The organism is Erwinia sp. JH02, assembly GCF_013074405.1.
Lineage (GTDB): Bacteria > Pseudomonadota > Gammaproteobacteria > Enterobacterales > Enterobacteriaceae > Erwinia > Erwinia rhapontici.
Map to the genome: position 1 here is coordinate 1 of NZ_JABANZ010000009.1, position 57,671 is coordinate 57,671.

The following is a 57,671-nucleotide window of genomic DNA, read 5'->3' on the forward strand; positions in this document are numbered from 1 at the left end:
GACCCCATGCCGAACTCAGAAGTGAAACGCCGTAGCGCCGATGGTAGTGTGGGGTCTCCCCATGCGAGAGTAGGGAACTGCCAGGCATCAAATTAAGACCCGTAACCGGGTTGTGACCTTACCCCTGACAAGGTAAGGGCGAAACACCTGAATTCAGACGTAGTCTGAGGTCAGTACAGAATCGGTGGAGCGGTAGTTCAGTTGGTTAGAATACCTGCCTGTCACGCAGGGGGTCGCGGGTTCGAGCCCCGTCCGTTCCGCCACTTAAACAGAAAGCCCTGACTCATAAGAGTCAGGGCTTTTTTGTATTTGTATTTTTTATTTTCATTTCCTTACGTACAATCCCGTGCGAATTGGCTCCCGCCGATTGAAAGTAGGCAACAAAGTCCCTATAACTGATAGATGGTAAACCCATTCAGCTGTAAAAAGTGCAGGCGGTAACGTGCAAAAAAAGACTTATGCCATGAGATACGTAGCAGGCCAGCCAGCGGAGCGTATTTTTCCTCCCGTGGCGATGCTGCATGTCGGACAGGCATTGCCGCCCGGTGCGCCGCTCACCACAGAAGCCCGCCTGAAAGTGCTGGTGTGGAATATTTTCAAGCAACAGCGCGCAGACTGGCTCTCGGTTTTGCAAAATTTTGGTAAAGATGCCCACCTTGTTCTTCTACAGGAGGCGCAAACGACACCAGAACTGGTGCGTTTCGCCACCACTCATTATCTTGCTGCCGATCAGGTGCCTGCTTTTGTACTGCCTCAGCACCCGTCAGGGGTCATGACTCTGGCCTCCGCTCACCCTGTCTACTGTTGTCCTTTACGTGAGCGTGAGCCGCTTCTAAGGCTGGCTAAATCGGCACTGGTCACGGCTTATCCATTGCCCGGTGGTCAGATGCTAATGGTCGTTAATATCCATGCGGTGAACTTCAGTCTGGGCATTGATGTTTACAGTAAACAGCTCGGACCGATCGGCGAACAGATTCTTCATCACCAGGGCCCGGTGATTATGGCGGGTGACTTTAATGCGTGGAGCCGTCAGCGGATCAATGCGCTATATCGTTTTTCTCGTGAAATGGGGCTACGTGAAGTCCGTTTCACCGACGATCATCGGCGCAAAGCGTTTGGTCGACCCCTGGATTTTGTTTTTTATCGCGGGATGAGTGTCGCAGAGGCTTCGGTACTGGTTACCCGTGCATCCGACCACAATCCACTGCTGGTTGAGTTTGATGCTCACCCTACGGATTACGCATAAACAAGGACACTATTCAGAATGGCAACAAAGCACCATGATAACGTCGATAAACAGTTCGGTGAACAGGCAGGCGCTTATCTGACCAGCGTAGTCCATGCGGAGGGGCGTGACCTCGTACGATTGGCAGAACGGCTGTGTGACGCATCAGAGGCGAAGGTCCTTGATATGGGCTGCGGAGCCGGGCATGCGAGTTTCATTGCTGCCCAGCATGTTAAAGAAGTGGTCGCGTACGATCTGTCGGAGAAAATGCTGGCAGTGGTGCGAGCAACAGCGCTCGAACGCGGCTACCATCACCTGACAACCCGGCAGGGCTATGCGGAAAACCTGCCTTTTGCGGATGCAGAGTTTGATGTGGTGATCAGCCGGTATTCAGCGCATCACTGGCACGATGTCGGAAGTGCATTGCGTGAAGTCCGTCGGGTATTGAAACCCGGCGGTAAAGTGATATTTATGGATGTCAGTGCACCGGGCAATCCGGTACTGAATATCTGGTTACAGACGGTGGAAGCCTTGCGTGATACCTCTCATGTGCAGGATTACAGCCCCGGTGAGTGGCTGGCATTAATGACAGAGAGTGGGCTGGTGATACAGGCTGTCTCGCAGGATCGTCTCGATCTGGAGTTCAGTAGCTGGATAGAGAGAATGCGTACACCTGATGTGATGGTAAAGGCGATCCGGGCCTATCAGCATTCAGCACCTGACGAAGTGCAGCGCTACTATGCTTTGCAGCCTGATGGCAGTTTCAGTACCGATATCATCTTTATCGAGGCCATTCGGCCATAAAAAAAGCCCGTCATAGACGGGCTTTTTTGTGTGGATTTTCATCCGCAGTGGCTAACAGTTAACTGTCTGGCGTCGCATTATTGTTAACAAACAGCGTTAACTTATCGCCAGGCTGAATGTTTTTCGTATTACTGGCGACGCTATTCCAGCGAACAACATCCTTGATGTTTACGCCGTGACGTTTTGCGATACTGGCCAGAGAATCACCCTTACGTACCTGGTAGGTGATGCTGTCGCCGTTATCTGCCAGTCGCGTACTGCTGTTACCCAGGCTCAATGTCTGACCGGGTTTGATACTGACACCGCGCAGATTATTGGCACGTTGCAGATCTTTCACCGGAACCCCGAGACGCTTGGCAATGCCTGAAAGAGTATCACCGCTGCGCACCTTGTAAGAGGCAGGAGAAACACTGTTCCTGGCAAGAGAAGTTGGCTGTACCGCTGAGATGTCACCGCTTGCCAGTGAGTTACGCAGTTTAGCTACGTTGGACTTCGGAACCATAATGTAATGAGGACCATTTGGTGCCGTCGTACCGCGTTTGTAGCCGGTATTAAAGCTCTTCAGCTTGCTCAATGACATGCCAGCCATTTCGGCTGCCTGTGTCAGCTCAATCTGCTGGCCTACTTCTACTCGCGCCAGAGCGCGTGCTTCATTAGGTGCCGGCAGACGTACGCCATAACGCTTACTGTTTTTAAGGATCTGCCCTAAAGCCAGCATTTTAGGCACATAGACCGTAGTTTCTCGTGGCAGCGCAAGTGACCAGAAATCTGTTGGTCGACCTTTAGCCTTATTGGCTTTTATCGCTTTGAGTACACGACCTTCACCGCTGTTATAGGCGGCAATGGTTAATAACCAGTCACCGTCAAACATGCCGTTAAGGCGCTGCATCATGTCCAGAGCAACTTTGGTCGATGCGACAATGTCGCGTCGTCCGTCATACCACTGGGTCTGTTTAAGACCATAATTTCGTCCCGTCTGCGGCACAATCTGCCAGATGCCAGCGGCATTCGCAGATGATGTAGCATGGGGATCAAAAGCGCTCTCCACTATGGGTAGTAGTACCAGTTCCATCGGCATTTTACGTTGCTTAATCTGCTCGACAATCCAGTACATATACGGCTCTGCCCGTAATGTTACATCGTGGAGATAGCTCTTGTTACTCAGGTACTTCTGTTTTTGTTCGCGTATCCGGTAATTATCCGGAATCTTCATCTTCAGCTCGTCGCTAATGAAATTCCACAGATCTCTGTCTTGCGCAAGTGACGTTCCATCGTCCTGCCAGCGCGGCGACAACATTTCATCTGAGTACTGTCCATTTTCACCTTGACCTGCCGAAGACAAACTCTGTGCATGCTGTTCGGGGATGTTAGCATCGTGCCTTGACGCCTGGCATCCGACCAGCAAGACTGAGGCGAGTAATATCGCTTTAGCCTTCATGTGTGTGTCAATAGTTCGCTTAAAAGACGAGCAATAATACGTGCTCGATCCCGACAACACAACCAAAAATATTAAAAAGCGTCTTTCTTCTCGCGTAGAACCGCAAATACCTGCCATTCATGTTGCGGAGTTGTTTCTATTCCTATTTGTTTCTGTAATTCAATGTCTTGCGAGCGTAAAAAAACATTTATTTTTCGCTCCAATGCCAGTTTTGTAGGCAATGTTATGGCATTTTTTGCGCGTAACTCCTTAATTTCTCGGTAATAGCGTGCTATTTCGGTCTCTTGGGGATAAATAGCGTGTGCAAAGGTTAAATTCGATAACGTATATTCATGTGCGCAACAAACCAGTGTTTCATCAGGCAGTTCATTAAGTTTTTGAAAAGAATAGAACATCTGTTCTGCTGTGCCTTCAAATAACCTACCGCATCCACCTGAAAAAAGAGTGTCCCCGCAAAAAAGGTAAGGGAAACTGAAATATGAGATATGTCCTAAAGTGTGGCCGGGCGTGGCATAAATCGTAAAATCTCGACCCAAAACCGACACGATATCACCTTCACTGACGATAGTTTTAGCCCCTTTAACGCGCGTTTCTTCTGGGCCATACACCGCTAAATCAGGGTAATGAGAGACCAGTTCGGCCACGCCACCCACATGATCATGATGATGATGTGTGAGCAAAATCGCCACAGGCTGCCACTGGTTTTGTTCAATCATGCGTAACACCGGAGCCGCTTCGCCGGGGTCAACAATCAGGCAATGACCTGTATCATCATGTAAGGTCCAGATGTAGTTGTCCTGCAGGGCTGGAATACTGGTAAGATTCATTATTATCGCTCCTGGATGCTCGCAAGGGAAAGAAGATGGTAAAGCATGAAGCCTGCTAAAACACGCCAAATCCGTCATGTGCCAGAGTCCTGGGCGCAGATACCCTGCGGTGAATTTTATCGTGATGCTCTGTCACACCAACTGCGGCCCTGTCTCAGCAAACTTTACGGCTTCCATTTGCTGAAAATCGGTAACCTGAGTGCCGAAATCGACACTGAAAGCTGTGCTATCTCACACCAGGTGAATGTAGGGTTGAGCGGTGAGTCGCTTCAGGTCAGGGCCGATCCTCTTAGTCTACCGTTTGAGTCCAAGTCAGTGGATGCCTGTCTGCTGGCACATACGCTGGCGTGGAGCAGTGACCCACACCGGGTGCTACGCGAGGTTGACAGGGTGCTTATCGATGACGGCTGGATGATTATCAGCGGTTTCAACCTCTTCAGCGTTCTGGGGATAGGCAAACTGATCCCGGGTCTGCACCGACGGATCCCATGGAACAGTCGAATGTTTACTCAGATGAGACTGCTGGACTGGCTGAGTCTGCTGAATTACGAAGTGATGCAGAGCATCAGTTTTCAGGTGCTGCCGTGGAATCGACAGGGAGGCAAGATGATCAGCACCCACTTGCCTGCGCTGGGCTGTCTGAATGTGATTGTGGCGCGTAAAAGGACCTTCCCACTGACGAAAAATCCGGCGAAGAAAAGTGCCGGGACCCGGCAATTACACGCGATGGGCGCGACAAACCAGTACCGGGCAGGGCGCAGAAACTGACAGTGCAAGTATAACTGTTTTAGGGCCGACCTTGCTTTCCCGTCAGCCCCCCCCGGCCGCTCGCTAAGCGGCTAAAGCAACCAGCCCTGCGCATGGGCATTGTCCAGATGCTGCTTCAAATAGCCCCATAGCTCCGGCCACTGCTCCGCCAGCTTGACGTTACGTGCTTCCACCTGCTCCAGGCGGATACCATTCTCTTTCCAGCTCTGGCCCTGATTGTGCAGGTTAAGCATGATGGGCAGGGCGCGGTCGAGCATATTTGCAAAACGCGCCTCTGCAGTTTCTCCGGCTTCATATTCATCCCACAGCGCGCGGAAACGTTGGCTCAACTCGGTGGGCAGTAACCCAAAAATACGTCCGGCGGCAGCCACTTCCTGTTCCTGAATGGCATCACGCGCGGCGATGTCGTACACGAGGACGTCACCTGCATCGATCTCAACCACATCATGTAAAAGCGCCAACTGCGTGGCGTGCTGAACATCAATGGTAGCCTGAGAGAAGGGGGCCAGACTCATGGCCGCCATTGCCAGGTGCCAGCTGTGCTCCGCTGAGTTTTCCTGACGTGCATTGCTGAGCAGTCGGGTACGGCGCTCCACGCCTTTTAGTTTGTCCAGCTCCATTAAAAACTGTACGACTTCTGTCATCGCGCCGAAATCTAAGGCTGCTACCCTGTCTGACATCACCTGTCTCACTTATGCCCTGAAAAAAGTTTGCCCGTATTGTAAGGGAAACGTTTGCGTATTTCGCGAAAGAATGTGCGTTGCATGATTACACACAATATTTTAGCTTACATGTGTACTCTGAAATTATTGTCAGTTAGGCTAGCGGTGATGATTTTTCCGCCAGCACAACGAGTGATGGCGGAGTAGCAAGAACCGGAAAAAGGGTTGATATGGTGAAGCAAAAAGTACTGACGGGCGGGTATTCAGTGGCGGAAGAGATTGCGAATAGCATCAGCCACGGCATCGGCTGCCTGTTGGGTGTTATTGGTCTGGTCCTGATGCTGGACCAGGCGATTGATAACCGGGCTGGTGCGCTGGCGATCATCAGCTACAGCCTGTATGGCGGCAGTATCATTCTGCTGTTTTTGGCCTCCACCCTGTATCATTCTATACCGGGTGAACGGGCGAAATTCTGGCTCAAAAAACTCGACCACTCGGCTATTTATCTGCTGATTGCTGGCACCTACACGCCATTTCTACTGGTAGGATTGAAGTCGCCGCTGGCGCACTGGCTGATGGTGGTCATCTGGGGGCTGGCGTTGACTGGCGTGTTGTTTAAGCTGGTGTTTGCCCACCGATTTGAAGCACTGTCGCTGGTCACCTACATGTTGATGGGCTGGCTGTCGGTGATTGTGCTGTATCAGATGGTAATGACCCTGCCTGCGGGCAGCGTGTGGTTACTGGCTGCAGGCGGGATCATCTACTCACTTGGGGTGATTTTCTATGTGGCGAAGCGCATTCCCTACAACCATGCCATCTGGCATGGCTTCGTTCTCGGTGGATCGTTGTGTCACTTTCTGGCCATCTACCTGTATGTGGTGTAACCCCGTGCTGATTAACCGGCGGTGATCTCATAGGGCAGCGGCTGGATCGCCAGTTCGCCGCCCTCATCCCCTTGCACACGTAGTACGGTATCCGCGTCCAGATCGTTGTTCATCACGGCCTGAATCCAGACGTCACCGTTGTCGAGCTGGCACGCGGCCAGAATAGTGCCGGTACGGCGCCAGTTCTCACCCATCTTCATTTCCAGCGCATCGTTTGCTGCAGGCACGATGCCCGCCTTGCCCGCCAGCCAGTAGAGCGCACGCTTATTGGCCCCACGAAATTTTGCGCGGGCGACCATTTCCTGCCCGGTATAGCAGCCTTTCTTAAAGCTGATAGCATCCAGTGCCTGCAGGTTAGTGGCCTGTGGGATCAGCTGTGCGCTGGTCTCAGCATCAATCACCGGGAAACCGGCTTCAATTTCCAGCGCCAGCCACTGTGAGCTGTCGTTGAGCTGTGCTGAATCAGCCAGTTTTTTACGCACCTCTTCGGCTTTGGCCTGAGAGGTGACTAGCAGAAAGCGCTCGGCTGGCAGATCAAACCATAACAGCGTGCTCTCCCCATCCTGAACCACCGGAGACTCTGCATCAGGCAGCACGCTGAACAGATCCGTTAGCGCGCCACGGGCCTGAAAACCGGCAACACCGAGCAGCACCGATTCATCGTCGGCTACCAGCGTGACTTTGGCAAAGACGGCATATTTTTTTAGTTCCACCAGCTGGTTATCGCGCAAGCTGCGGCGCTCAATAAAGGCAAGGCCTTCACCGCGATGAAACAGGCGCAGGTTGCTCCACATCTTTCCTTTAGCATCACAGTGTGCTGCAGGGCGATGTTGTTCGGCACCCAGCGCGGCCACATCCAGAGTCACTTGCCCCTGCAAATAGCTGATGCGATCGGCACCTGTTGCGTTCACCAGCGCCCACGCTTCCAGTGAGATCAGCGTTAACGGCAAGCGGGCTGATGCGGCGGGTTGACGCGGCGGGAAAGAAATCGTCGGCATAATTCAGTCCTAAAGTAAGCAGGGGATGAAAATCTGTTTCTCATGTTAAAAGAGCAGCACGGCTTTGCAACCTGTTTCCGGAAAATGCGGCACAAAACGCGTGATAACCCTGTAACTGATGCCACTGTTTTGCGGGCTGACGCGCAGGGTGATAATTGCTGAATCAACAGTAGCGCAAAAAAGCGGTACACTGTGCACCCTGTTTGGTTAACCGACGCAGAGTGACATGGATATTTCAAATAAATCACGTATTCACTGGGCATGCCGTCGTGGCATGCGCGAACTCGATATCTCCATCATGCCGTTTTTCCAGTATGAGTTTGATTCACTGACCGATGAAGACAAACAGCTCTTCGTACGTCTGCTGGAGAGTGATGACCCCGATTTGTTTAACTGGCTGATGAATCACGGTGAACCCGCTGATGCTGAGCTGCAACGGATGGTGGCATTAATTCAGGACAGAAACCGAGCACGTGGTCCGGTGGCGATGTAATCTGCGGGCCTCCCGGCGCGCACAAACGTTATCGCTGGTACTGCATGGCACGTTGATCCTGGCGCTGCTGCTGGCACCTTGGCCGGACAGCGCCTCATTGCCACGCATCCTGTTACTGCTGCTGGTTCTTCTGGAGTGCCAGTGCAGTCGACATCGTATCCGGCATTGTCGGGGGGAGATCACCCTGCACAAGGGGCGTGTGATAGGCTGGGCGCAGTGCCAGTGGCGCATGACCTCCCGCCCGTGGCTGACGCAACGGGCGATTCGGCTGACATTACAGAACACGGCAGGCCGTCGCGAGCGGTTATGGCTATTTGCCGATGGCATGGACAGCAGCGAATGGCGGCTTCTGCGCCAACACCTGCTGAATGAAAAGGAACCGCGGGATGAGTAGCCCCACCATCTGGCTGGTAGAAGATGAAGCCGCCATTGCGGATACATTGTTATATATGCTGCAGTTGGAAGGGTTCGAAACCCGCTGGTTCCCGCGCGGTGTGCCGTTGCTGGAAGCCTTGCCGCTGCAGGTACCGGATCTGGTGATCCTTGACGTTGGCCTGCCCGATATCAATGGTTTTGAACTGTGCCGCCGATTGCTGGCATTGCAACCTGACCTGCCGGTATTGTTTCTTACTGCCCGCAGCGAAGAAGTTGACCGCCTGCTGGGGCTGGAAATTGGCGCGGACGATTATGTTGCCAAGCCATTCTCCCCACGTGAAGTCTGCGCGCGGGTGCGCACACTGCTGCGTCGACTGCAAAAACAGCAGCGCATTGCTCAGTCTCCGCGTTATAACGTTGGCAAGTTCACTCTCGATGAATCTGCTGCACGTGTGCAATGGTGCAATCAGTCTCTGATACTGACGCGTTATGAATACCTGTTGTTGAAAACCTTGCTGCTCTCGCCAGGCAGGGTGTTCTCACGCCAGCAGTTGATGAATCTGGTCTGGAAAGAGGCGGAAGAGAGCCTTGATCGTACCGTTGACACCCATATCAAAACCCTGCGTGCCAAACTGCGCGACATCAACCCGCACGAGCAGGTGCTGATGACCCATCGTGGCCTGGGTTACAGTCTGGTGACGGGCTGATGCGCATCGGAATGCGTCTGCTGCTCGGCTATTTTCTGATTGTTGCCGTCGCCGCGTGGTTTGTTCTGAGCATTTTCCTCAAGGAGATCAAACCTGGGGTACGGCGTGCCACCGAAGGTACATTGGTCGATACCGCGACATTGTTGGCGCAGTTCGCCCGTGCAGATATCCTCAGCGGTCAGCCGCAGCAGGGGCAGCTGGCGCAGGCTTTCTCGCAACTGCGGGGGTACCCGGTCCATGCCAATATCAGCGGCATCGCCAAACGGCGCAATGAATATCGTGTTTACCTCACCGATGCGAAAGGGATTGTGCTGTTTGACTCTTCAGGGGTGGCGACAGGGCAGGATTACTCACGCTGGAATGATGTTCTGCTGACGCTGCGTGGTGAGTACGGTGCACGCAGTACTCGCAGCAATCCTGACGATGATGCCAGCTCGGTGATGTATGTGGCGGCCCCGGTGCGTGATGGTGCGAATCTGCTGGGGGTGCTCAGCGTGGGGAAAGCCAACAGTACGATGGTGCCGGTGATCCGCCGCAGTGAACACCGTATTCTCTGGGCGGGTGCAGCCCTGCTGGGTATTGCTTTGCTGATCGGTCTGGGGTTTGTCCTGTGGATTAACCGCTCTGTTGGTCGCCTGGTGCGTTATGCCGACTCGGTAACAGAAGGCGATGTGCAACCACTGCCAGCCATGAACAGCACTGAGTTACGCAAACTGGCGCAGGCGCTGGAGAGTATGCGTCTGCGGCTGGAAGGGAAGCGCTACATTGAGCATTATGCCCATGCGCTAACCCACGAACTGAAAAGCCCGCTGGCGGCGATCCGCGGCGCGGCGGAAATACTGCGTGAATGCCCCCCGGCTGAGGTGGTTCAGCGTTTCTCTGCGAATATCCTGCAACAGAATATCCGTATGCAGCGGCTGATCGACAATTTGCTTCGCCAGGCAACGCTGGAAAACCGCCCTGAAATCCAGCGCCAGTCGGTTAGCCTGCTGCCTCTGGTTACTTCACTGTGTGACAGCCGGGCGGTACAGGCTCAGGGTAAACATCTGACCTTCGACGCCGCCGACGTTGACGGGCTGTCTGTGCGGGCCGATGTGCTATTGCTGGAGCAGGCGCTGGGAAATCTGCTGGATAATGCACTCGACTTTACGCCTCTGGAGGGCGAGGTGAGGATTCAGATCAGTCAGTCGGCCGATGAGGTGATATTCCGCGTACTGGACAGCGGTAGCGGTATTCCGGACTATGCGATGCCGCATATTTTCGACCGTTTCTATTCACTGCCGCGCAGTAACGGTGAGAAGAGTAGCGGGCTGGGCCTGGCGTTTGTGCAGGAGGTGGCCCGCTTGCATCAGGGCAACATTACCCTGAGGTCACGCCCGGAAGGTGGTGTCTGTGCTCAGCTCACTGTGAAAAAATAACGGCCCACTTCACCGTCCCTTCACATAACTTCATTTTCTCCCCATTCAGGGGGGCTATCTTCTGCGTTATCGACACAGGAGAGTCCAACATGATGAAAACCCCTTTATTCTGGAAAATGCTAACGCTGATCGGCTGCCTGCTTCTGCTGCTGGTACCGTTAAGTCTGCTCAGTTCATTGATTACCGAGCGCAGCGTATGGCGCGATAGTGTGGCCGATAAGCTCAGCCAGAGCACCAGTGGTCCGCAGCGTCTCTTCGGGCCGTTGATCGCCATTCCATGGAGCGAAATCGTTACGGAAACCCGCGATGGTAAAGAAGTCACCGTTCAGCAGAATCATCTGCGTTATTACCTGCCTAAAAACCTGCGGGTGGCGGGTGACCAGCAGGTAGAACAGCGTAAGGTGGGTATTTATCAGGGGCAGGTCTGGCGTACAGGCGTCTCCATTAATGCCACTTTCGACAGCGAGCAACTGGCCGATATTAAAAAGCCGGGTATTACCCTCGGTAATCCCTGGCTGGTGATGGGCGTGGGTGACTCACGTGGGATCAGCAGTGTGACACCGCTGAATATTGGCGATCAACAGCTGGATTTCCAGCCGGGCAGCGATCTTCCCGGTAGCAGTGAAGGCCTGCATGTGGCGCTTCCGGACAGCGTGTTAGAGGAGAAAAACCTGGCGCTGAACTTCACGCTTAAACTACAGGGAACACAGCAGCTTGAAGTGGTGCCATTAGGTAAAAACAGCACCTTTGATCTGAAGAGCAACTGGCCGCACCCGGGTTTTACCGGCAGTTTCCTGCCTGAACAACACCAGATTACGCCTGAAGGTTTCACCGCACGCTGGCAGAGCAGTTGGTTTGCTAACAATCTCAATTCGCTAGTGCGTGATGACTTTACCGTGAGCAGCGATAAGCTCCCGGCCTTCAGTTCGATGGTCGTTAACCCGGTGGATCAATATCAGCAAACTGAACGTGCGGTGAAATACGCCATTCTGCTGATTGGCCTGACCTATATGGCTTTCTTCCTGTTTGAAACGCTGACCGCGTTGCGGGTGCACCCAATGCAGTATTTGCTGGTGGGGCTGTCGCTGGTGATGTTCTTCCTGGTGCTGCTGGCGCTGTCCGAACATATCGGGTTTAACCTTGCCTGGCTGACGGCGAGCCTGACCTGTGCGGCGATCAACGGTTTCTATTTGCAGGCGGTACTACGCGGATGGCGGCGCAGTCTGATGTTTGTCGGGGGTTTGCTGGTGCTGGATGCGGTGCTGTGGCAGTTACTGCAATCGGAGGACAGCGCGCTGTTGCTGGGGACGGGGGTACTGATGGCAGCACTGGCAGCCGTGATGGCGCTGACGAGAAATATCGACTGGTATCGTCTGTCGGCGACCGCAATGCCAGAGTTGAGCACTGAAAGTGCGCAGGAGGAAGAAGGCCGTTTCGGTTTGTGGAAATAAACCTCTGAAGGCATGGGCGGAGCGAAAGAGAAACTCCGCCCCGACAGTCGGGGCCGATCATTTTTTCGATCGGCCCTTTGATTTTTTGCGACGGAATTACAGCAGTTCTGCCATCTCAGTCAGGATCTGTTCACACCATTGCGCAATACGTTCGTCGGTCTGCTCAAACTGGTTGATGTCATCCAGCGCCAGGCCGACAAACTGTTTGCCGTCGGCAGTCAGTGGTTTTTTGCTCGTAAATTCATAGCCTTCCAGCGGCCAGTAACCGACAAACTGTACCCCGGACGGAGCCAGCACTTCATGCAGCATCCCTAACGCATCGAGGAACCATTCGCTGTATTCCCCCTGGTCACCCATGCCATAGAGTGCCACCACTTTTCCCTGTAAATTGAGCTGTGGCAGATCGGTCCAGATGGCTTCCCAGTCTTCCTGCAATTCGCCAAAATCCCAGGTTGGAATACCGAGGATCAGCAAATCATACTGCTCCATCAGCGTGGGAGAGTCATCTTTCAGGTTATGCAGCGTCACCAGATCGTCACCAATAAAGTCACGAATCTTCTCTGCCGCCATCTCGGTGTAACAGGTGCTGGATCCATAAAACAGACCGATATTCATGGTAGTGAAACTCATTTTTCGTAAAGTCTGGCGCGATTATATCAGAATCGGGCAGGAATAAGGCATAATGGGGCGGCTTTGTACGGCAGTGTGATGTTGCATGGTTATGATTTTTAAGCGTAAAGTGATTTTATATAACGCACTCCGCGTCATGAGAATCGCAGATTAGAGAGGTTGAAGTGCAGGATAACGATCTGATTGAGCAATTTCTTGATGCGCTGTGGATCGAGCGTAATCTGGCGCAAAACACCGTTGCTTCTTACCGTCTTGACCTGCGATCGCTCTGTGGCTGGTTGCAGCACCAGCAACTTTCTCTGCTGACGGTGGATGCGATCAACTTACAGGGGTTTCTGGCTGAACGGCTGGAAGGGGGATACAAAGCGACCAGCTCTGCGCGCTTGCTTAGTGCCATGCGCCGCCTGTTCCAGTATCTCTACCGCGAAAAGCTGCGTGAGGACGATCCCAGTGCCCTACTCTCGTCGCCAAAACTGCCGCAGCGCCTGCCCAAGGATCTCTCTGAGGCACAGGTGGAAAGGTTATTGCAGGCGCCCTGTCTGGACCAGCCGATTGAGCTGCGCGATAAGGCGATGCTGGAACTCCTTTATGCCACCGGATTACGTGTGACAGAGCTGGTCGGGCTGACGCTCAGCGATATCAGCCTGCGCCAGGGCGTGGTGCGCGTTATTGGTAAAGGGAACAAAGAGCGTTTGGTGCCGATGGGCGAAGAGGCGGTGCACTGGATCGAACAGTTTATCGAATACGGTCGCCCCTGGTTGCTCAATGGTCAGTCGCTCGATGTGCTATTTCCCAGTAACCGCGCGCAACAAATGACCCGGCAAACTTTCTGGCATCGCATCAAACATTACGCCACACTAGCAGGCATCGACAGCGCAAAACTGTCACCGCACGTGCTGCGTCATGCTTTTGCCACCCATTTGCTGAACCACGGCGCGGATTTACGTGTCGTACAGATGTTGTTGGGTCATAGCGATTTATCAACCACCCAGATTTACACGCACGTAGCGACAGAACGGCTGCGCCAGCTCCATCAGCAGCATCATCCGCGTGCCTGATCGACAAAAACATACAGCCCGCTTAGTCAGGCTATAAGGACATAAAAAATGAAGAAACATTTCCTGTTACTTTCGGGACTCATCGCGCTGGCCAGCGGACTGGCCTATGCTGATGATGCAGCGATTAAACAGTCTCTGAGTAAGCTGGGCTTACAGCAGACCGAGATTCAGCCTTCGCCTCTGCCAGGGTTTAAAACCGTGCTGAGCGAAAGCGGTGTGCTGTACGTCACCGACGATGGCAAACATTTCGTACAGGGGCCTCTCTATGATGTCAGCGGCGGTCAGCCGGTCAACGTCACCAATCAACTGCTGGAAAAGAAAGTTGAAGCGTTGAGCAAAGAGATGATCGTGTATAAAGCGCCAAAACAGCAGTACGTGGTGACGGTGTTTACCGACATCACCTGCGGCTATTGCCGTAAGCTGCATCAGGAAATGGCTGACTATAATGCGCTGGGTATTACCGTGCGTTATCTGGCCTTCCCGCGTGAAGGGATGAACGGCAATGTGGCGAAAGAGATGAAATCTATCTGGTCTGCCGCTGAACCGCGCAAAGCCTTTGATGCCGCGATGAAAGGTGAAGCTGTATCGCCGATTGACGGCAAAATCGATATCGGCCAGCAGTACAAATTGGGCATTCTTTACGGTATCCAGGGCACCCCGGCTATTCTGCTTGAGAATGGCAGCATGATCCCTGGCTATCAGAATCCACAGGACCTGAAGAAATTCCTCGACAGCCAGAAAAACGGCGGCTGATATTCGTGAACAGCACAACTGAACTCCGTCGTCGCGAGGCGACGGACACGGCCGCCTTACCTGCCGATCTTCACCCACTGTTACGTCGCCTGTATGCCCGCCGGGGCATCCGCCAGGCCAGTGAACTGGAACGCGGCGCGAAATATTTGCATCCTTTCCAGTCACTCAGCGGTATTCAGGCGGCGGTGGACATCCTGCAACGGGCACTGGCCGATAACCTCTGCATCATGATTGTCGGCGATTTCGATGCCGATGGGGCCACCAGCACGGCGCTAACGGTACTGGCGCTACGCAGCATGGGCGGGCAGAACATCAAATATCTGGTGCCTAACCGTTTTGATGATGGCTACGGCCTTAGCCCGGAAGTGGTAGAACAGGCGGCTGCACGCGGTGCACAGCTGATCGTCACCGTAGATAACGGCATCTCTTCCCATGCGGGCGTGGCGCTGGCCCATGAAAAAGGCATTCCGGTTGTTGTCACCGATCACCATTTGCCGGGCGATACGCTGCCGGCTGCCGATGCCATTGTTAACCCCAATCTTAACGACTGCGAATTTCCGTCTAAATCGCTGGCGGGTGTGGGCGTAGCGTTTTATCTGATGCTGGCACTGCGTGCACAGTTGCGCGACAGTGGCGTGACCACGCTGCCGAATCTGGCAGAACTGCTGGATTTGGTCGCGCTTGGCACGGTGGCGGATGTGGTGCCGCTGGATGCCAACAATCGCATCCTGGTCTGGCAGGGGCTGAGCCGTATTCGTGCGGGCAAATGTCGTCCCGGCATACGGGCACTGCTGGAGATTGCCAACCGTGATGCGCGCCAGCTGGCCGCCAGTGATTTAGGTTTCGCCCTTGGCCCGCGTCTCAATGCCGCCGGGCGGCTGGATGATATGTCGGTCGGGGTGGCGCTATTGCTCAGTGAAGACCTGGGCCAGGCGCGTATGCTTGCCAGTGAGCTGGATGCACTGAATCAGACGCGCAAAGAGATAGAGCAGGGCATGCAGTCAGAAGCGCTGGCGCTTTGCGATCGTCTGGAAAGCAGCAGTGACGCTTTGCCGCTCGGTATTGCGATGTATCATCCAGAGTGGCATCAGGGCGTGGTCGGTATTCTGGCTTCGCGGCTGAAAGAGCGTTTCCATCGTCCGGTGATCGCCTTTGCGCCCGCAGGCGACGGCACGCTGAAAGGCTCAGGACGCTCGATTGCCGGGCTGCATATGCGTGATGCGCTGGAGCGGCTGGATACCCTTAATCCGGGGCTGATCATCAAATTTGGTGGACATGCGATGGCGGCAGGGTTGTCATTGGAAGAGGCGAACTTTGAACGTTTCCGTCAGTGTTTTGCCGATCTGGTGGGCGACTGGCTGGAGGCGGAATCCCTTCAGGGCGTGGTCTGGTCCGACGGCGAACTGATGGCGCAGGAGCTGACGCTGCCCACCGCGGAACTGCTGCGTGAAGCAGGCCCCTGGGGCCAGGCGTTCCCTGAACCGACGTTTGATGGCAAATTTAAGCTGTTACAGCAGAAGCTGGTAGGTGAGCGTCATCTGAAAGTGATGATTGAGCCATTGGGCGGTGGCCCTTTGCTGGACGGTATCGCGTTTAACATTGATACGGCTCTGTGGCCCGATCCCAGCGTGAAGCAGGTTGAGCTGGCTTACAAGCTGGACATCAACGAGTTCCGCGGCAACCGTAATGTGCAGCTGATCATCGACCATCTCTGGGCGCTGTAATTCACCTCATCCATTGTGCTGGCGGGCTGACCGACACAGAAGGTCAGCCCCGTGCTGATGATTTACACGGGGCGACCATGACGCTACTGATCCGTCGCCCCTTTTTCACATCATCCCGGCCGGCGGCTTAACGCCAGTTTTGCAGCAAACAATAAAAACACCGCGCCCGTGGTGCGGTCGAGCCACTTCACCACCCCTTCCTGTTTTAATATCCCTGACAGTTTGCGCGTGCTGCCAATCAGCAGCGCCGACCACAGCGTGCCCAGCACTACATGGATTAGCACCAGTCCAAAGGTCCAGAGCACCGGCGAATGCCCGGTCGGAATAAACTGTGGCAGGAAGGAGACGTAAAAAATCCCGACTTTAGGATTGAGCAGATTGCCGAAAAAACCGCGTAGAAACGCGTTCTGGCTACCGCTGCTCAGGGTTACGTCGCCCATTTGCTGGCGAGGTTTCAGCAACATTTGCACGCCAAGCCAGGCGAGGTAGCCTGCTCCGCACCACTTCAACAGGTTATAAGCCAGCTCAGACACGGCAATCAGTGCACCGAGGCCAAACGCCACGGCAGCGGCCCACGCCAGACAGCCGGCATTAATGCCCAGTTGAGCCTGAATGGCCTTCCGGGTTCCCTCTACCGTGGCGGTGCGTAAAATCAACGCGGTATCCAGCCCCGGCGTCAACGTCAGCAGTGCGGCGGCAAAGGTGAATGCCATCAGGGCATCGGTAACGGACATGGCGATTCTCCATTGTGTTCAGTGCTACAAACTGTGCGCTATTTCGGTTAAACTGCGTGGTTACTATTACGTCCATTTCGATCACCTAAAAAGATTAAAACCATGTTTGAAATTAATCCGGTAAAGAACCGTATTCAGGATCTCACAGAGCGCAGCAGCGTTCTTCGGGGGTATCTTTGACTATGATGCCAAGAAAGAACGTCTTCAGGAAGTAAACGCTGAACTGGAACAGCCTGATGTCTGGAATGAACCTGAACGCGCCCAGGCGCTGGGTAAAGAACGCTCCGCATTAGAAGCCGTTGTGGAAACACTGGATCTGATGGAGCAGGGGCTGGAAGATGTTTCAGGCCTGCTCGAGCTGGCCGTTGAGGCCGATGATGAAGACACCTTCAATGAAGCGATTGCTGAACTGGATGTGCTGGAAAAGAAACTCGGCGAATTAGAATTCCGTCGTATGTTCTCCGGCGAATACGACAGCGCCGACTGCTACATGGATATCCAGGCAGGCTCCGGCGGGACAGAAGCTCAGGACTGGGCCAGCATGCTGCTGCGTATGTACCTGCGCTGGGCTGAAGCGAGAGGCTTTAAAACCGAAATTATCGAAGAGTCTGACGGTGAAGTGGCCGGTACCAAATCCGCCACCATTAAAATCATCGGCGACTACGCGTTTGGCTGGTTACGCACTGAAACCGGCGTGCATCGCCTGGTGCGTAAAAGCCCGTTTGACTCCGGTGGCCGTCGTCATACCTCTTTCAGTTCGGTGTTTATCTACCCGGAAGTGGACGACAACATCGATATCGACATTAACCCGGCCGACCTGCGTATCGACGTTTACCGCGCCTCCGGTGCCGGTGGTCAGCACGTCAACAAAACGGAGTCGGCGGTGCGTATTACCCACTTACCGACCAACATTGTTGTGCAGTGCCAGAATGACCGCTCTCAGCATAAAAACAAAGATCAGGCCTTCAAACAGTTGCGCGCCAAACTGTACGAATACGAAATGCAGAAAAAAAATGCTGACAAACAGACGGCGGAAGACAACAAGTCTGACATCGGCTGGGGCAGCCAGATCCGCTCTTACGTGCTGGATGATTCCCGCATTAAGGATCTGCGTACAGGCGTGGAAACACGCAATACTCAGGCGGTTCTGGACGGCGATCTGGATCGTTTCATTGAAGCAAGTTTGAAAGCAGGTTTATAAGGAACTCACATGTCTGAACAACAACCGCAGGCCGCTGATGCCGCCATTGAACTGAATAACGAACTCAAAGCGCGTCGCGAAAAACTGGCCGCACTGCGTGAAACTGGCGTGGCATTCCCGAACGACTTCCGCCGTGACCGCACCGCAGATACCCTGCACGCCGAGTTTGGTGGTAAAGAGAACGAAGAGCTGGAAGACCTTGGCATCGAAGTCAGCGTGGCTGGCCGTATGATGACTCGTCGTATTATGGGTAAGGCATCCTTTGTGACGTTGCAGGATGTGGGCGGCCGTATTCAGCTTTACGTATCCCGCGATGACCTGGCGGAAGGCATCTATAACGAACAGTTCAAAAAGTGGGATCTCGGCGATATCCTCGGCGCACGCGGCAAGTTGTTTAAGACTAAAACCGGCGAACTGTCTATCCACTGTAGCGAACTGCGCCTGTTGACCAAAGCACTGCGCCCGCTGCCGGACAAGTTCCACGGCCTGGCCGATCAGGAAACCCGTTACCGTCAGCGTTATCTTGACCTGATCTCGAACGACGACTCGCGCAACACCTTCAAAATTCGCTCCCAGATCATGGCGGGTATCCGCAGCTTTATGGTCGGCCGTGAGTTTATGGAAGTGGAAACCCCGATGATGCAGGTGATCCCTGGCGGTGCGTCTGCCCGCCCGTTTATCACGCATCACAATGCGCTGGACATCGATATGTACCTGCGTATCGCACCCGAGCTGTATCTGAAGCGTCTCGTGGTGGGTGGTTTCGACCGCGTGTTTGAAATCAACCGTAACTTCCGTAACGAAGGTATTTCGCCACGTCATAACCCAGAGTTCACCATGATGGAACTCTATATGGCGTATGCGGATTACAAAGACCTGATCGAACTGACCGAAAGCCTGTTCCGTACGCTGGCACAGGATGTTCTGGGTTCCACCGTGGTGCCTTACGGCGACCAGGAGTTCGACTTCGGTAAGCCATTCGAGAAGCTGACGATGAAAGAAGCGATTCTGAAATACCGTCCGCAGACCGACCTGGCCGATCTCGACGACTTTGATAAATCGGTAGCGATTGCTCAGTCTCTGGGTATCAAAGTAGAGAAGAGCTGGGGTCTGGGCCGTCTGGTCACTGAGATCTTCGAAGAGACCGCAGAAGCGCATCTGATCCAGCCAACGTTCATCACGGAATACCCGGCCGAAGTGTCACCGCTGGCGCGCCGTAATGACCAGAACCCGGAAATCACTGACCGTTTCGAATTCTTTATCGGCGGCCGCGAAATCGGTAACGGTTTCTCAGAGCTGAACGATGCGGAAGATCAGGCAGAACGTTTCCTGCAACAGGTTAACGCGAAAGATGCCGGTGATGACGAAGCGATGTTCTATGACGAAGACTATGTCACCGCGCTGGAACACGGCCTGCCGCCAACGGCGGGTCTGGGGATTGGTATTGACCGTATGGTGATGCTGTTTACCAACAGCCACACCATCCGTGACGTGATCCTGTTCCCGGCACTGCGCCCAAGCAACAAGTAAACGCACGCTTGTAACATCAACGGTCAGCCTTAGCGCTGGCCGTTTTTTTTTGCCTCCGCGGGAAAAAAAGCAAATAGTAAGGACTTTCAAACTGCAACCGTAAAGAGGGCTGCCATGACCCGACCTGATTTTATCCGCCACTGGCGTGAGCTTGAGGGCGAAGATAACGAACACTATCCCGACAGCGAGGAGCTGATGTCCATAGGTGCGCCGCTGGGAAGGGCGCTCGGTCTGACGCGCCTCGGGATACATCATGAACGTCTGTTGCCTGGCCGTCGCATGTCCTACCCGCATGCTGAAAGTGCAGAAGAAGAGTTTGCTTATGTGCTGGAAGGGGAGCCGGAGGTATGGATCAATGGCGAGTTATATCGCTTAACACCCGGTGATGCCGTAGCGTTCCCGGCAGGCACCGGGATTTGCCATACCTTTATCAATAACAGCGATCGCGAAGCGCACTTTATTATCGTTGGTGAGGCGAATAAGAAAGAGAACCGCATCTGGTATCCGACAAATCCAGCCTACCTCGCTACGCGAGAGGATCGCTGGGACGATCCGCCAAAGCAGGATTTTGGCCCCCATGATGGGATGCCGGACTCATTGAAAAAAGGGACATCCTGAAAATGCCGGGATGGAAGGGAGACATGTGCAGGCGGCAGGAGGAGCGCCCGCGGCGGTGAAACTCAGGATTTCACCGCGTCGTTCAGCCAGTCTTTAAAGCGGGCATACGGCACATACAGCGAGACGTCTTTATACAGCGTCTTACCCGTTTTCATATCGTTAATGCGTTTGCTGTAGCCGACAATCACCCCGCCAATCGAATCATCAGACGCGTTATACACAGCGCCACCTGACATGCCCTGTACCACGCCTGCATCGGACGCCACCACGACGCAACTGACTTTATTCCAGGTGTTTTTTAGCCCGGTATTGATCAGATTGGTGCCCGTCGATGCGACCGGCATCGCCGAAATAAAGCTGTAACCGTAGAGATTAATCTTGTCACCGATTAGGCCGTTACGGAAATGCGGTGCCGGGACATTATCATTTTTATGATAGACCACGGCCAGGTCGCACTCAGGATGATATGACTTCACCCGGTACATGGAGAATTTTGCCACATGGGCCGCGGTCAGGCTGTAATCGGCCGTCAGCGGGATGGTGGTACCCAGCGTACCTAAGCCCAGCACGGTTGGAATACCCGTAACAGTCATATCCACCCGGTCGTGCGCTTCACTGCTGTACTGATACTTTCCGACGGAACACCCGACCAGAATCAGGGCTGGCAGGCAAATGACGAGTCGCATCGGGTCTCCTTGGTAATGGTTGATACAGCAATGGCAGGTTTTTTAACCTCATTTACTGGCATATCGGCCATCTGTCGCAGAACTTTAATGTATCAATGCTCCATCAAATCTGTCACAAGGCGAAGAGGTGCCAGCAGCGTTGAAGTAAAATTTCCAAAACTCAGATGAATCGTAGAATTGAATGATTAGGAAGGTTTATGTAATGGCCAGTTAACGGAAAGTATAGCGAAGAAAAACGACAAAATGAGCGTGCGATCGCATTTTTCTCATCGATTCATCACTACCCAGAGGATTCTTGCTGCCCAGGCAACAGACAGTTGCTGATAGCGGGCTGTAAGGCGTTCATTAGCTGTGCTTTAATGCGTTGCTGTGACGCAGATCAAATTTATCTTCTACACCAATTATCCTGGGAGTGTGTGACATGCCTGTTTCATTACTGGCGCTGGCGTTGAGTGCCTTTGCTATCGGCACCACTGAATTTGTCATTATGGGGCTGTTGCCGGAAGTGGCGAATGACCTGCGCGTGTCGATTCCATCGGCAGGCTGGCTGATCAGCGGTTACGCGCTGGGGGTGGCGATTGGCGCTCCGATTATGGCATTGCTGACGGCCAGGCTACCGCGCAAACGGACGCTGATCCTGCTGATGGCGATTTTTATCGTCGGGAATATTCTCTGTGCGCTGGCTTACACCTATAACCTGCTGATGCTGGCGCGCGTCGTGACCGCGCTGTGTCACGGTGCCTTCTTCGGTATCGGTGCCGTAGTCGCAGCCAGCCTGGTCGCACCGGGTAAACAGGCTTCTGCCGTTGCGCTGATGTTTACCGGCTTAACGCTTGCCAACGTGCTGGGTGTGCCGCTGGGCACCTGGTTTGGTCAGATGTTTGGCTGGCGTGCCACCTTCTGGGGCGTGGCGGTGATTGGCGTACTGGCCTTTATCGGCCTGATCGTCAGCCTGCCCACTAACCGTAATGAGAAGCCGGTACATCTGGCATCAGAAGTCAGTGCGCTGAATAACGGCAAGCTGTGGCTGTCGTTGCTGATGACAGTGTTTTTCGCCGCCGCGATGTTCGCCTTATTCAGCTATATTGCGCCGCTGTTGTTGCAGGTGACGGGCATGACGGACCGGGGCGTCAGTTGGACGCTGTTCCTGATCGGCGCGGGTCTGACAGTGGGTAATATCCTCGGTGGTAAGCTGGCCGACTGGAAAGTGTCGTTCAGCCTGATCCTCAGCTTCTCGCTGATCGCGGTGTTCTCCCTGCTGTTTAGCTGGACCAGCCATTCACTGTGGCTGGCGGAAATTACCCTGTTCCTGTGGGCGATGGCGACCTTTGCAATGGTTCCGGCGCTGCAAATCAACGTGGTCCGCCACGGTAAAGATGCACCGAACCTGGTGTCGACGCTGAATATCTCTGCCTTTAACGTCGGTAACGCGTTGGGTGCCTGGGTGGGCGGCGCAGTGATTGGCGGTGGCTACGGCCTGACGGCGGTGCCCGTCTCGGCAGCCGTACTGGCAGTGATTGGGCTGCTGGTTTGCCTCTATACCTTCCGGGGATCACGCGGCCAGCCGCAGCCTGCCAGGGCAACGCATTAAATGAGTCGTTGTTGCAGGCGCTGGCTGAACAGGCCCGCCTGCTGTTGCAAATGCTGGCTGAAGGCATCGACCAGTGCCGATGCGGGGCGGTGGCGCGGCCTAATCAGACTGACGGTAAACGGCACGGCGATGCTGAAACGCCGTATCACCACTCCGCTGTCGGCGTAATCCAGCGCCGTCAGCGGGTTCACAATCGATACCCCTACACCTGCCCTGACCATCGAACATACCGATGCCGCACTGTGTGTCTCCATCACCATGTGCCGCTGGACGCCCTGTTCGGCAAACACGCCATCAAGAATCTGACGGTAGCTGTCCGTGCGTGACAGGCTGATATAACGCTGCCCGGCGAAATCCTGTGGTGTCAGGCAGTCGCGACTGGCCAGCGGATGCTGTGCTGGCAGCACACAGACTTCATCGCCGGTAAACAGTGCGCTGCGTTCGGTGCCTGCCGGAGTGTGTGTGGTTTCGGTCAGTCCCAGATCATAACGTTGCGCCGACAACCACTCTTCCAGCAGCGGTGACTCCTGGGGAATGATATTCAGGCTGAGGTCCGGGTAGCGCGCCATAAAGGGCTGACACAGCAGCGGCAGCAGTGACTGGGAAAACACCGGCAGACAGGCCACCGACAGCTCGCCCTGGCGAAACTGACGTAATCCTTCTGCGGCGCTGATAATGCGGTCCAGTCCGTACCAGGATCGCTGCACCTCTTCAAAAAGACGCAAGCCCTGTACCGTGGGTTGCAGGCGTCCGCGCACGCGTTCAAACAGTTGCAGACCAATCAGCTTTTCAAAACGCGCCAGCTCACGGCTGACGGTGGGCTGCGAGGTATGCAGCAGCGTTGCCGCTTCCGTCAGGTTGCCGGTAGTGACCACCGCATGAAAAATTTCAATATGACGCAAAGAAACGCCCGCCACGTTCGGCTCCCGTGAATGATCAATGCTAAAGCCATATCATGGATGAATAGAGTGCGATAAAAAAGATATTTTTATCCCGTCTCAGGCTGTGGCGTAATAGAGGCATAAACTTATGGAGAATCCTTATGCCGCGCCTGCTTACTGACACCACCACCGCCCTGACTCAGGACAACCTGTTACCGCTGGCACGCCACTATGGCGGCCCATTCTGGGCTTATGATGCCAGCATCATCCAGGCCCGCATCAGCCAGCTTCAGCAGTTTGATGTGGTCCGCTTCGCGCAGAAGGCCTGTTCGAATATTCACATTCTGCGCCTGATGCGTGCCGCGGGCGTGAAGGTGGATTCTGTTTCCCTGGGGGAAATTGAACGCGCGCTGGCCGCAGGTTATCAGGCCGGTGGCGATGAAATTGTGTTTACGGCTGATTTGCTCGATGAACCCACGCTGGCACGGGTTGCCGAGCTGAAAGTGCCGGTCAACGCCGGTTCCGTCGATATGCTGCATCAGTTGGGGCAGGTGTCTGCCGGGCATCCGGTCTGGCTGCGCGTTAACCCGGGCTTTGGTCACGGCCACAGCCAGAAAACCAATACCGGCGGTGAAAACAGCAAGCACGGGATCTGGCATGGTGATATGGGCCTGGCACTGGAAGCCATCCAGCAGCATCAGCTGAAGCTGGTGGGGATCCACATGCATATCGGTTCCGGCGTGGACTACGGACACCTTGAGCAGGTGTGCGATGCGATGGTGAATCAGGTGGTGAGCTTTGGCCAGGATCTGGAGGCTATTTCTGCCGGAGGCGGGCTGTCGATCCCTTATCACTTTGGTGAAGAGACGATTGATACCAATCACTATTACGGTCTTTGGGATGCCGCACGCAAGCGCGTGGCACAGCATCTGGGTCATCCGGTCAAACTGGAAATCGAACCAGGACGTTTCCTGGTGGCAGAATCCGGTGTGCTGGTCAGCCAGGTGCGGGCGGTTAAATCGATGGGCAGCCGTCACTTTGTGCTGGTGGATGCCGGGTTTAACGATCTGATGCGTCCGTCACTGTATGGCAGCTACCACCATATTTCGGCCATTGCCGGGGACGGTCGCACACTGGACGAGGAAAACACGATTGAGAGCGTGGTGGCGGGGCCGCTGTGCGAATCGGGCGATGTCTTTACCCAACTGGAAGGCGGCAAAGTCGAAACCCGTGCACTGCCAGCGGTGAAGGTGGGCGATTATCTGGTGTTCCACGATACCGGCGCTTACGGTGCCTCCATGTCGTCGAACTACAACAGCCGTCCGTTGATCCCGGAAGTGCTGTTCGAAAACGGCCAGTCGCGCCAGATCCGCCGTGCGCAAACCGTGGCCGAGCTGCTGGCGCTGGAACTGTAATCCATTCCCCCGTGCCATAGGGGCCGATCATTTTTTTCGATCGGCCTCAAATCACCCCATTACAGACATTTTATTCGCTACTGCTGATGTGACAGGGCTGAGGCCAGTTTGAGCACACCGGATCGGCAAAAGACGCATCCCTGCGGGCCTCGGCACGCGACGTCCTGTCGCGTGACGTCCGGCTTACCTCAAACTGGCCCCATCCTCGTAGTAAGTGTGCTCGCTGTAGCGTTAAAACCACCACGACATTGCGATTTATTGCAGGGGCCGATCATTTTTTCCGATCGGCCCGTTGCCGCGCACGACTATTCTGCAAACATCTCTTTCCTTAACAGCACAATCTCTTCTGCCTGCCGCTAATCCAGCAGAGTGTGAATAAGAATTAAGATCGGTCTGTATTCTGAAAAAAAAGTGAAAGGGTATGCCGGGACTCCCTGGATAATCTTCGTCAGGAGAAGGCTTTTATCGACAGGCAAACATGGAGCCTGCTTGGGCATAATGCAAAAATAGTGGCATCGGGGAAAATTGTTAAAGAACTGGATTCCTGGGGATATATCATCAATGGAGTAGGGGTTGTGTTGGGGGGATTTCAGATAGTTGCGGGAATTACAATTTTTACCGGTTCACTTGCTCATTTAAACATTGTGGGTATGGTTGCTGGTGCCACACTTTTTCTGCATGGGATAAATGGCATTGAAGAAGGAATTGTAAATATTAAAAATGGTAGTGAAGGCCATGTTGGAAAAATAAAAGAAGGATATATAAATACAGCAAGGTTCATGGGGTTTGATGAGAAAGTCGGCGCACTAGCTTACAGTTCAATGGACTTATCACTCTCTACGTATGGCATGGCCCGTTTTGTATTAAAACCAGATGCCAGAAGATTGTTTAACTTTCTCCCTTCAGACTATATTAGAAATGTGAAGAGAATGAGTGTGCCTTCTCTTTTAATCGAAGGCACAGGTGATGCTATTACTATAAAAACAGCACTGGAAGAATAACTTAATCAAGTTATTAATTTCCTGCCATGAATAAATATCTTCGCCCCTAACTTGGTTGGGGCGAGGATTTCAGAAACGATCATGGCAAAAACATACCCCACCAGAAATCCATAAAAACCATCCATGTTGTTTTCTTCATAAGTCGAAATCAGGAGAAGTGTCATTATTAATCTGAGAGTTGCTATCCCTAAAAAAACTCGCCTTAACTTTATCAGAACTTGCGCATAGGTTGTGCGGTTTTTTTTCACAAAATATTTTATTTTTCTAATTTCTTTAGTCGTAAATCCACTTTTCAGCAGTTTTTCTTCCATATCAATATCATTCATCCTTGCCCTTCCTTTTAATATTTACCTCTCCTTTTCCTCGTAAAAGAATATCACGCAGAACGACCGCTGAGTATAAAAATAAGCCTTACGCACCGCTGGGGCCGATCACTTTTTCCGATCGGCCTCAAATCACCCCGTTACAGACATTTTATTCGCTGCTGCTGATGTGACAGGGCTGAGGCCAGTTTGAGCACACCGGATCGGCAAAAGACGCATCCCTGCGGGCCTCGGCACGCGCCGTCCTGGCGCGTGACGTCCGGCTTACCTCAAACTGGCACCATCCTCGTAGTCAGTGTGCTCGCTGTAGCGTTAAAACCACCACGACATCGCGATTTATTGCAGGAGCCGATCATTTTTTCCGATCGGCCCGTTGCCGCGCACGACTATTCTGCAAACATCTCTTTCCTTAACAGCACAATCTCTTCCGCCAGATCGCGGCACAGCATCGCATTCATTAGATGATCCTGGGCATGAACGAGGATCAGCGTGACCGGCACTTTGCCACATCCCTCATCAGCCCCTATCAGCTGTGTCTGTATCTTGTGAGCTCCTTTTGACGCTTCCAGTGAAGCCGCCAGTGCCGCATCGGCCTGCTGCCATTCGCGCTTACGGGCGTGCTGAATGGCGCTCATGGCGTGGGATCGTGCTTCGCCTGCATTGATCAACAATTCCATCATGGTCTGCTCGAAATCCATCACTGCCTCCATTGGTATACCAAAATTGGTTTAATTATCTTATTGGAATACCAGTGATCACTTCTGAGAGTCATATCACAGTAAATAACTCGTAATTGTTTATTTTTGGTATGCCACAACAACGGAAGTTCAACAAATACCAGTGCCGGGATGCCTGACCCCTTACCTCGAGGATTTATACATGTCTCTACAGGATCGGCTAATCGACTCGCTGGGGAGTTTTGCCACAAAATTCAACAGCTACCGCTACATCATGGCGATCAAGGCCTCGTTTATTACGCTGATGCCGGTGATTATTGTCGGTGCGTTTTCGGTGCTGATTTCCAATATGGTGCTGGATGGCAAGAACGGGCTGGCGAGCTTTGAGGCGCTGTCGTTCCTCGCCGAACTCAAACCCATTACTTCCAGTATTAACTATGCGACGCTCAGTTTTCTGAATATCGGTGCAGTGTTCCTGATCGGTATTGAACTGGGGAAAATCAACGGCATCAAAACCCTGTTCCCGGGTCTGTTGGCGATTATCTGTTTTATCGCCGTCACGCCAACGACATTAAGCATGATGGTCAACGGCCAGTTGCAGGTGGTCACTGACGTGCTGGCGAAACAGTTCTCGGATACCAAAAGCCTGTTCCTCGGCATGTTTATTGCCATTCTCTCCGTCGAGATCTATTGCCGACTGGAAAATATCGATCGGCTAAAAATCAAAATGCCGGATACGGTACCACCGAATGTGGCAGCTTCGTTCTCGGCGCTGATCCCATCGATTATTACCGTCTCCGCCATCGCCACGTTTGGTTTTATCTTCCACCGTTTCACCGGCATGTATCTGTATGACGCGGTGTACAAAATTGTGCAGGAACCGCTGGAATCGGTGGTGCAGAGCCTGTGGGGTATTCTGCTATTGATGTTTGTTGCCCAGCTGTTCTGGGTGATCGGTATTCACGGTAATCAGATGGTGAAACCGATCCGCGAACCGCTGCTGCTGGGGGCGATCCTGGTCAATATGAACGCCTTTGAGCAGGGCATTGAAGCACCGAATATCATCACCATGCCGTTCTGGGATGTGTATATGAGCATCGGTGGGTCCGGGTTGACGATCGGCTTACTGACGGCGGTGATGCTGGCAACCAAACGCAAAGAGATGCGGGAAATCGCCAAGCTGTCATTCGGTCCTGGCCTGTTTAACATTAACGAACCGGTGATCTTCGGCATGCCGATTATGCTTAATCCGATCCTCGCCATCCCGTTCATTATTACGCCGCTGATCACCGGATCGATTGGTTACTTCGCCACGGTCACCGGGTTTGCCGGGAAAGCGGTAGTGATGGTGCCCTGGACCACGCCGCCGATCATCAATGCCTGGCTCTCTACCGCCGGATCGATGGGGGCTGTGGTGACGCAAATCGTCTGCATCATCGTCTCCATTCTGGTCTATCTGCCGTTTGTCAAAATCGCTGCGCGCCGTGCAGAGGCCGCTGAAGCCCGCGCGTTACAGCCTGAACTCGCGAAACACTAAGGAGCTATGATGAGCACAATCAACGTCACTATCCCGGCTGATTTTATTCTCGGAGCCGCCGCTTCCGCGTGGCAAACCGAAGGCTGGAGTGGCAAGAAAGTGGGGCAGGACTCTTACCTCGATGCCTGGTATCAGAACGATCGTCATGTCTGGCACAACGGTTACGGCCCGGCGATCGCCACCGACTTTATCAATCGCTATAAAGAAGATGTCGCCTTGATGAAAGCCTCGGGGCTGACGCACTACCGCACCTCGATTAACTGGTCGCGCTTTCTGACTGATTATGAAAATGCCGTCGTTGATGAAGAGTACGCCGCGTATTACGACAACCTGATCGATGAGCTGCTGGCAAACGGCATTCAGCCGATGCTGTGCCTGGAACACTACGAGCTGCCAGCTGCCCTGCTGGAGCAGCACGGCGGCTGGGGTTCAAAGCATGTGGTGGAGCTGTTTGTCCGTTACGCAGAGCAGGTGTTTGCACGTTACGCCCACAAGGTGACGCGCTGGTTTACCTTTAACGAGCCGATTGTGGTGCAGACGCGGGTCTATCTGGATGCGCTGCGCTGGCCATACGAGCAGAACACTGACAAATGGATGCAGTGGAACCACCATAAAAATCTCGCCACGGCGAAAGTGGTGCAGCTGTTCCGGGAGAAAGGTTATCAGGGCACGGTTGGCACCATCCTGAACCCGGAAGTGACGTACCCGCGTTCCAGTGCGGCGCATGATGTGAAAGCGGCGGAAATGTACGACTTGTTCTACAACCGCGTTTTCCTTGACCCGGCCATCAAAGGCGAATACCCGGCGGAGCTGGTTCAGTTGCTGGAAAAACATCAGGTGAAATGGGATTACAACGCGCAGGAGCTGGCGATTATCTCCGCCAACCGCGTGGATGAAGTCGGCATCAACCTCTATTACCCGCACCGCGTGAAAGCGCCATCGCGTGCCTGGCACCCGGAAACCCCATTCCATCCGGCCTTTTACTACGAGCATTTCGAACTGCCGGGGCGGCGTATGAACACCTCGCGTGGTTGGGAGATTCAGCCCGCCATCGTCTGGGATATGGCCTTGCGTATGAAGAATGACTACGACAATTTCCCGTGGTTTATCGCTGAAAACGGCATGGGGATTGAGAACGAAGCGCGCTTCAAAAATGCTGACGGCGAGATACAGGATGACTACCGCATCGCCTTTATCACCGAACACCTTTACCAGGCCGTGCGGGCAAACGCCGCTGGAATGAACTGCCTGGGCTATATGCTGTGGGCCTTCACCGACAATGTTTCCCCGATGAATGCCTTCAAGAACCGCTACGGACTGATTGAAATCGACCTGGATTGCCAGCGCCAACGCCGGATGAAAAAATCCGCTCACTGGTATCAACAGGTCAGCGAACAGCGCCAGCTCTCTGTCACCCTGGATGATGAAGCCAAATAAGGAGTTACCCATGCAACGTATCGTACTGGCCTGCGCAGCAGGCATGTCCACCTCAATGGTGGTGACGCGAATGGAAAAAGAAGCTGCTGCCCGTGGACTGGCATACCAAATCTATGCGATCCCGGAACAGAATCTGCGTGACGAGCTGGAAAACTACCCCGGCGAAGTGGCGGTGGTGCTGCTGGGGCCGCAGGTGCGCTTTAAGCTTGAAGAGAACCGCAAACTTACCGACAGCCACAATATCCCGATTGCGGTGATTGATTCGGTGGCTTATGGCACCCTTAACGGCGCAAAAGTACTCGATCAAGCGCTGGCTTTGGTAAGCTAGGCGTCATTGATGGTCATAATGATTTAAAAGGTGAAGCTCTGTGGACAAAGGTGCGCCTGCGCAGGAAAAAAAGCAGTATCAGGAAATCGGGCACGATCTGCGGCAGCAAATCATCGATGGCCACTACCCTGTTGGCTCTCGTCTGCCGCCTGAACGCAATATTGCGGAAACCTGGGGCGTCAGCCGCACCATTGTGCGTGAAGCGCTATTGATGCTGGAGCTGGAAGGAACGGTGGATATTCGCCAAAGCTCCGGCGTTTATGTGATGCGCATCCCGTCGGAAAGCAGTGACGAAGAGGAAGCATTTTTCCGCAGCGACGTCGGGCCGTTTGAGATGTTGCAGGCGCGCCAGCTGCTGGAGAGTAATATCGCCGCATTTGCGGCGAAAATGGCGACTAAAGCCGATATTGAAAACCTAAAACGCACCCTGGAGCAGGAGCAGCGCGCCATCGCCCTCGACGATAAAAGTCAGGACAATGACAAGCTGTTCCATCTGTTGCTGGCCGGGGCCACTCAGAATCAGATGCTGCTGGATACCGTCAACAGCATCTGGCGTCATCATGAGAGCAGCCCGCTGTGGCAGCAGCTGCGCGCCCATATTGAAACCCGCAGCTACCGGCTGAAATGGCTGGGTGATCATCAGACCATCCTCGCCGCGCTGCGTCGTCGTGATGTGATGGGATCGTGGCAGGCGATGTGGCAGCACCTGGAAAATGTGAAACACAGTCTGCTGGAGTTGTCAGATGCTGATGCACCCGACTTTGACGGCTATCTGTTTGAGTCCGTGCCGATTTTCCAGGGGAAGCTGGTGTGAGTTTGCTGCGCATTGTGCCGTTAACTACCGTGCCGGAACACCGCGAGACGATTATCGACTGGCAGTGGCGTGCATTTGGCAGCGATAACAGCCGCGACTTTTTTGCCAGTGTGATCGACAGCAGTTTGCACGGTGCCGATCTGCCGCTGACCTTTGTGGCGCTGGACGGCGATCGTCCGGTGGGTACCGTGGGATTATGGCGCTGCGATCTGATCAGTCGCCAGGATCTGTTTCCCTGGCTGGCGGCGCTGTACGTCGATGAAAGTTACCGGGGGCAGGGTTTAAGCGAACAGCTCCAGCAGACGGTGATCGACTGTTGTCATCAACGCGGTGATGCGAATCTGTATCTCTATTCAGCCTGTGCGGATTATTACGAGCGTTTTGGCTGGCAGTATATGGGCGATGCGTTGGATTATCCGGCGACGGCGGTGCGGTTGTATCATAAGGCGCTGAAATAAAACCGGGTCGGGCATGCCCAACCCCTACATCATCGGTGTATGTACACCGGGTCGGGCATGCCCAACCCCTACGTCATCGGTGGATGTACACCGGGTCGGGCATGCCCAACCCCTACGTCATCGGTGTATGTACACCGGGTCGGGCATGCCCAACCCCTACGTCATCGGAGGACGTACCCGTAGGGGCGAGGCATGCCTCGTCCCTGTTTACTGCGGTGCTCCGACCGAATGACGCCGCACCAGCGTCGGGCTGAAAAGATTCGTAATCTCCGGCAGTGGCTGATTGTGCGCCAGCGCCAGTGCCAGTTCCGCCGCCTGCTGTGCCATCGTCACAATCGGATAGCGCACCGTGGTCAGACGCGGCCGCACATAGCGTGAAACCAGCACGTCATCAAAACCAATCAGCGACATCTCTTCCGGCACCCGCACGCCATTGTCGCTCAGCACGGCCAGCGCACCCGCCGCCATCGAATCGTTATAACAGGCTACGGCACTGAAGGTTTTTCCCTGGCCGAGCAGTTCTGTCATCGCCTGTTCACCGCCCACTTCATCCGGTTCGCCGAAGGCCACCAGCCGGTCATTACAGGGTAAGTTGTGCTCTTTCAACGCATCGTAATAGCCTTGCAGGCGGTCGGTAGCGTCAGAAATGGAATGCGTTGAGCAAATATAGGCAATGTTAGTGTGTCCCTGCTGGATCAGATAGCGCGTTGCCAGCCAGGAGCCGTAACGGTCATCCAGTGCAATACAGCGGGTTTCAAAACCCGGTAACACGCGGTTCAACAGCACCATCCCTGGGATCTGCTTCATCAACGGCACCAGCTCGGCATCAGGAACCTGCTTGGCATGGACCACCAGCGCCGCGCAGCGGTGACGCATCAGTTGCTCAATCGCCTGACGTTCTTTCTGCTCATTATGGTAACCGTTACCAATCAGCAAAAAATTACCGGTTTCCCAGGCGACAGAATCGACAGCTTTGACCATGGCACCGAAAAACGGGTCGGAAACATCCCCGACCACCAGACCGATGGTTTCCGTCGACTGTTGAGCCAGCGCCCGTGCATTGGCGTTCGGGTGGTACTGTAAGGACTCCATCGCGCTGGTTACGGCCAGGCGCGAACTTTCACTGGCTTTAGGGGAGTGATTAATCACACGCGACACGGTCGCCACCGAAACGCCCGCGAGCCTGGCAACATCCTTTATCGTAGCCATTCGTTAAATGTCTTCCTGGGTAAGCGTTTACATTGCCATTAGTGTTGCGGAAAGCGCCAGTGACTGCAAGCCTGCATCGCCCCGCAGAATGTCGCAGCCATCGCAAAGCCGATCGATAAACGGCCTGTGCCGCTGCAGGATGAAAAATGATATTCTGAGTTTCCAGAAAAATACCTGCTGAGTCGATCCTGTCATGACGATTAAAAAAGTGCCACATCTTGCCCACTGGGGTGCCTTTAGCGCCGTAGTTGAAGACGGGAAACTGCTCCGCTGTGAGCCTTTTTTCGCCGATCAGGATCCGTCACCGATGCTCAACAGCATCCCCGAACTGGTCTACTCCGATAAACGTATCCGTAAACCGATGGTACGTCGGTCGTGGCTGGCATCCCGTGAAAAGAGTGACCGCACCCTGCGCGGACGTGAAGATTTTGTTGAAGTGGACTGGGACACCGCGCTGGACCTAGTGGCTGAAGAGAATCGCCGCGTGCGCGATCGTTACGGTGCCAGCGCCATCTTCAACGGTTCTTACGGCTGGTCTTCTGCCGGACGCGTTAACCATGCGCGTACTCTGGTCCGACGTTTCTATAATCTGGGCGGTGGCGGCATCGACCAGCAGGGCAACTACAGCTGGGGCGCGGCACAGTTCTTCCTGCCGTATGTGATTGGCACCTACATGCCGCTCACCGGGCGCGTGACCGACTGGCCGAGCGTGGTTTCACACTGTGAGATTTTTATCGCTTTTGGCGGGCTGGCGCTGAAAAACAGCCAGGTGGCTTCGGGGGGCGCAGGGGAGCACAGCCTGAAGCCAGCATTGCTTCAACTGGCGGCGAAAGGCACCCCGGTGGTGAATATCAGCCCAATGCGCGATGACTGCCCGGCGTTTGTTAACGCCGAGTGGATCCCTATCCGCCCGAATACGGACGTGGCCCTGATGCTGGCCCTGGGCTATGAAATTGAACGCCTGGGTGCCGTCGATAACGCCTTCCTGCAATCCCACTGCGTGGGGTACCCGCAGCTGCGTGCTTACCTGCTGGGTGAGGGTGACGGCCAGGCGAAAACACCGCAGTGGGCCAGCGAGATCACCGGCATTCCGGCGGCGCGTATTGCTCTGCTGGCAAAACAGCTGTGCGGTAAACGCAGCTTTATTACCTGCTCTTATTCCGTGCAGCGCGCGCATCGTGGCGAACAGCCTTACTGGATGATGATTGCGCTCTCGTCCATGCTGGGTCAGCCGGGGCTGCCCGGCGCCGGATTCTCGTTTGGCCACGGTTCGATGAACAGCGTAGGCAACCCGCGAACGGAAGGGCCATCGCCGCTGATGTCTGCCGGATTCAATCCGATTGCCGATCTGGCGATCCCGGTGGCGCGTATCAGCGATATGTTACTGAACCCCGGCACGGAATATACCTTCCAGGGGGAAACGCACACCTATCCTGATATTCATCTGGTTCACTGGGCAGGCGGAAATCCGTTCCATCATCATCAGCAGCTTAATCGTCTGGTGGAAGGCTGGCAGCGCCCGGACACAGTGATTGTGCAGGATATTGTCTGGACGCCCGCAGCACAGATGGCCGATATCGTCCTGCCGGTGACAACCTCGCTGGAGCGCAATGATATTGGTGGATCGTCAAAAGACCGCTTTGTGCTGGCAATGCACCAGGCGATTAACCCGCAGCATCAGGCACGCAACGACTTTGATATCTTTGCCGATATCGCCGAGCGTCTGGGCTATCGCAATACCTTTACGGAAAACCGTAACGAGCGCCAGTGGATAGAGCATCTCTACCAGCAGTGCGCGGTGGCGCATCATGGCAAAGGCATTGATTTCCCGGAGTTCGACACCTTCTGGCAGCAGGGGCATGTGGAGATCCCGCCTTCTGAGAAGGACTGGGTATTTATGGACGATTTCCGCCGCGATCCGGTTGCTCACCCGATTAAAACCGCCAGCGGTAAGATCGAGCTGTTCTCAGAAACCATTGCCGGGTATCAGCTGCCAGACTTTGGCCCACACCCGGAGTGGCAGCCGCCGCAGGAGTGGCTGGGTGCGCCGATTGGCCAGCGTTTCCCGCTGCATATGATCTCCATTCAGCCGCATGATCGTCTGCACAGCCAGATGGACGCCACGCCATCGGTACAGGCGAATAAAACGGCCGGACGTGAAACCTTGCTGATGCATCCACAGGATGCCGCAGCGCGGGGTATTAGCGATGGCGATGTGATTGAGGTCAGTAACGATCGTGGCATCATGCAGGCGGGTGTGCGCATCAGCGACGGCGTGAGCCCGCAGGTGGTACTGATTGCCACCGGGGCATGGTTTAATCCGGGCTTCGGTAAAGCCTGGAAACCTTACGACCAAGCCGGGAATCCGAACGTGCTGACGTTGGATATTGGCACCTCGTCCCTGACCCAGGGGCCGAATGCTATGAGCTGCCTGGTGGAGATCAGAAAAGCGGATGTCACTGCCTGAGCATTTCACTATTAGCAAGGTGTGCCGATTTACGAGAGAGATTGCATAAAACCCTATAAATCACATAGCTGGTTACATTTTGCGGGTAACTGTTGCGATTCCTGAGTAGCGGCTTAACGCGCAGGGTTGCTACAGTTCAAGTCCCAGAGGTATTGATGGGTGAACATCAAAAAGTTTTTAACGCTTTGTTTCACCAACCTGCGCAGATGCGCAGGTTTTTTTTGCCATTTATTTGGGTTTTTTATGTTAACCATCTGATTTATTTCTTCTTTTTTGAATGCGCTTCAGGCTGTTCTCCGGCTGTGTCACTCACGATCTGAAACACAGTTTCCCTGTCATCTCCACAGCATTTTTTGTATAACTGCCAGCAAGTTATCTCCCAGCCTGCACCGGAACCTACATGCCCCCGTTTAAACGAAACTCGGCGAAATCTCAGCCTGCACCCACGTTCAACCCTGTGCGATTCCGGGTGGTCTGTCTGGGGGTTCTGGCTTGCCTGGTCTTTCTGCTGGCGAGCGTGGCCGATTTACAGCTGATCAACCATCCGATGCTGGAAAAACAGGCCGATGAACGCTCATTACGTACCGTCACCCTGCCGACTAACCGGGGAACGCTGCTGGATCGTAACGGCGAAGCGCTGGCGTTAAGCGTGCCGTCACGCGATGTGATTGCCGACCCGCAACGTGTGCTGGAAGGGCACCCTGATTTTACCAGTCCCAAGTGGGAATATCTTGCCAATGCGCTGGAGCAACGCCCTGAGCAACTTGCCGCGCAGATTAATGCCAATCCGAAACGCCGCTTTCTTTACCTCGGGCGTAAAATTGAATTAGGGATTGCCAAAGATATCGTCAAGTTGCATCTGGCCGGGATCACCACGGTTTACGACGACAGTCGTTACTACCCGATGAGTGAGGCAACGGCACCCCTGCTCGGTATTGTCGGGGCGGATAATGCCGGGCTGACCGGGCTGGAAAAGGGCTTTGATAAGCTATTACAGGGCACACCCGGCGTGGAAAAATACCGTCAGGATGCCAGTGGCAATATCGTTGCGATGATTAACTATGAGCCGCCACAGCAGCCCCCCACCGTGCAGCTCAGCATTGATAAATTTGATCAGTACACCCTCTACAGCAAACTGCGCGATGGGGTACTCCTGAATAAGGCGGACTCGGGTGCGGCGGTGTTGGTGAAAATCGATACCGGGGAGATCCTCGGAATGGCGTCCTATCCGTCCTTTAATCCCAACAACTTTGTCGATGTCTCCCCTGCGCAGATGCGCAACACGGCCATCAATGACAGTTTTGAACCCGGATCAACGGTGAAACCGCTGGTGGTGATGGAAGGGCTGGCACGTAAACTGGTGCGCCCGGATTCGGTACTGGATACCACGCCTTATCGCGTCAATGGCCACTTGATCCGCGACGTTGGCCACTGGCCGCGTCTGACCATGACCGGTATTCTGCAAAAATCCAGTGATATTGGCGTGTCGCACATTGCCCTCGCGATGCCGGCAGAGGTGTTGGTAAATACCTACCATGCGTTTGGTCTCGGTAAGCCCACCGGATTAGGTTTGACCGGGGAAAGCGTGGGCTACTTCCCGCTGCACCGTGAGCGCTGGGCCGATATCGAGCGTGCGACCTTCTCCTTTGGCTACGGCCTGCGCGTGACACCACTGCAGATTGCGCGAGAATACGCCACTCTGGGGTCTTTTGGTGTTTATCGGCCACTGTCCATCACGAAGGTCAGCCCGCCTGTGGCGGGCCGCCGCGTGGCGGATGAAGACACGGTACGTGCCGTCGTGCATATGATGGAAAGTGATGCCTTACCGGGCGGCAGCGGGGTGCGTGCTGCTGTGCCGGGTTATCGTCTGGCCATAAAAACCGGTACGGCAGAAAAGATGGGCGACAGCGGCAAATATGATGGCGGCTATATCAACTACACCGCCGGAGTGGCTCCCGCCAGTAACCCGCAGGTGGCGTTGGTGATTATGATCAACCATCCGACGGCAGGCGATCACTTCGGTGGATCGGTCGCCGCCCCGGTATTCGGCAACATTATTGGCCCGGTACTGAAGCATATGAATATCGCCCCGGATGCGATTTACCATCCGGGCTGATCCCTCAGAGTCACACCGCCAGCCCACGCCTTTGCGTGGGTTTTTTTTTACCCCTTCAATCTCTATTTCACCATTTTATCCTGTTAGTTTCTTTTACTGACAACTTTTCTGTGGTGCGTACACGAATCGACAAAATAAGCACAGGCCAAAGGGCTAAGGTGGGACACCACGGTGCAGTAACGCATTCCATTGTGTCGTGTCAGCCCCCTGAGGTGTTGGTAGCGCTGCGGGGGGCGTTTTTGACCTTCAGGAACCGATAATATGCCGAAACTTAAAGACAGGACGCCAAAAACTGGCGGCCGTTCAGCCGCCTTTCAGCTACGCATCCACCCTCAGCTGCACGATCAGTTGAGAATGATCACCGACAATGACAATGTGACGCTCGCCTGCTGGCTGAAGGATCTGGCCCGGCGTGAACTCAGAAGGAGGGGCGTTGAGCCACTGGGTTAACCAGGGCATTAATTGCAGGAGGCAACAGCTATCAGCATCCGCCAACCGATGCGGCACGAGAAGCTTACTCGTCGCGTTTCGATAAAGAACTTAGCGGAAACTTAACACAGCCAGATTTTTGCACCCTCTATAATGCCCTTCTTTTATGAGAGTAATCACTCTCGTTATTAATTTTAAAGCTATCTAATTGAGACTTCACCATGCGCTTAAGGATTCTTCCCGCGAGTTTGCTTTTTTTGCTGGCCGCCTGCGACCAGACCACGACCCCGCCTCAAGACACGTCCGTTCAGGTCGGTATCAGCACCTTACACAGTGAGCCGGTCACGTTGTTTAAACAGTTACCGGGCCGAACCACGGCCATCCGTACGGCAGAAGTGCGCCCCCAGGTCAGCGGTATTGTCCTTAAACGCCTGTTCACGGAGGGGAGCGAAGTGAAAGCGGGACAATCGCTTTATCAGATAGACCCCGCCAGTTATCAAGCCTCCTACGACAAAGCACTGGCGACCTTGATCAACGCGGACAAAGTGGCAGCGCGCTACAAACCGCTGGCCGCTGCTCATGCCATCAGTCAACAGACCTACGACGACGCGGTAGCCACTGCGCGTGAAGCGAAAGCCGATGTCGAAACGGCGCGCGTTAACCTCAATTACACCCAGGTACGGGCGCCCATCTCCGGTCATATCGGGCGTTCACTGTCGACCGAAGGGGCGCTGGTGACCAACGGGCAAAGCAGTTATATGAGTCTTATCCAGCAGCTCGACCCCATTTATGTCGATGTCAGTACCTCGTCACTGGATCTCATCGCGCAGCGTCGCGCACTGGCCGAAGGGCTGTTAAAAAAAGTGGGAGATCATGCTGCGGCGGTAAAACTGACGCTGGAAGATGGTTCTCTCTATCCGCAAGAGGGGCGGCTGGAGTTCTCGGAAGTGACGGTGGATGAAAGCACCGGCAGCGTTACGTTGCGTGCCATCTTCCCCAATCCGAAACGTGAACTGCTGCCGGGCATGTTTGTCCACGCCAGTTTCCCGCAGGGGATCGCCGAACAGGGCATTCTGGTGCCGCAGGAATCGATCATGCATGACACCAAAGGTCGGCCTTATGTCTACCTGGTGGACGCGGACAACCGCATCAAGGAGCAGTCGATCACCACCGGTCAGATGATCGGTCACAAATGGTTGGTGAATTCCGGACTGAAATCGGGCGACCGGGTGGTCGTGAATGGGCTGCAAACTGTGCAGGCCGGAACGCGAGTGACCACCACTGCCAGCACGAGTGGGTCATCGAACGCCTCGAAAGTCAATCTGACTACCACCGACGCATCGGCGCAGTAGCAAGGAAACCCTGATGTCTAAATTTTTTATTGAACGTCCCATCTTTGCCTGGGTGATCGCTATTGTGGTGATGTTGGTGGGGGGACTGTCGATTTTGAGTCTGCCCATCAACCAGTACCCGAATATTGCCCCCCCGGCGATTTCGGTGCAGGTAGCCTATCCGGGTGCGAGCGCAGAAACGACGCAAAATACCGTGGTGCAGGTCATTGAACAGCAGTTGAACGGGCTGGATAACCTGCGTTATATCGAATCACAAAGTAACAGTGACGGCAGTGCGTCAATCATCGTCACCTTTAATCAGGGCACAGACCCGGATATTGCCCAGGTGCAGGTGCAGAACAAAGTGTCGCTGGCTGAATCACAATTACCGACCGAAGTGGTGAATCAGGGGATCAACATCCGTAAGTACCAGGCCAACTTTATGCTGGTGGTCGGGCTGACGTCGAGTAATCCCAAGCTGAGTAATGGCGATCTCGCTGACCTGATGGTGTCGAAATTACAGGACCCGATTGCGCGCAGCAACGGCGTGGGGGATTTTATGGTGATGGGGGCCGAGTACGGAATGCGTATCTGGCTCGACCCGGCAAAACTGTATAAATACCAGCTGGTTCCCAGCGATATCACTACGGCGATCAGCCAGCAGAACGTGCAGGTTTCCAGCGGTAAACTCGCCGGATTACCGACGGTGTCGGGCGCAAGATTCAGTGCGACTATCGTCGGGAAAACCCGTCTGCAGTCAGTGGAGCAGTTCAAAAATATTCTGTTAAAGGTCAATGCTGATGGTTCACAGGTGCGCCTGCGTGACGTGGGCGGTATCGATCTTGGCCCACAGGATTACAGCATTTCCTCCACCTTTAACGGTGAACCGTCGGTCGGTATTGCACTGCGCCTTGCCAGTGGCGGTAACGTGCTGGATGCGATCAACAGCGTGCGACATACCGTTGACGGCATTAAACCTTTCCTGCCGGAAGGGGTGAAAGTCAATTTCCCGTACGATACAGCACCCGTTGTCAGTGCCTCGATTGAGGAAGTGGTGAAAACGCTGATCGAAGCGATTGTGCTGGTCTTCATGGTCATGCTTTTGTTCCTGCAAAACCTGCGTGCCACGCTGATTACCACGATGGTGGTTCCGGTGGTGCTGCTGGGCACATTCGGTATTCTTGCGGCCTGCGGTTACACCATCAATATTCTCACGATGTTTGGAATGGTGCTGGCCATCGGGCTGTTGGTGGATGACGCTATCGTGGTGGTGGAAAACGTCGAACGTGTGATGCACGACGAAGGGCTGGATCCGAAAGCCGCCACGATTAAGTCCATGCAGCAGATTCAAGGAGCACTACTGGGGATTGCGCTGGTGCTGTCAGCGGTGCTGCTGCCGATGGCCTTCTTCAGTGGTTCCACCGGGGTTATCTATCGCCAGTTCTCAATCACTATTGTCTCTGCGATGGCGCTCTCGGTGCTGATGGCGATGATTTTCACCCCTGCACTCTGCGCCACGCTGCTGAAAGCGACCTCTGCCGAGCATAAAACCACCGGGATGGCGGGCTGGTTTAACCGTAAATTCGACACCGGGACGCTTTATTACACCCGCGGCGTGAGTCGCGTTATTTCCAAACGAAAGCTGTTCCTGGTGATCTACGTGGCCATTATCGCCGCAACAGGTTATCTGTTTACCCGCGTACCCACCTCATTCCTGCCGGATGAGGACCAGGGGGTGATGATGGTGCAGGTGACGCTGCCCGCCAATGCCTCCAGTGGACGCACCCAGGAGGTGCTGAATGACATTGGTGGCTGGTTGCTGAAGAACGAACCTGAGGTTAAATCGGTCTTCTCGCCGAATGGCTTCAGTTTTGCCGGGCGTGGGGAAAATGTCGGCATGTCCTTCGTGCTGTTGAAACCCTGGGACCAGCGTAACAGCGAGCAGTCGGTGCAGAAACTGGCCGCCCGCACGATGGCGCACTTCGCCACACTCAAAGATGCCAAGGTGTTTGCTCTGGTACCGCCAGCCGTTATGGAGCTGGGGAATGCGACCGGCTTCGACTTCTTCCTGCAGGACGTCAATAACCAGGGGCATGCCGCACTGATGGCCGCGCGTAATCAATTCCTGTCGATGGCAGCGAAAGATAAGCGCCTGTTCGCTACCCGTCCGAACGGGATGGAAGATGAGCCGCAATATCATCTGATTATTGATGATGAACGTGCGCGGGCGCTGGGCCTCAGCCTGGAAGATGTTAACGATACGCTCTCCACGGCCTGGGGTTCGAGCTACGTGAACCAGTTTATCTATAACGCCCGCGTTAAGAAGGTCTACGTGCAGGGTAACGCGGGGTCGCGTGTGACACCGGAAGACCTCGACAAATGGTACTTCCGTAATGCCAGTGGCGACATGGTCCCTTATTCCGCCTTCGGGAGTGGCAAATGGGAATACGGTTCACCGCGCTATGAGCGCTTTAACGGTGCCTCATCGGTGGAGATTATGGGCTCGCCTGCGCCTGGGTATAGCTCGGGTGATGCGGTAAAAGCTGTCAACGAGATTGCCGCCAAACTGCCCAAAGGGTTCCGTGTTGGCTGGCATGGGTTGTCCTACGAGGAACAGATGTCCGGTTCACAGACTCCGGCGCTGTATACCATTTCCATTCTGATGGTCTTCCTCTGCCTTGCCGCACTGTATGAGAGCTGGTCGATCCCATTCTCGGTGCTGATGGTGGTACCGATGGGCGTGTTAGGCACCATTCTTGCGGTGTTGATGCGTGGCCTGGAAAATGACGTCTTCTTCCAGGTGGGGCTGCTGACGACTGTCGGACTGGCTGCCAAAAATGCCATTCTGATTGTCGAGTTTGCCAAAGATCTGCATGAAAATCAGGGAAAAGGACTGGTGGAAGCCGCAATTGAAGCGGCGAAACTGCGTATCCGGCCAATCATTATGACCTCAATGGCCTTTGTGCTCGGCGTGCTGCCGTTGACGATGTCTCACGGTGCCGGTGCGGGAAGCCAGCACTCGATAGGGACTGCCGTCGTCGGCGGGATGATCACTGCGACCTTCCTGGCCATCTTCTTCGTGCCGATGTTTTACGTTGTGGTTGCCCAGCGTTTTACCGCGAAGAAAAAACCGAAAACTGAGGTTGAAGAACATGATGCGTAAGTCTTTCTCCCAGGGGATCTTGCCTCTGACGATGATCCTCACGGGGTGTACTATGGCCCCAGACTATCATCGCCCGGCTTTACCCGTTGCAGCGCATTACGAGAGTCAGGGGGGGGCGGTGCGTGGTGATGGCGCGGACATCCGCTGGCAGAACTTCTTTACCGACCCGGTTATGCACAGGCTGATCGCCAGTGCGCTGTCCAACAACCGTGACCTGCGGGTGGCGGCGCTGAATGTGGAGGTGGCGCGTTCGCAGGTGCAAGTTGATCGCGCCGCCCTGATGCCATCGCTTGATTTCAATGCCAGCGATAGCGCCACGCATCTCCCGGGGAATCTCTATAGCACGCAGAGCAGCGGACCGGTGACGTATCACCAACTGAATACCAGCCTGGGTGTCACCGCCTGGGAACTGGACTTCTTTGGTCGTTTGCAAAGCCTGCGCGATCAGGCACTGGAAGCGTGGCTGGCCAGCGCGGCCACGCAAAGGGCAACGCAGATCACCCTGATTGCTGAAGTGGCTTCTGGCTATCTTTCGCTGTGTTCCGATAACGATCTGCTGAAACTGGCGCAGGATACGGCAAAAAGCCAGCAGGACTCCTGGGATCTGACGAAACGCAGCTATGACGGCGGCGTGGCCAGCGAACAGGATCTGGTACAGGCCGAAACGGCGGTACGTGCGGCGCAGGCGGATATTGCGACCTACAGCCGCCAGGTACGCCAGGATGTTAATGCACTGAGGCTACTGGTGGGCAGCGATCTGCCCGCCAGTCTGCTGGCCGGCGCCCGTTTGCAGAAAGCATGGAACTTCCCGGCCACGCCGGCCGGGTTGCCTTCCGACCTGCTGACGCATCGCCCGGATATTATCGCCGCTGAACACACGTTAAAGGCGGCGAATGCCAACATCGGTGCGGCACGTGCTGCGTTCTTCCCCAGCATTTCACTGACGGCGGCGGGAGGTTCCACCTCTGCGGCCTTTAGCCATCTGCTGTCGGGTGGCACGGCCGCCTGGTCATTTGGGCCCAGTATCAATTTGCCCATCTTCGATGGCGGGGTGAACTCGGCCAATCTGGATATCGCCAAACTGCAAAAACGCATTCAAATTGCGGATTATGAGAAGACGATTCAGACGGCATTTAAAGAGGTGGGGGATGCCCTGGCCGGGCAGGAAACCTACCAGGATGAGTTGAAAGCACGTCAGTTAGATGAAATCGCGAACCAGCGTAACTTCGATTTTGCCAACGTGCGCTACCGGGAAGGCGTGGACAATTATCTGAATGTACTGGTGGCACAACGCTCGCTGTATGCGGTGCAGCAATCATTGATTACCACCCGTCTCGGGCAGCTAAACCAGCAGATTACACTGTATAAAGCACTGGGAGGGGGATGGAAATCGTGAAGAAATGAGATGAAATCTTTTACTTATTACGAAATTCTTACGCGGTGAGGATAGAATTTCAGCAGTTAAATAGATGATAATAGGAATTACTATCAACAACGGTTGATGGTTTTGTGGGTCAGGCGTGCCTGACCCCTACGCATGATGCAGTGTTCACGTAGGCGTACCTACGCATGTTGCACAGTGTTAGCGCAGGGGCCAGGCGTGCCTGACCCCTACGTATGATGCAGTGTTCACGTAGGCGTACCTACGCATGTTGCACAGTGTTAGCGCAGTGGCCAGGCGTGCCTGACCCCTACGCATGATGCAGTGTTAACGTAGGCGTACCTACGCATGTTGCACAGTGTTAGCGCAGGGGTCAGGCGTGCCTGACCCCTACGTATGATGCAGTGTTAACGTAGGCGTACCTACGCATGTTGCGGTGTTAGCGTAGGGGCCAGGCATGCCTGGCCCACATTAAATTTCTGTCGCGGCGGTGATTACCGGCGTGTTTATCCTCTTGCTGCATCTTATTGAACAGAGCCTCATGACCGTTACCTCCCCGAAGAAGTCGCACGCCCGGCGTAAAATCATCCTCTGCGTTATTTTGCTATTGCTCGCCGCTGCTCTGGCCTGGCGTTTCTGGCCGCACGGTCAGAACGGAGCCGGTGGCCCTGGCGGTATGCGTGGCCCGGGGGGCCCGGGTGGGCCAGGACAGACGATGGCGGGCATGACGACGCCAGTGCACACTGGCCCCGTGGTGCTGGCTGATGTGCCGGTCTATCTGACGGCGCTGGGTACGGTGATCCCCAATGCGACGGTGACCGTGACCAGCCGTGTCGACGGACAGCTGACGCACGTCTGGTTCAAAGAGGGGCAGAAAGTGGCCGCCGGCCAGGTGCTGGCGCAGATCGACCCGCGCAGCTACCAGGCAACGCTGGCGCAGTATCAGGGCGATCTGAACCAAAATCAGGCACTGCTGAAAAGCGCGCAACTGACGCTGGCCCGTTATCAAAAACTGTATGCTCAGGACTCGCTGGCGCGTCAGGACCTCGATACCCAGATCGCCACGGTCGGGCAGTACAGCGGGGCGGTCAAAGCCGACCAGGCACAGATTGACGCCGCCAGACTCAATATTGAATATGCGCGTATCACCGCCCCGATCAGCGGGCGCGTTGGCCTGCGTCTGGTGGATGCCGGTAATATGGTGCAGAGCAGCTCAACGACCGGGCTGGTGACCATCACACAGACGCAACCCGCCGCCGTCACCTTCAGCGTGCCGCAGAGCAATATTCCCACGTTGCTGAAAGCACTGCACAACGATCAAAGCCTGCCTGCCACCGCGTTCGACCAGCAGGGTAGCAGCGAGCTGGCGCAGGGGGAAGTGCAGTTCATCAGTAACCAGATTGATACCAGCACAGGCACCGTTACGCTGAAAGCGCAGTTTGCCAACCTCGACGAGTCGCTCTATCCCAATCAGTTTGTTAACCTGCGCCTGCAAACCAGCACTCTGAAACAGGCGACGGTGATCCCCGGGCAAGCGCTGCAACTGAGCAGCGATGGCAGCTTTGTGTACGTGGTCAATAAAGACAACACGGTGACCCGCAAAGCGGTGAAAACCGGGCCGGTGTTTGGCAGCGACCAGCAGGCGATCCTTGAAGGCGTCAGCGCCGGTCAGCAGGTGGTGACGGAAGGCATCGACCGTCTGACTGACGGCAGTAAAGTCTCGGTGGTCACCGCCGAAGAGACGGCCGCCGCTATCGGGGGCAAGAAAGCGCAATGAACCCATCGCGCATCTTTATCGAACGCCCGGTAGCCACCATCCTGCTGATGGTGGGCGTGCTGATTTCCGGTATTTTTGCCTACCGTATGCTCTCCACATCGGCGTTGCCGCAGGTGGATTATCCGACCATTCAGGTCACCACACTCTATCCCGGTGCCAGCCCGGATGTGATGGCCTCATCCGTGACGGCACCGCTGGAGCGCCAGCTTGGGCAGATGTCAGGCCTCAGCCAGATGGCCTCCAGCAGTTCCAGCGGTTCGTCGGTGATCAGCCTGAAGTTCTCTCTCGATCTGTCACTGGATGTGGCCGAACAGGAAGTGCAGGCGGCGATCAATGCCGCCGACAGTCTGCTGCCAACCGACTTACCCAATCCGCCGACCTATAAAAAGGTCAACCCGGCGGACAGCGCGGTGATCACCTTAGCCGCCAGTTCAGACACGCTGCCGCTGACCAAAGTGCAGGATTTGGTGAACACCCGTATTGCGCTAAAACTGTCACAGATTTCCGGGGTGGGCATGGTGACGCTGGCCGGGGGGCATCAGCCTGCCATCCGCGTGCAGATGGACCCGAAAGCGCTGGCCGCACATGGCCTGACGCTGGAGGACGTCAATACGCTGGTCAGCAACAGCAACGTCAATGGGTCGAAAGGGGGCTTTGATGGTCAGTACCATTCGGTCACCATCGATGCCAACGATCAGCTGCGCACTGCCGCTGAATACGGCAACCTGATCCTGACCTGGAAAAATGGCTCGGCGCTGCGTCTGCGCGACCTGGCGCACATTGAAGAAGCGGCTGAGAATACTTATCAGTCGGCGTGGGCCAATAACGCACCGGCGATTGTCATCAGCGTGCAGCGCCAGCCGGGCGCTAACGTGATTTCGGTAGTGGACAGCATTAAAGCGCAGCTGCCGACACTCCAGGCCGCGCTGCCGGACGGCGTCAAAGTCACCGTGCTGTCGGATCGTACCCAGACCATTCGCGCATCGATTAGCGATGTGCAGTTTGAGCTGATGCTGTCGATTGCGCTGGTGGTGATGGTGACCTTCCTGTTCCTGCGCAACGTTGCGGCGACGCTGATCCCAAGCGTTGCCGTGCCGCTGTCGCTGGTGGGCACCTTTGGCGTGATGTATCTCGCCGGATTCAGCCTCAATAACCTGTCGCTGATGGCGCTGACGGTAGCCACCGGTTTCGTGATTGATGATGCCATTGTGGTGGTGGAGAACATCTCCCGCCGTCTGGAAAAGGGCGAAAGCCCGATGGAAGCCGCACTGAAAGGCTCGCAGCAGATTGGCTTTACCATTATTTCCCTGACGTTCTCGCTGATTGCGGTACTGATCCCGCTGCTGTTTATGGGGGATGTGGTGGGGCGATTGTTCCGCGAATTTGCCATCACGCTGGCAGTGTCAATACTGGTTTCCATGCTGGTGTCGCTCACCCTGACGCCGATGCTGTGTGCCTATTTGTTGCGCCATATTCCTGCACACCGCCAGACGCGCTTCTACCGCAAAGGCGGCGAGTTCTTTGACAAGCTGGTGGCCGGATATGATCGCTTGCTGACCGTCGTCCTCAACCATCAACGGCTAACGCTGTGTGTCGCGTTAGCCACCCTGGCCCTGACGGCGTTGCTCTATCTGGTGGTGCCGAAGGGGTTCTTCCCGGCGCAGGACACCGGGTTGATCCAGGGCGTCACCGTCGCCTCTCAGGATGTGTCATTTAAAGAGATGTCACGGCGTCAGCAGCAGCTGGCGGAAATTATCCTGAAAAACCCGGCGGTCGAAAGCCTCTCTTCGACGGTGGGGATCGACGGCAGTAATACCAGCCTGAACAGCGGCCGTTTGCAGATTAACCTCAAGTCGTTTGACGAGCGCGATGAACGCGCCGACAGCGTAATTGCCGAGCTGCAACAGGCGACGGCGGGGGTGCCGGGCATCTCACTGTATCTGCAATCCGCGCAGGATCTGACGGTGAACGATCAGGTTACCCCGGATCGCTACCAACTGACGCTTGATGATGCGGATAGCCAGAACCTGGTGGCGTGGTCCCCGAAGCTGGTCAGCGCATTGCAGCAGCGCCCGGAATTCAGCTCGGTGGTCAGTAACCTGCAGGATCAGGGGCAGGTGGCATACGTTGAGCTGAACCGCGATGCCGCCGCCCGTTACGGCATTACTGCCTCAGACGTAGACACCGCGCTGTATAACGCCTTTGGTCAGCGCCTGATCTCCACCATTTTCACCCAGTCGAATCAGTATCGCGTGGTGCTGGAAGTGGCGCCTGCATTCCAGCAGTCTCCGGCCTCGTTTGATGATATCTATCTGCAACCCTCAACCAGCAGCAGTGCGTCATCATCAACCAGTACAACCAGCACCAGCACGACCAGCAGCAGTTCAACGGACAGCACAACGAGCACCACCACCAGTGGCATGGTGAAACTGACCTCGGTCGCCAGCATACACCTGCGTACCGGATCGCTGGTACATATGCGGCTGAATCAATTCCCGGCGGTGACTGTCTCCTTCAATCTCAATGATGGCTATTCGCTGGAACAGGCGCAGCAGGCCATCAGTGAGGAGAGCACTTCACTGGCGGTGCCGCAGTCGATTACCCTGCGTTATCAGGGCGAAGCGGCGGCATTCCAGAGTGCAACCGGCAATACGCTGTGGCTGATCCTCGCAGCGCTGCTGACCATGTATGTGGTACTGGGTATTCTTTACGAGAGCTTTATTCACCCGGTGACCATTCTCTCCACGCTGCCGTCGGCGGCGGTAGGGGCGCTGCTGACGCTGATGCTGGCGGATACCGAATTCAGCCTGATCGCACTGATCGGGGTGATCCTGCTGATCGGCATTGTGAAAAAGAACGCCATTATGATGATCGACTTTGCGCTGGAGGCCGAGCACAAGCAGCACCTCAGCCCCCGTGAGGCGATCCACCAGGCCTGCCTGCTGCGCTTCCGTCCGATTCTGATGACCACCATGGCGGCATTGCTGGGTGCGCTGCCGCTGATGCTGGCTTCCGGTTCGGGTGCAGAGCTGCGTCAGCCGCTGGGCCTGGTGATTGTTGGCGGGCTGATCTTCAGCCAGGTGCTGACACTGTTCTCCACCCCGGTGATCTACCTGTGGTTTGATGGACTGTCACTGCGCATGAAACGTTATCTGCGCCGCTCAGACGCCGCACGGGGGCGTGAATGAGTATGACGCGTCTGTTTATTTTCCGCCCGGTTGCCACGCTGTTACTCACGCTGGCGCTGGTGCTGCTGGGGGCGCTGGGCTATCGCCTGCTGCCGGTCGCCCCACTGCCTACGGTGGATTTCCCGACCATTATGGTATCGGCTGATCTGCCGGGGGCCAGCCCGGAAACGATGGCCGCCACAGTGGCCACGCCGCTGGAGCGCGCGCTGGGGCAGATTGCCGGTATCACTGAGATGACCTCGGAGAGTTCTCAAGGTTCGACCAATATCATCCTGCAGTTTGCCCTCGATCGCGATATTAACGGTGCGGCGCGCGATGTGCAGGCTGCCATCAACGCAGCGCGCAGCCTGCTGCCGAGCAGTATGCCGTCGCTGCCTACCTACCAGAAAGCCAACCCGTCCGATGCCCCGGTACTGATGATGGCGCTGTCCTCCACCACGCGCACCAGCGCTGAGCTGTACGATCTGGCCGACAGTAAAATCAAACAGAAGATCGCCCAGGTGACGGGCGTGGGGGATGTTTCCCTGCGCGGGAGTGCCCTGCCTGCGGTACGAATTGACCTGCAACCTCAGCAGTTAAGCCAGGCGGGTGTGTCACTGGACAGCGTGCGTGAAGCCATCGCTAACAGCACCACCAATTTGCCGAAAGGGAGGCTGGAAGGGAAAAGCCAGTCATGGATGGTGGACGGCAACGGCCAGCTCGATCAGGCCAGCCAGTACCGTAATTTGGTGGTCAGCTACAGCAACGGGCTTGCCATTCACCTGAGCGATGTCGCTAAGGTGTCTGATTCCGTGGAAGATAACTACAGCGCTGGTTTCTATAACGGTTCACCGTCGGTGACCATCGGTGTGACCCGTTCCGCCGGGGCTAACATGCTGGAGACCATCGATGGCATTAAAGCCCAACTGCCGCTGATTGAAAAAGATCTGCCCGCTGACGTGAAACTGACCATTGTGGTCGACCGTTCGCCCAACGTGCGCGCCTCGCTGTATGAAACCGAAGAGACCTTGCTGATTGCCATGCTGCTGGTCATCGGCGTGGTGTTTGTTTTCCTGCGCGATGTGCGTGCGCTGGTGATCCCGGCGCTGGCGCTGCCGGTATCGCTGATTGGCACCTGCGCGGTGATGTATTTGTGCGGCTACAGCCTCGATAACCTGTCGTTGATGGCGCTGATTATCGCCACCGGCTTTGTGGTGGATGATGCCATCGTGGTGCTGGAAAATATCACCCGCTACATCGAAGAGGGGCTCAGCCCGGTGCGCGCCTCGATCAAAGGTGCGCAGGAAGTGAGTTTCACCGTGCTGTCGATGACGCTGTCGTTGGTGGCGGTGTTTATCCCGATCCTGCTGATGGGCAGTATTGTCGGGCGCCTGTTCCGCGAGTTTGCCGTGACGCTCACCGCCTCACTGATTATCTCCATGCTGGTCTCACTCAGCCTGACCCCGATGCTCTGTTCGCGTCTGCTGAAGCGTAAACCGGCGGTGACGAAACGCCCACATCCGCTCTATCAGTGGATTGAAAATGGCCTCAACCGCCTGCTGGCTGCCTATGCCGCTGCGCTGACATGGGTGATGCGCCATCAGCGCCTGACGATGTTCAGCCTGCTGCTGACCGTAATCCTTAACGTCTTTCTCTATTCGGTGGTGCAGAAGGGATTCTTCCCGAACCAGGATACCGGGCTGCTGATGGGCATGATGCGTGCCGATCAGAACGTCTCATTCCAGGCGATGGAACCGAAAGTGAAAGCCTATGCAGCGATGATCGAAAAAGATCCGGCGGTGGATGGGGTGATGTCTTCGATGGGCAGCGGGGCATTTGGCTCGCGTAATACCGCCATGTTTTTCGTCCATCTGAAAGATTTCGACCAGCGTGATGCCAGTGCCAGCGAAGTGGCCAACCGCCTCAGCGGTAAAACCCAGAATGTGCCTGGCGTGGAGCTGTTCCTGATGGCGGCGCAGGATCTGCATATCGGCGGGCGCAGTGCGAATGCCTCGTATCAGTACAGCCTGCAGGCTGACGATCTGGATACGCTACGTATCTGGACACCGAAAGTGAAGGCGGCGCTGGAGCAGATCCCCCTGCTGACCAGCATTGACTCTGACTCGCAGACCGGCGGGCAGGAAGTGATGATCACTATCGATCGTGACCGCGCCACCCGGCTGGGCGTGGATGTGCAGATGCTGGATGACATGCTGAATAACGCCTTCAGCCAGCGTCAGGTTGCCACGCTTTACAAAACGCTGAATCAGTATCATGTGGTGATGTCACTCAGCCCGGAATGGACGCGCGACCCGGATACGCTCAACACGCTGTTTGTGGTCAATGACAGCGGCGATCGCATTCCGCTGTCGGCTTTTGCCAGCATCAGCGGCAGCAATGCACCCTTGTCGGTTAACCATCAGGGGCAGTCGGCCACCAGCACCATTGCCTTTAACCTCCAGGACGGTGCATCCCTTGAAGCGGCGCAGGCGGCAGTGAAAACGGCGATGGCAAAAATTGGCCTGCCGAACACCATTCAGGCCGGTTTTGCCGGCACCGCGCAGGCCTTTGCCGAGCTGAATGCCTCAATGCCGTGGTTGATCCTCGCGGCGCTGGCTGCGGTGTATATCGTGCTGGGGATGCTGTATGAAAGTTATATTCATCCGTTAACCATTCTCTCCACGCTGCCGTCCGCCGGGGTGGGCGCGCTGCTGCTGATGCTGTTAACCGGCACGGAGCTGACGGTGATCGCGCTGATCGGCATCCTGTTGTTGATTGGCATCGTGAAAAAGAACGCCATTATGATGATCGACTTTGCGCTGGCGGCCGAACGTAAGCAAGGAATGACACCACAACAGGCGATCACTCAGGCCTGTCTGATGCGCTTCCGTCCGATAATGATGACCACCCTGGCGGCGTTCTTCGGCGCACTGCCGCTGGCGCTGGGCAGCGGGGGAGATGCCGATCTGCGCAGCCCGCTGGGGCTGGCGATTGCCGGTGGCCTGGCCCTGAGCCAGTTACTGACCTTATTCACTACTCCGGTGGTGTACCTCTATCTTGACCGCGTCAGTCGTGCCACACGACGTCAGTGGCTGCGCCTGCGTCATGCTGAATAACTCAATAATGATGAAAATGAAAAAACTCACTCCTCTTGTACTGGCATTGCTGATTGGCGGATGTGCCGTTGGCCCGGATTACCAGCGCCCGACAGCCCCGACCGCGTTGCAGTATAAAGAGGCCAAAGGCTGGCAGCAGGCCACGCCACAGGATCAGCTCAGCAAAGGCGACTGGTGGGCGGTGTATCACGACAGCACGCTGGATAGCCTGCTGCGTCAGGTGAAGATTTCGAATCAGAACGTGGCGCAGTATGAAGCCCTGTACCGCCAGGCGCTGGCGCTGGCCTCAGAATCGCGCAGCGATCTGCTACCAGCGGTCACCGGGACGGGCAGTTCGACGCGCAGCGGGGCATCTGCCACCACCAGCACCAGCGGTCAGTCGGTCAGTAACAGCCACGCATTGCAGGCTTCCGCATCCTGGGAGCTGGATCTCTGGGGCAAACTGCGTCGCACGCTGGAGGAGAACCGGGCCAGCGCAGAGGCCAGCGCGGCCGAACTGGCGAATATTACCCTCAGCGCCCAGTCAACACTGGCACAGGACTATTTCCAGCTGCGCATTCTTGACCAGCGCATCGCGCTGTATCAGAAAAGCGTGGATGCCTATCAGCGCTACCTGACGGTTATCCAGAATAAATACCAGGCAGGCAGTGAATCACGCGGCACCCTGGCGCAGGCGGAAACCCAGCTTGAAAGCGCACGGGCTTCGGCGCTGGATCTCAGCTGGCAACGTGCTCAGCTTGAACATGCGATTGCGGTACTGATGGGGAAAACCCCGGCAGAGTTCAGCCTCGCAGTGGCACCGCTTCAGGCCACACTGCCGGCGGCGCCAGTGACATTGCCGGCAGATTTACTGCAACGTCGCCCGGATATCGCCCAGGCAGAACGCACGGTGGCCGCCGCCAATGCCGCCGTGGGCGTGGCGATTGCCGGTTACTACCCGGATCTGACGCTCAGCGCCAGCGCGGGCTATTCCGGCTCCAGCTTCAGTCATCTGCTGACCTTACCCAATCGCGTCTGGTCGCTGGGACCCAGCCTGAGCGGTACGCTGCTTGATTTCGGTGCCACCTCCGCGAAAGTGGATCAGGCACGCGCCGCGTACGATGCGGATGTGGCCAGCTATCGGCAGACCGTGTTGTCCGGCTTTGAAGAGGTCGAAAACTATCTGGTGGCACTGCGCACCTTTGAGTCGGAAATGCAGGCGCAGCAGCGTGCGGCGGCCTCAGCACAGGAGTCCGCACGCGTCACTAACAATCAGTATCAGGCCGGGATGATCGACTATCTCGACGTGGCCACCACCGAGAATACCAGCCTGACCCAGCAGCAGAGCCTGCTGACACTGCAAAGCACCCAGTGGGTGACCAGCGTGCAGCTGATTGTAGCAACCGGTGGCGGCTGGAAAACGCAGTAGTATGGGGCGTGGGCGGGCACGGGCCCGCCCCTACAGTTATCCTCTCTTCCTGCCGATATACCCGCTATAGCCTAAAAAAAACTTCACCTGCGGAAAATATCATGATCAAAAATCTCTCGATTCGTACCGGGTTGCTTCTCCTGCTCGCGCTTATGGCACTGATCCTGCTGGTGGTTAGCGTGCTGGGCGTGGTGGCGATTGGTAAATCTTACGACGCGCTGAATGCGGTCAACCTGACCCAGGGCGTGCAGCTAGGCAACCTTGCCAGCAGTAACACCAACATGCAGCGTATCCGCGTGGTGGCTTCACTGGCGGTGCGGAATATTGAACTGGGTAAACTACCGGAAGGGGCCGCCGCGGCTGAACGTGCGGGCAAGTATGCGGCGGCAGCCCATGATGACCTTGCGCGCTTCTTTACCGCCGTCAAAGGCAGCGGCAAGGGCGAAGCGCTCGGAGAGGATATTAACCGCGCCTACCAGACGTATATGAGTGAAGGGCTGAAGCCGATGATTGAGGCTCTGCAACAGCGTGACCTCACCACCTATTACGCCATGATTGATACCCGTCTGCGCCCGCTGGGCATCGCCTTCGACCAGGCCAACAAAGCGTTCTTTGATTATGCCCAGTTAACCGGGCAGCAGCAGCTTGAACAGGCCAGCGCCGACCGTACGCGGATGCTGGTGTTGATCGCTATCTGCTTTGTGCTGACGCTGGTGCTGATTGCACTGGGGTGGATGGTACTGCGGGTGATGTTGCTGAAACCGCTGAATCAGGCGGTGAATCAGCTGGAGTTTATTGCCAGCGGTGACCTGACCCGGCCGCTGCCGGAAGCGGGCAGCAATGAACTGGGCCGCCTGAATGCCGGACTGGCGCTGATGCAGCAGTCACTGATGAACTCGGTCAGCCGGGTGCGTGATGCCAGCCTGGCGATTGAAACGGGCAGTGCCGAGCTGGCGAACGGTAATGACGATCTGTCGCGCCGTACCGAAATTTCTGCATCCTCGCTGGAAGAGACCGCCGCCAGCATGGAACAGCTAACGGCAACAGTAAAACATAATGCTGAAAATGCCCGTCATGGTCATGAACTGTCGGAAAATGTCTCGGGTACGGCCAGTGCCGGTAACCATCTGATGAGTGATGTGATGAATAATATGAAGGAGATTTCCCGCAGCTCCGATCGTATTGCCAGCATTCTTGAAGTGATCGATGGTATCGCTTTCCAGACCAATATCCTGGCGTTGAATGCCTCAGTAGAAGCCGCACGTGCCGGCGAGCAGGGGCGGGGCTTCGCGGTGGTGGCGAATGAAGTGCGTACCCTGGCTCAGCGCAGTGCGCAGGCCTCGAAAGAGATCCACGCACTGATTGCCGACTCACGCAGCCGCGTGGATACCGGATCGCAACTGACCGCTAAAGCCAGCGACACCATGAATACCATTGCCGGGCAGATCGCCAGCATCAATGTGCTGATGGGAGAGATCGCCAATGCCTCGCGTGAACAGAGCCAGGGGATTGACCAGGTGAACGTTGCCGTCAGCCAGATGGAAGAGGTGGCGCAGCAGAATGCCGCACTGGTAGAAGAGTCTGCCGTGGCCACCCGTTCACTGGAAGATCAGAGCCAGCAGCTGGTGCAGGCGATGGCGGTGTTTAAAATTTAATCCGGGGCTAACGGGGCGAAGTGCTTGCCCCGTTAGCGGAGAAACAGGAAAAAAGTATTAGATATTGAGTTGTCCGCACCTTTGCTGCATCGTTAACGCAATTTGTTACAGCGAAAAAGGACAAAGCATGCTGTTCTCTGTGTTGCGTTTTCTGCTACGGGTGCTGTTTGGTGCCCGCCTGACGGGCGATCTCTCCGGGCTTTATAAAGAGAAGGTCTTGATCACCCCGAACCATATGTCATTCATTGATGGCATCCTGCTGGCGGTTTTCCTGCCGGTGAAACCCGTATTTGCCGTCTACTCCTCTATCAGCGAACAGTGGTATATGCGTGCGCTGCGCTCGGTGATCGACTTCGTTCCCCTCGACCCGACCAAACCGATGTCCATCAAACACCTGGTGCGGCTGATTGGCCAGGGGCGCCCGGTGGTGATCTTCCCGGAAGGGCGTATTACCGTGACCGGCTCGCTGATGAAAATCTACGATGGCGCGGGTTTTGTCGCGGCAAAATCGCAGGCGACCGTGGTGCCGCTGCGCATTGAAGGTGCCGAATACACCCTGTTTGGCCGCCTCGCCGGTGTGTTTAAACGCCGTCTGTTTCCACGTATCACTCTGACCGTACTGCCTGCGACGATTATTCCGATGCCCGAAGCACCGCGTGCGCGCGATCGTCGTCGCCTGGCGGGTGAGCATCTGCATCACATCATGATGGAAGCCCGCATGGCGGTACGTCCGCGTGAAACACTGTACCAGGCCTTCCTGGCCGCACGCACCCGCTATGGATTGTTTAAACCCTGCGTGGAAGACGTCAATTTTAAACCTGACAGCTACACCGGGCTGCTGAAAAAGTCGCTCGGAGTGGGGCGTATTCTGGAACGCTATAGCCAGCCGGGGGAATATATCGGCCTGTTACTGCCAAATGCTACCGTCACGGCAGCGGCGATCCTCGGTGCATCAATGCGCGGGCGTATTCCGGCGATGCTGAACTACACCGCAGGCGTGAAAGGGCTGACCAGCGCTCTGACCGCGTCTGAAGTGAAAACAGTGTTCACCTCGCGTCAGTTCCTCGACAAAGGCAAACTGTGGCATCTGCCGGAAGGCATCCCTCAGGTGCAGTGGATTTACCTCGAAGATCTGAAAGATACCGTCACAACTCAGGACAAACTGTGGATCCTGCGCCATCTGCTGATGCCTTCCCGGGCACAGGTGCCGCAGCAGCCGGAAGACGCCGCGATGGTGCTGTTTACCTCCGGCTCTGAAGGCAACCCGAAAGGGGTGGTGCATTCGCATAAAAGCCTGCTGGCGAACGTTGAACAGATCCGCACCGTGGCTGACTTTACGCCGCGCGATCGTTTTATGTCAGCGTTGCCCCTGTTCCACGCCTTTGGCCTGACGGTGGGCCTGTTTACCCCGCTGATGACCGGTGCGGAAGTGTTTCTCTATCCCAGCCCGCTGCACTATCGCATTGTGCCGGAGCTGGTTTATGACCGTAACTGCACCGTGCTGTTTGGCACCTCCACTTTCCTGGGGAACTATGCGCGTTTTGCCAGTCCGTATGACTTTGCCCGTTTACGTTACGTGGTGGCGGGGGCGGAGAAGCTGCAAAACCAGACCCGTGAACTGTGGATGGAGAAATACGGCATCCGTATTCTTGAGGGGTATGGTGTAACGGAGTGCGCGCCAGTGGTGGCGATCAACGTGCCGATGGCCGCGAAATCCCACACCGTGGGTCGCATCCTGCCGGGCATGGATTCGCGCCTGGTTTCTGTACCGGGGATCGAGCAGGGCGGTCTGTTACAGCTGCGTGGCCCGAACATTATGAAAGGCTATCTGCGCGTTGAGCGCCCTGGCGTGCTGGAAGCGCCTCAGGCGGATAACGGCGAAGGTCAGATGGACGCTGGCTGGTATGACACCGGCGATATCGTCAGCTTTGATGAGGGCGGTTTCTGTCAGATTCAGGGGCGCGTGAAGCGCTTTGCGAAAATTGCCGGAGAGATGGTCTCGCTGGAAAGTGTTGAACTGATTGCGCTGAAAGCCTCAGGGGAGAAACAGCATGCGGCAACCATCAAACCGGACGGTAATCGCGGCGAGGCTCTGGTGCTGTTTACCACCGATGCCAGCCTGACCCGCGAACAGTTGACCCGTGCGGCGCGTGAACTGGGCAGCCCTGAGCTGGCTGTTCCCCGTGATATTCGCGTGTTGTCACAGCTGCCGCTGCTGGGCAGCGGTAAACCGGATTTCGTCACTCTGCGTGAAATGGCTGAAAAGTCGGAGGAACAGGCATGAGCACATCCCAGGTGAGTGGTCAGCCGCTATTGTCCAAGGGCATGATGGCGGTGATTGTGGCGCAGTTCTTCTCCGCATTTGGTGACAATGCGCTGCTGTTTGCCACGCTGGCTGTGATGAAATCACTGGTCTACCCGGAGTGGAGCCAGCCGGTGCTGCAAATGATGTTTGTGGCCACCTACATCCTGCTGGCCCCGTTTGTCGGGCAACTGGCCGACAGCTTTGCCAAAGGGCGGGTCATGATGTTTGCCAATGCTCTCAAGCTACTGGGCGCATTGGTGATCTGTTTTGGTTTTGACCCGTTCCTCGGCTACAGCCTGGTGGGGATTGGTGCGGCGGCCTATTCTCCGGCGAAATACGGCATTCTCGGGGAGCTGACCGGCGGTGACACGCTGGTGAAAGCCAACGGTCTGATGGAGTCCTCCACCATTGCCGCTATCCTGCTGGGATCGGTGGCGGGTGGGTTTCTTGCTGACTGGAATCTGACGGCGGCGCTGGTGGCCTGCGTGCTGGCTTATGCGCTGGCGGTGGCGGCGAATGTGCTGATCCCAAAACTGGCGGTCGCACGCGGCGGTCAGTCATGGCATCCGGCCCGCATGTCGGCCAGCTTCTTCCGCGCCTGTGGTACCCTGTGGCGTGATGGCGAAACCCGTTTCTCACTGGTGGGTACCAGTATGTTCTGGGGCGCGGGCGTGACGTTGCGTTTCCTGCTGGTGCTGTGG

At 55.5% G+C, this 57,671-nt stretch carries 47 protein-coding genes, 1 tRNA gene and 1 rRNA gene (1 of these 49 running past the window's edge); 38 read left to right on the plus strand and 11 right to left on the minus strand.

From position 1 onward, the window contains the following. From rrf to HHI26_RS19535, 4 genes are all read left to right on the plus strand, one after another. A 5S ribosomal RNA gene (rrf, locus tag HHI26_RS19520) occupies positions 1-86 on the plus strand; the annotation flags it as partial. Between the two features lie 100 nt (positions 87-186). Beyond that, positions 187-263, plus strand: a tRNA-Asp gene (locus HHI26_RS19525). A 179-nt stretch (positions 264-442) separates the two neighbouring features. After that, positions 443-1,246, plus strand: coding sequence for an endonuclease/exonuclease/phosphatase family protein (locus HHI26_RS19530; protein WP_133846130.1), 804 nt, complete (start codon positions 443-445; stop codon positions 1,244-1,246). 18 nt (positions 1,247-1,264) lie between these two features. After that, positions 1,265-2,029, plus strand: a complete 765-nt coding sequence (locus HHI26_RS19535) for a class I SAM-dependent methyltransferase (protein ID WP_133846129.1) — start codon at positions 1,265-1,267, stop codon at positions 2,027-2,029. Positions 2,030-2,087: 58 nt separating this feature from the next. Here HHI26_RS19535 and mltD read toward each other — a convergent pair whose 3' ends face one another. Then, positions 2,088-3,467: a murein transglycosylase D gene (gene mltD / locus HHI26_RS19540; RefSeq protein WP_133846128.1), complete on the minus strand. Its 1,380-nt coding sequence runs from the start codon at positions 3,465-3,467 to the stop codon at positions 2,088-2,090. A 71-nt stretch (positions 3,468-3,538) separates the two neighbouring features. After that, on the minus strand, positions 3,539-4,294 hold the full coding sequence (gloB, locus tag HHI26_RS19545) for a hydroxyacylglutathione hydrolase (RefSeq protein ID WP_159337894.1): 756 nt from the start codon (positions 4,292-4,294) through the stop codon (positions 3,539-3,541). A gap of 45 nt (positions 4,295-4,339) precedes the next feature. On the opposite strand from gloB, the gene HHI26_RS19550 reads away from it, so the two are divergent. Next, positions 4,340-5,062 carry a class I SAM-dependent methyltransferase gene (locus tag HHI26_RS19550; protein WP_133846126.1) on the plus strand — a complete coding sequence of 241 codons (723 nt, stop codon included), beginning with the start codon at positions 4,340-4,342 and terminating at the stop codon, positions 5,060-5,062. A gap of 71 nt (positions 5,063-5,133) precedes the next feature. On the opposite strand, the gene HHI26_RS19555 is transcribed toward HHI26_RS19550, so the two are convergent. Beyond that, positions 5,134-5,742 (minus strand): HD domain-containing protein, encoded by a 609-nt coding sequence (locus HHI26_RS19555; RefSeq protein ID WP_133846125.1) that lies wholly within the window; start codon positions 5,740-5,742, stop codon positions 5,134-5,136. A 212-nt stretch (positions 5,743-5,954) separates the two neighbouring features. Here HHI26_RS19555 and HHI26_RS19560 point away from each other — a divergent pair, with 212 nt between their 5' ends. Further along, on the plus strand, positions 5,955-6,608 hold the full coding sequence (locus HHI26_RS19560) for a hemolysin III family protein (protein ID WP_133846124.1): 654 nt from the start codon (positions 5,955-5,957) through the stop codon (positions 6,606-6,608). 11 nt (positions 6,609-6,619) lie between these two features. On the opposite strand, the gene ygfZ is transcribed toward HHI26_RS19560, so the two are convergent. Further along, the gene (ygfZ, locus tag HHI26_RS19565) at positions 6,620-7,606 is read right to left on the minus strand and encodes a tRNA-modifying protein YgfZ (RefSeq protein ID WP_133846123.1); all 987 of its coding nucleotides are present in this window, start codon (positions 7,604-7,606) and stop codon (positions 6,620-6,622) included. A 226-nt stretch (positions 7,607-7,832) separates the two neighbouring features. Here ygfZ and sdhE point away from each other — a divergent pair, with 226 nt between their 5' ends. From sdhE to creD, 5 genes are all read left to right on the plus strand, one after another. Continuing rightward, the gene (sdhE, locus tag HHI26_RS19570; RefSeq protein ID WP_133846122.1) at positions 7,833-8,099 is read left to right on the plus strand and encodes an FAD assembly factor SdhE; all 267 of its coding nucleotides are present in this window, start codon (positions 7,833-7,835) and stop codon (positions 8,097-8,099) included. After that, positions 8,080-8,493: a protein YgfX gene (locus HHI26_RS19575; RefSeq protein ID WP_171149551.1), complete on the plus strand. Its 414-nt coding sequence runs from the start codon at positions 8,080-8,082 to the stop codon at positions 8,491-8,493. Before sdhE ends, HHI26_RS19575 begins: the two co-directional genes overlap by 20 nt. After that, entirely contained in the window at positions 8,486-9,181 is a 696-nt protein-coding gene (gene creB / locus HHI26_RS19580) for a two-component system response regulator CreB (protein WP_171149552.1), read from the plus strand. Before HHI26_RS19575 ends, creB begins: the two co-directional genes overlap by 8 nt. Continuing rightward, positions 9,181-10,599, plus strand: a complete 1,419-nt coding sequence (creC, locus tag HHI26_RS19585; protein WP_171149553.1) for a two-component system sensor histidine kinase CreC — start codon at positions 9,181-9,183, stop codon at positions 10,597-10,599. Before creB ends, creC begins: the two co-directional genes overlap by 1 nt. 89 nt (positions 10,600-10,688) lie before the next feature. After that, entirely contained in the window at positions 10,689-12,050 is a 1,362-nt protein-coding gene (creD, locus tag HHI26_RS19590) for a cell envelope integrity protein CreD (RefSeq protein WP_133846118.1), read from the plus strand. 96 nt (positions 12,051-12,146) lie between these two features. Here the strand turns inward: creD and fldB are convergent, their stop codons facing one another. Next, positions 12,147-12,665 carry a flavodoxin FldB gene (gene fldB, locus HHI26_RS19595; protein WP_133846139.1) on the minus strand — a complete coding sequence of 173 codons (519 nt, stop codon included), beginning with the start codon at positions 12,663-12,665 and terminating at the stop codon, positions 12,147-12,149. A gap of 179 nt (positions 12,666-12,844) precedes the next feature. Here fldB and xerD point away from each other — a divergent pair, with 179 nt between their 5' ends. Genes xerD through recJ form a run of 3 tightly spaced genes read left to right on the plus strand, consistent with a single transcriptional unit; the run spans position 12,845 to position 16,215 of the window. Beyond that, the gene (gene xerD, locus HHI26_RS19600; RefSeq protein ID WP_133846117.1) at positions 12,845-13,738 is read left to right on the plus strand and encodes a site-specific tyrosine recombinase XerD; all 894 of its coding nucleotides are present in this window, start codon (positions 12,845-12,847) and stop codon (positions 13,736-13,738) included. Between the two features lie 48 nt (positions 13,739-13,786). Next, complete coding sequence (dsbC, locus tag HHI26_RS19605) at positions 13,787-14,491, plus strand: bifunctional protein-disulfide isomerase/oxidoreductase DsbC (RefSeq protein WP_133846116.1); 705 nt, start codon at positions 13,787-13,789, stop codon at positions 14,489-14,491. A 5-nt stretch (positions 14,492-14,496) separates the two neighbouring features. Next, positions 14,497-16,215, plus strand: a complete 1,719-nt coding sequence (recJ, locus tag HHI26_RS19610) for a single-stranded-DNA-specific exonuclease RecJ (protein ID WP_133846115.1) — start codon at positions 14,497-14,499, stop codon at positions 16,213-16,215. 110 nt (positions 16,216-16,325) lie between these two features. Here recJ and HHI26_RS19615 read toward each other — a convergent pair whose 3' ends face one another. After that, positions 16,326-16,949 carry a LysE family translocator gene (locus tag HHI26_RS19615; RefSeq protein ID WP_133846114.1) on the minus strand — a complete coding sequence of 208 codons (624 nt, stop codon included), beginning with the start codon at positions 16,947-16,949 and terminating at the stop codon, positions 16,326-16,328. A gap of 102 nt (positions 16,950-17,051) precedes the next feature. On the opposite strand from HHI26_RS19615, the gene prfB reads away from it, so the two are divergent. The 3 genes from prfB (at position 17,052) to HHI26_RS19630 (ending at position 20,298) form a co-directional block, all read left to right on the plus strand. Continuing rightward, positions 17,052-18,150 (plus strand): peptide chain release factor 2 gene (gene prfB, locus HHI26_RS19620; protein WP_133846113.1). Its coding sequence is split into 2 segments (ribosomal slippage): positions 17,052-17,126 and positions 17,128-18,150, totalling 1,098 coding nucleotides; the frame shifts between segments, so codons are not numbered across the junction. A 9-nt stretch (positions 18,151-18,159) separates the two neighbouring features. Beyond that, positions 18,160-19,680 (plus strand): lysine--tRNA ligase, encoded by a 1,521-nt coding sequence (lysS, locus tag HHI26_RS19625; protein ID WP_133846112.1) that lies wholly within the window; start codon positions 18,160-18,162, stop codon positions 19,678-19,680. Positions 19,681-19,794: 114 nt separating this feature from the next. Beyond that, positions 19,795-20,298, plus strand: coding sequence for a cupin domain-containing protein (locus HHI26_RS19630; protein WP_159337899.1), 504 nt, complete (start codon positions 19,795-19,797; stop codon positions 20,296-20,298). 62 nt (positions 20,299-20,360) lie between these two features. Here the strand turns inward: HHI26_RS19630 and HHI26_RS19635 are convergent, their stop codons facing one another. Next, positions 20,361-20,984, minus strand: coding sequence for a serine protease (locus HHI26_RS19635; RefSeq protein ID WP_133846110.1), 624 nt, complete (start codon positions 20,982-20,984; stop codon positions 20,361-20,363). A gap of 421 nt (positions 20,985-21,405) precedes the next feature. Here HHI26_RS19635 and HHI26_RS19640 point away from each other — a divergent pair, with 421 nt between their 5' ends. After that, the gene (locus HHI26_RS19640) at positions 21,406-22,575 is read left to right on the plus strand and encodes an MFS transporter (protein ID WP_133846109.1); all 1,170 of its coding nucleotides are present in this window, start codon (positions 21,406-21,408) and stop codon (positions 22,573-22,575) included. On the opposite strand, the gene HHI26_RS19645 is transcribed toward HHI26_RS19640, so the two are convergent. Beyond that, positions 22,572-23,492 (minus strand): LysR family transcriptional regulator, encoded by a 921-nt coding sequence (locus HHI26_RS19645; RefSeq protein WP_133846108.1) that lies wholly within the window; start codon positions 23,490-23,492, stop codon positions 22,572-22,574. The genes HHI26_RS19640 and HHI26_RS19645 overlap by 4 nt on opposite strands. A 125-nt stretch (positions 23,493-23,617) precedes the next feature. On the opposite strand from HHI26_RS19645, the gene lysA reads away from it, so the two are divergent. Both lysA and HHI26_RS19655 read left to right on the plus strand, forming a co-directional pair. After that, positions 23,618-24,871, plus strand: coding sequence for a diaminopimelate decarboxylase (gene lysA, locus HHI26_RS19650; protein WP_133846107.1), 1,254 nt, complete (start codon positions 23,618-23,620; stop codon positions 24,869-24,871). Between the two features lie 434 nt (positions 24,872-25,305). Beyond that, the gene (locus HHI26_RS19655; RefSeq protein ID WP_171149575.1) at positions 25,306-25,872 is read left to right on the plus strand and encodes a DUF4225 domain-containing protein; all 567 of its coding nucleotides are present in this window, start codon (positions 25,306-25,308) and stop codon (positions 25,870-25,872) included. A 5-nt stretch (positions 25,873-25,877) separates the two neighbouring features. Here HHI26_RS19655 and HHI26_RS19660 read toward each other — a convergent pair whose 3' ends face one another. Then, positions 25,878-26,198, minus strand: a complete 321-nt coding sequence (locus HHI26_RS19660) for a hypothetical protein (protein ID WP_167863299.1) — start codon at positions 26,196-26,198, stop codon at positions 25,878-25,880. A 383-nt stretch (positions 26,199-26,581) separates the two neighbouring features. After that, positions 26,582-26,893 carry a PTS lactose/cellobiose transporter subunit IIA gene (locus HHI26_RS19665; protein ID WP_133846104.1) on the minus strand — a complete coding sequence of 104 codons (312 nt, stop codon included), beginning with the start codon at positions 26,891-26,893 and terminating at the stop codon, positions 26,582-26,584. A gap of 181 nt (positions 26,894-27,074) precedes the next feature. On the opposite strand from HHI26_RS19665, the gene HHI26_RS19670 reads away from it, so the two are divergent. Genes HHI26_RS19670 through HHI26_RS19690 form a run of 5 tightly spaced genes read left to right on the plus strand, consistent with a single transcriptional unit; the run spans position 27,075 to position 31,446 of the window. After that, on the plus strand, positions 27,075-28,409 hold the full coding sequence (locus HHI26_RS19670; protein ID WP_133846103.1) for a PTS transporter subunit EIIC: 1,335 nt from the start codon (positions 27,075-27,077) through the stop codon (positions 28,407-28,409). A 9-nt stretch (positions 28,410-28,418) separates the two neighbouring features. Next, a complete protein-coding gene (locus HHI26_RS19675; RefSeq protein ID WP_159337972.1) occupies positions 28,419-29,846 on the plus strand; it encodes a glycoside hydrolase family 1 protein in 1,428 nt (475 codons plus the stop codon). 10 nt (positions 29,847-29,856) lie between these two features. Continuing rightward, on the plus strand, positions 29,857-30,174 hold the full coding sequence (locus tag HHI26_RS19680; RefSeq protein WP_133846102.1) for a PTS sugar transporter subunit IIB: 318 nt from the start codon (positions 29,857-29,859) through the stop codon (positions 30,172-30,174). A 40-nt stretch (positions 30,175-30,214) separates the two neighbouring features. Continuing rightward, complete coding sequence (locus tag HHI26_RS19685; protein ID WP_133846101.1) at positions 30,215-30,988, plus strand: FCD domain-containing protein; 774 nt, start codon at positions 30,215-30,217, stop codon at positions 30,986-30,988. 2 nt (positions 30,989-30,990) lie between these two features. Further along, the gene (locus HHI26_RS19690; protein WP_133846137.1) at positions 30,991-31,446 is read left to right on the plus strand and encodes a GNAT family N-acetyltransferase; all 456 of its coding nucleotides are present in this window, start codon (positions 30,991-30,993) and stop codon (positions 31,444-31,446) included. Positions 31,447-31,653: 207 nt separating this feature from the next. Here HHI26_RS19690 and galR read toward each other — a convergent pair whose 3' ends face one another. Then, on the minus strand, positions 31,654-32,655 hold the full coding sequence (gene galR / locus HHI26_RS19695; protein WP_133846100.1) for an HTH-type transcriptional regulator GalR: 1,002 nt from the start codon (positions 32,653-32,655) through the stop codon (positions 31,654-31,656). 193 nt (positions 32,656-32,848) lie between these two features. Here galR and HHI26_RS19700 point away from each other — a divergent pair, with 193 nt between their 5' ends. The 13 genes from HHI26_RS19700 to lplT form a co-directional block, all read left to right on the plus strand. Next, the gene (locus HHI26_RS19700; protein WP_159337904.1) at positions 32,849-35,122 is read left to right on the plus strand and encodes a molybdopterin guanine dinucleotide-containing S/N-oxide reductase; all 2,274 of its coding nucleotides are present in this window, start codon (positions 32,849-32,851) and stop codon (positions 35,120-35,122) included. A 400-nt stretch (positions 35,123-35,522) separates the two neighbouring features. Then, the gene (locus HHI26_RS19705; RefSeq protein WP_133846097.1) at positions 35,523-37,238 is read left to right on the plus strand and encodes a penicillin-binding transpeptidase domain-containing protein; all 1,716 of its coding nucleotides are present in this window, start codon (positions 35,523-35,525) and stop codon (positions 37,236-37,238) included. Between the two features lie 261 nt (positions 37,239-37,499). Further along, positions 37,500-37,688, plus strand: coding sequence for a toxin-antitoxin system HicB family antitoxin (locus HHI26_RS19710; RefSeq protein WP_133846096.1), 189 nt, complete (start codon positions 37,500-37,502; stop codon positions 37,686-37,688). 200 nt (positions 37,689-37,888) lie between these two features. Next, positions 37,889-39,019 (plus strand): efflux RND transporter periplasmic adaptor subunit, encoded by a 1,131-nt coding sequence (locus HHI26_RS19715; protein ID WP_159337906.1) that lies wholly within the window; start codon positions 37,889-37,891, stop codon positions 39,017-39,019. Between the two features lie 13 nt (positions 39,020-39,032). Next, positions 39,033-42,161, plus strand: coding sequence for an efflux RND transporter permease subunit (locus HHI26_RS19720; RefSeq protein ID WP_133846094.1), 3,129 nt, complete (start codon positions 39,033-39,035; stop codon positions 42,159-42,161). After that, a complete protein-coding gene (locus HHI26_RS19725) occupies positions 42,151-43,557 on the plus strand; it encodes an efflux transporter outer membrane subunit (protein WP_277395232.1) in 1,407 nt (468 codons plus the stop codon). The genes HHI26_RS19720 and HHI26_RS19725 overlap by 11 nt, the downstream gene beginning before the upstream one ends. Positions 43,558-44,083: 526 nt before the next feature. Beyond that, complete coding sequence (locus HHI26_RS19730; protein WP_171149554.1) at positions 44,084-45,319, plus strand: MdtA/MuxA family multidrug efflux RND transporter periplasmic adaptor subunit; 1,236 nt, start codon at positions 44,084-44,086, stop codon at positions 45,317-45,319. Then, positions 45,316-48,507 (plus strand): efflux RND transporter permease subunit, encoded by a 3,192-nt coding sequence (locus HHI26_RS19735; RefSeq protein WP_133846092.1) that lies wholly within the window; start codon positions 45,316-45,318, stop codon positions 48,505-48,507. The genes HHI26_RS19730 and HHI26_RS19735 overlap by 4 nt, the downstream gene beginning before the upstream one ends. Next, positions 48,504-51,602, plus strand: coding sequence for an efflux RND transporter permease subunit (locus HHI26_RS19740; RefSeq protein WP_133846091.1), 3,099 nt, complete (start codon positions 48,504-48,506; stop codon positions 51,600-51,602). The genes HHI26_RS19735 and HHI26_RS19740 overlap by 4 nt, the downstream gene beginning before the upstream one ends. 16 nt (positions 51,603-51,618) lie before the next feature. Beyond that, positions 51,619-53,010, plus strand: a complete 1,392-nt coding sequence (locus HHI26_RS19745; RefSeq protein ID WP_171149555.1) for an efflux transporter outer membrane subunit — start codon at positions 51,619-51,621, stop codon at positions 53,008-53,010. A gap of 101 nt (positions 53,011-53,111) precedes the next feature. Further along, positions 53,112-54,665 (plus strand): methyl-accepting chemotaxis protein, encoded by a 1,554-nt coding sequence (locus HHI26_RS19750; protein ID WP_133846089.1) that lies wholly within the window; start codon positions 53,112-53,114, stop codon positions 54,663-54,665. 127 nt (positions 54,666-54,792) lie between these two features. Continuing rightward, on the plus strand, positions 54,793-56,949 hold the full coding sequence (gene aas, locus HHI26_RS19755; protein ID WP_171149556.1) for a bifunctional acyl-ACP--phospholipid O-acyltransferase/long-chain-fatty-acid--ACP ligase: 2,157 nt from the start codon (positions 54,793-54,795) through the stop codon (positions 56,947-56,949). After that, positions 56,946-57,671, plus strand: partial view of a lysophospholipid transporter LplT gene (lplT, locus tag HHI26_RS19760; RefSeq protein WP_133846087.1) — the 5' portion only. Its footprint extends 492 nt past the window's final position; only the first 726 of its 1,218 coding nucleotides appear in the window; its start codon is at positions 56,946-56,948; its stop codon lies off the right edge, out of view. Before aas ends, lplT begins: the two co-directional genes overlap by 4 nt.

Bases quoted from the DNA above. Each gene is read 5' to 3' on its own strand.
- HHI26_RS19535 (WP_133846129.1), top strand. From the start codon at position 1,265: ATGGCAACAAAGCACCATGATAACGTCGATAAACAGTTCGGTGAACAG.
- mltD (WP_133846128.1), bottom strand. From the start codon at position 3,467: ATGAAGGCTAAAGCGATATTACTCGCCTCAGTCTTGCTGGTCGGATGC.
- gloB (WP_159337894.1), bottom strand. From the start codon at position 4,294: ATGAATCTTACCAGTATTCCAGCCCTGCAGGACAACTACATCTGGACC.
- HHI26_RS19550 (WP_133846126.1), top strand. From the start codon at position 4,340: ATGAAGCCTGCTAAAACACGCCAAATCCGTCATGTGCCAGAGTCCTGG.
- HHI26_RS19555 (WP_133846125.1), bottom strand. From the start codon at position 5,742: ATGTCAGACAGGGTAGCAGCCTTAGATTTCGGCGCGATGACAGAAGTC.
- HHI26_RS19560 (WP_133846124.1), top strand. From the start codon at position 5,955: ATGGTGAAGCAAAAAGTACTGACGGGCGGGTATTCAGTGGCGGAAGAG.
- ygfZ (WP_133846123.1), bottom strand. From the start codon at position 7,606: ATGCCGACGATTTCTTTCCCGCCGCGTCAACCCGCCGCATCAGCCCGC.
- sdhE (WP_133846122.1), top strand. From the start codon at position 7,833: ATGGATATTTCAAATAAATCACGTATTCACTGGGCATGCCGTCGTGGC.
- creB (WP_171149552.1), top strand. From the start codon at position 8,486: ATGAGTAGCCCCACCATCTGGCTGGTAGAAGATGAAGCCGCCATTGCG.
- creC (WP_171149553.1), top strand. From the start codon at position 9,181: ATGCGCATCGGAATGCGTCTGCTGCTCGGCTATTTTCTGATTGTTGCC.
- creD (WP_133846118.1), top strand. From the start codon at position 10,689: ATGATGAAAACCCCTTTATTCTGGAAAATGCTAACGCTGATCGGCTGC.
- fldB (WP_133846139.1), bottom strand. From the start codon at position 12,665: ATGAATATCGGTCTGTTTTATGGATCCAGCACCTGTTACACCGAGATG.
- dsbC (WP_133846116.1), top strand. From the start codon at position 13,787: ATGAAGAAACATTTCCTGTTACTTTCGGGACTCATCGCGCTGGCCAGC.
- HHI26_RS19615 (WP_133846114.1), bottom strand. From the start codon at position 16,949: ATGTCCGTTACCGATGCCCTGATGGCATTCACCTTTGCCGCCGCACTG.
- lysS (WP_133846112.1), top strand. From the start codon at position 18,160: ATGTCTGAACAACAACCGCAGGCCGCTGATGCCGCCATTGAACTGAAT.
- HHI26_RS19630 (WP_159337899.1), top strand. From the start codon at position 19,795: ATGACCCGACCTGATTTTATCCGCCACTGGCGTGAGCTTGAGGGCGAA.
- HHI26_RS19635 (WP_133846110.1), bottom strand. From the start codon at position 20,984: ATGCGACTCGTCATTTGCCTGCCAGCCCTGATTCTGGTCGGGTGTTCC.
- HHI26_RS19640 (WP_133846109.1), top strand. From the start codon at position 21,406: ATGCCTGTTTCATTACTGGCGCTGGCGTTGAGTGCCTTTGCTATCGGC.
- lysA (WP_133846107.1), top strand. From the start codon at position 23,618: ATGCCGCGCCTGCTTACTGACACCACCACCGCCCTGACTCAGGACAAC.
- HHI26_RS19660 (WP_167863299.1), bottom strand. From the start codon at position 26,198: ATGAATGATATTGATATGGAAGAAAAACTGCTGAAAAGTGGATTTACG.
- HHI26_RS19665 (WP_133846104.1), bottom strand. From the start codon at position 26,893: ATGGATTTCGAGCAGACCATGATGGAATTGTTGATCAATGCAGGCGAA.
- HHI26_RS19670 (WP_133846103.1), top strand. From the start codon at position 27,075: ATGTCTCTACAGGATCGGCTAATCGACTCGCTGGGGAGTTTTGCCACA.
- HHI26_RS19675 (WP_159337972.1), top strand. From the start codon at position 28,419: ATGAGCACAATCAACGTCACTATCCCGGCTGATTTTATTCTCGGAGCC.
- HHI26_RS19680 (WP_133846102.1), top strand. From the start codon at position 29,857: ATGCAACGTATCGTACTGGCCTGCGCAGCAGGCATGTCCACCTCAATG.
- galR (WP_133846100.1), bottom strand. From the start codon at position 32,655: ATGGCTACGATAAAGGATGTTGCCAGGCTCGCGGGCGTTTCGGTGGCG.
- HHI26_RS19700 (WP_159337904.1), top strand. From the start codon at position 32,849: ATGACGATTAAAAAAGTGCCACATCTTGCCCACTGGGGTGCCTTTAGC.
- HHI26_RS19705 (WP_133846097.1), top strand. From the start codon at position 35,523: ATGCCCCCGTTTAAACGAAACTCGGCGAAATCTCAGCCTGCACCCACG.
- HHI26_RS19710 (WP_133846096.1), top strand. From the start codon at position 37,500: ATGCCGAAACTTAAAGACAGGACGCCAAAAACTGGCGGCCGTTCAGCC.
- HHI26_RS19715 (WP_159337906.1), top strand. From the start codon at position 37,889: ATGCGCTTAAGGATTCTTCCCGCGAGTTTGCTTTTTTTGCTGGCCGCC.
- HHI26_RS19720 (WP_133846094.1), top strand. From the start codon at position 39,033: ATGTCTAAATTTTTTATTGAACGTCCCATCTTTGCCTGGGTGATCGCT.
- HHI26_RS19725 (WP_277395232.1), top strand. From the start codon at position 42,151: ATGATGCGTAAGTCTTTCTCCCAGGGGATCTTGCCTCTGACGATGATC.
- HHI26_RS19730 (WP_171149554.1), top strand. From the start codon at position 44,084: ATGACCGTTACCTCCCCGAAGAAGTCGCACGCCCGGCGTAAAATCATC.
- HHI26_RS19735 (WP_133846092.1), top strand. From the start codon at position 45,316: ATGAACCCATCGCGCATCTTTATCGAACGCCCGGTAGCCACCATCCTG.
- HHI26_RS19740 (WP_133846091.1), top strand. From the start codon at position 48,504: ATGAGTATGACGCGTCTGTTTATTTTCCGCCCGGTTGCCACGCTGTTA.
- HHI26_RS19745 (WP_171149555.1), top strand. From the start codon at position 51,619: ATGAAAAAACTCACTCCTCTTGTACTGGCATTGCTGATTGGCGGATGT.
- HHI26_RS19750 (WP_133846089.1), top strand. From the start codon at position 53,112: ATGATCAAAAATCTCTCGATTCGTACCGGGTTGCTTCTCCTGCTCGCG.
- aas (WP_171149556.1), top strand. From the start codon at position 54,793: ATGCTGTTCTCTGTGTTGCGTTTTCTGCTACGGGTGCTGTTTGGTGCC.